The 45,467-nt window shown below is 70.7% G+C and carries 36 protein-coding genes and 4 pseudogenes; 18 read left to right on the top strand and 22 right to left on the bottom strand.

Going from position 1 to position 45,467, the window contains the following annotated elements; translation table 11 throughout:
• Nucleotides 1-403: 403 nt before the first annotated feature.
• Both STSP_RS01350 and STSP_RS01355 read right to left on the bottom strand, forming a co-directional pair.
• Nucleotides 404-1,375 carry a succinylglutamate desuccinylase/aspartoacylase family protein gene (locus STSP_RS01350; protein ID WP_067270871.1) on the bottom strand — a complete coding sequence of 324 codons (972 nt, stop codon included), beginning with the start codon at nt 1,373-1,375 and terminating at the stop codon, nt 404-406.
• A 212-nt stretch (nt 1,376-1,587) separates the two neighbouring features.
• The gene (locus tag STSP_RS01355; RefSeq protein ID WP_067270874.1) at nt 1,588-4,614 is read right to left on the bottom strand and encodes an aminotransferase class III-fold pyridoxal phosphate-dependent enzyme; all 3,027 of its coding nucleotides are present in this window, start codon (nt 4,612-4,614) and stop codon (nt 1,588-1,590) included.
• Nucleotides 4,615-5,257: 643 nt separating this feature from the next.
• On the opposite strand from STSP_RS01355, the gene STSP_RS01360 reads away from it, so the two are divergent.
• From STSP_RS01360 to STSP_RS01370, 3 genes and pseudogenes are all read left to right on the top strand, one after another.
• Entirely contained in the window at nt 5,258-6,475 is a 1,218-nt protein-coding gene (locus STSP_RS01360) for a PucR family transcriptional regulator (RefSeq protein WP_067270876.1), read from the top strand.
• Nucleotides 6,476-6,981: 506 nt separating this feature from the next.
• The gene (locus tag STSP_RS01365; RefSeq protein WP_067270878.1) at nt 6,982-7,665 is read left to right on the top strand and encodes a haloacid dehalogenase type II; all 684 of its coding nucleotides are present in this window, start codon (nt 6,982-6,984) and stop codon (nt 7,663-7,665) included.
• Between the two features lie 140 nt (nt 7,666-7,805).
• Nucleotides 7,806-8,528 (top strand): annotated as a pseudogene (locus STSP_RS01370) (NAD(P)/FAD-dependent oxidoreductase).
• A 35-nt stretch (nt 8,529-8,563) separates the two neighbouring features.
• Here the strand turns inward: STSP_RS01370 and STSP_RS36480 are convergent.
• Nucleotides 8,564-8,794: pseudogene (locus tag STSP_RS36480) on the bottom strand (hypothetical protein); the annotation flags it as partial.
• An 886-nt stretch (nt 8,795-9,680) separates the two neighbouring features.
• On the opposite strand from STSP_RS36480, the pseudogene STSP_RS40685 reads away from it, so the two are divergent.
• The 9 genes and pseudogenes from STSP_RS40685 to STSP_RS01410 all read left to right on the top strand — a co-directional run.
• A pseudogene (locus STSP_RS40685) lies at nt 9,681-9,848 on the top strand (glycoside hydrolase family 43 protein); the annotation flags it as partial.
• 137 nt (nt 9,849-9,985) lie between these two features.
• Entirely contained in the window at nt 9,986-10,219 is a 234-nt protein-coding gene (locus tag STSP_RS40690) for a beta-xylosidase family glycoside hydrolase (RefSeq protein WP_269801018.1), read from the top strand.
• Between the two features lie 126 nt (nt 10,220-10,345).
• Nucleotides 10,346-12,100 (top strand): cellulase family glycosylhydrolase, encoded by a 1,755-nt coding sequence (locus STSP_RS01385; protein ID WP_067270885.1) that lies wholly within the window; start codon nt 10,346-10,348, stop codon nt 12,098-12,100.
• A 46-nt stretch (nt 12,101-12,146) separates the two neighbouring features.
• Nucleotides 12,147-12,302: pseudogene (locus STSP_RS41085) on the top strand (hypothetical protein); the annotation flags it as partial.
• Nucleotides 12,303-12,374: 72 nt separating this feature from the next.
• On the top strand, nt 12,375-14,354 hold the full coding sequence (locus tag STSP_RS01390) for a glycoside hydrolase family 31 protein (protein WP_067270887.1): 1,980 nt from the start codon (nt 12,375-12,377) through the stop codon (nt 14,352-14,354).
• 111 nt (nt 14,355-14,465) lie between these two features.
• Entirely contained in the window at nt 14,466-15,227 is a 762-nt protein-coding gene (locus STSP_RS01395) for an alpha/beta hydrolase (protein ID WP_198547237.1), read from the top strand.
• A 1-nt stretch (nt 15,228) separates the two neighbouring features.
• Complete coding sequence (locus STSP_RS01400; RefSeq protein ID WP_067270889.1) at nt 15,229-15,447, top strand: hypothetical protein; 219 nt, start codon at nt 15,229-15,231, stop codon at nt 15,445-15,447.
• Nucleotides 15,444-15,818, top strand: coding sequence for a PIN domain-containing protein (locus STSP_RS01405; RefSeq protein ID WP_067270892.1), 375 nt, complete (start codon nt 15,444-15,446; stop codon nt 15,816-15,818). The genes STSP_RS01400 and STSP_RS01405 overlap by 4 nt, the downstream gene beginning before the upstream one ends.
• Nucleotides 15,819-15,865: 47 nt before the next feature.
• Nucleotides 15,866-16,054: a hypothetical protein gene (locus tag STSP_RS01410; RefSeq protein ID WP_232789481.1), complete on the top strand. Its 189-nt coding sequence runs from the start codon at nt 15,866-15,868 to the stop codon at nt 16,052-16,054.
• Between the two features lie 140 nt (nt 16,055-16,194).
• Here STSP_RS01410 and STSP_RS01415 read toward each other — a convergent pair whose 3' ends face one another.
• From STSP_RS01415 to STSP_RS01425, 3 genes are all read right to left on the bottom strand, one after another.
• Nucleotides 16,195-16,695 carry a hypothetical protein gene (locus STSP_RS01415; protein ID WP_067270896.1) on the bottom strand — a complete coding sequence of 167 codons (501 nt, stop codon included), beginning with the start codon at nt 16,693-16,695 and terminating at the stop codon, nt 16,195-16,197.
• A 483-nt stretch (nt 16,696-17,178) separates the two neighbouring features.
• Nucleotides 17,179-18,357: an acyl-CoA dehydrogenase family protein gene (locus STSP_RS01420; protein ID WP_067270898.1), complete on the bottom strand. Its 1,179-nt coding sequence runs from the start codon at nt 18,355-18,357 to the stop codon at nt 17,179-17,181.
• Nucleotides 18,358-18,467: 110 nt separating this feature from the next.
• Entirely contained in the window at nt 18,468-18,878 is a 411-nt protein-coding gene (locus STSP_RS01425; RefSeq protein ID WP_067270936.1) for a four-helix bundle copper-binding protein, read from the bottom strand.
• Nucleotides 18,879-19,545: 667 nt separating this feature from the next.
• Between STSP_RS01425 and STSP_RS01430 the strand changes: the two genes are divergently transcribed.
• Nucleotides 19,546-20,232 carry a dienelactone hydrolase family protein gene (locus STSP_RS01430; protein WP_067270901.1) on the top strand — a complete coding sequence of 229 codons (687 nt, stop codon included), beginning with the start codon at nt 19,546-19,548 and terminating at the stop codon, nt 20,230-20,232.
• Nucleotides 20,233-20,282: 50 nt separating this feature from the next.
• Complete coding sequence (locus STSP_RS01435) at nt 20,283-20,924, top strand: phosphoribosyltransferase (protein ID WP_067270938.1); 642 nt, start codon at nt 20,283-20,285, stop codon at nt 20,922-20,924.
• 67 nt (nt 20,925-20,991) lie between these two features.
• Here STSP_RS01435 and STSP_RS01440 read toward each other — a convergent pair whose 3' ends face one another.
• The 9 genes from STSP_RS01440 to STSP_RS01480 form a co-directional block, all read right to left on the bottom strand.
• Nucleotides 20,992-21,441 (bottom strand): YbhB/YbcL family Raf kinase inhibitor-like protein, encoded by a 450-nt coding sequence (locus tag STSP_RS01440; protein WP_067270903.1) that lies wholly within the window; start codon nt 21,439-21,441, stop codon nt 20,992-20,994.
• A gap of 58 nt (nt 21,442-21,499) precedes the next feature.
• Nucleotides 21,500-21,883, bottom strand: coding sequence for a DUF6479 family protein (locus STSP_RS01445; RefSeq protein WP_332835344.1), 384 nt, complete (start codon nt 21,881-21,883; stop codon nt 21,500-21,502).
• Nucleotides 21,884-22,015: 132 nt separating this feature from the next.
• A complete protein-coding gene (gene nrfD, locus STSP_RS01450; protein WP_232789482.1) occupies nt 22,016-23,050 on the bottom strand; it encodes an NrfD/PsrC family molybdoenzyme membrane anchor subunit in 1,035 nt (344 codons plus the stop codon).
• Entirely contained in the window at nt 23,047-23,952 is a 906-nt protein-coding gene (locus STSP_RS01455; protein WP_067270905.1) for a 4Fe-4S dicluster domain-containing protein, read from the bottom strand. The genes nrfD and STSP_RS01455 overlap by 4 nt, the downstream gene beginning before the upstream one ends.
• Nucleotides 23,949-27,221 carry a formate dehydrogenase gene (gene fdh, locus STSP_RS01460; protein ID WP_067270907.1) on the bottom strand — a complete coding sequence of 1,091 codons (3,273 nt, stop codon included), beginning with the start codon at nt 27,219-27,221 and terminating at the stop codon, nt 23,949-23,951. The genes STSP_RS01455 and fdh overlap by 4 nt, the downstream gene beginning before the upstream one ends.
• A 256-nt stretch (nt 27,222-27,477) precedes the next feature.
• A complete protein-coding gene (locus STSP_RS01465; protein ID WP_067270946.1) occupies nt 27,478-27,849 on the bottom strand; it encodes a DUF6479 family protein in 372 nt (123 codons plus the stop codon).
• Between the two features lie 362 nt (nt 27,850-28,211).
• The gene (locus STSP_RS01470; RefSeq protein WP_067270909.1) at nt 28,212-28,994 is read right to left on the bottom strand and encodes a cupin domain-containing protein; all 783 of its coding nucleotides are present in this window, start codon (nt 28,992-28,994) and stop codon (nt 28,212-28,214) included.
• Nucleotides 28,988-29,923, bottom strand: a complete 936-nt coding sequence (locus tag STSP_RS01475) for a DUF6807 domain-containing protein (protein WP_067270910.1) — start codon at nt 29,921-29,923, stop codon at nt 28,988-28,990. Before STSP_RS01475 ends, STSP_RS01470 begins: the two co-directional genes overlap by 7 nt.
• Nucleotides 29,920-31,029 (bottom strand): Gfo/Idh/MocA family protein, encoded by a 1,110-nt coding sequence (locus tag STSP_RS01480; protein WP_067270913.1) that lies wholly within the window; start codon nt 31,027-31,029, stop codon nt 29,920-29,922. The genes STSP_RS01475 and STSP_RS01480 overlap by 4 nt, the downstream gene beginning before the upstream one ends.
• 269 nt (nt 31,030-31,298) lie before the next feature.
• Between STSP_RS01480 and STSP_RS01485 the strand changes: the two genes are divergently transcribed.
• The gene (locus tag STSP_RS01485) at nt 31,299-32,645 is read left to right on the top strand and encodes an amidase (protein WP_067270915.1); all 1,347 of its coding nucleotides are present in this window, start codon (nt 31,299-31,301) and stop codon (nt 32,643-32,645) included.
• 36 nt (nt 32,646-32,681) lie between these two features.
• Here STSP_RS01485 and STSP_RS01490 read toward each other — a convergent pair whose 3' ends face one another.
• Entirely contained in the window at nt 32,682-33,206 is a 525-nt protein-coding gene (locus tag STSP_RS01490; protein ID WP_078066798.1) for a GNAT family N-acetyltransferase, read from the bottom strand.
• A gap of 107 nt (nt 33,207-33,313) precedes the next feature.
• Nucleotides 33,314-33,487 (bottom strand): hypothetical protein, encoded by a 174-nt coding sequence (locus STSP_RS38100; protein ID WP_107441161.1) that lies wholly within the window; start codon nt 33,485-33,487, stop codon nt 33,314-33,316.
• A 610-nt stretch (nt 33,488-34,097) separates the two neighbouring features.
• On the opposite strand from STSP_RS38100, the gene STSP_RS01495 reads away from it, so the two are divergent.
• A complete protein-coding gene (locus STSP_RS01495; RefSeq protein ID WP_067270950.1) occupies nt 34,098-34,694 on the top strand; it encodes an HD domain-containing protein in 597 nt (198 codons plus the stop codon).
• A gap of 169 nt (nt 34,695-34,863) precedes the next feature.
• Here the strand turns inward: STSP_RS01495 and STSP_RS01500 are convergent, their stop codons facing one another.
• The 4 genes from STSP_RS01500 to glgA all read right to left on the bottom strand — a co-directional run bounded on the left by STSP_RS01500 (nt 34,864) and on the right by glgA (nt 40,421).
• Nucleotides 34,864-36,333: an SDR family NAD(P)-dependent oxidoreductase gene (locus STSP_RS01500; protein WP_067270917.1), complete on the bottom strand. Its 1,470-nt coding sequence runs from the start codon at nt 36,331-36,333 to the stop codon at nt 34,864-34,866.
• 84 nt (nt 36,334-36,417) lie between these two features.
• Entirely contained in the window at nt 36,418-37,800 is a 1,383-nt protein-coding gene (locus STSP_RS01505) for a wax ester/triacylglycerol synthase family O-acyltransferase (protein WP_067270919.1), read from the bottom strand.
• A 214-nt stretch (nt 37,801-38,014) separates the two neighbouring features.
• Complete coding sequence (gene glgC, locus STSP_RS01510; RefSeq protein WP_067270922.1) at nt 38,015-39,232, bottom strand: glucose-1-phosphate adenylyltransferase; 1,218 nt, start codon at nt 39,230-39,232, stop codon at nt 38,015-38,017.
• A 34-nt stretch (nt 39,233-39,266) separates the two neighbouring features.
• Nucleotides 39,267-40,421, bottom strand: a complete 1,155-nt coding sequence (glgA, locus tag STSP_RS01515; protein WP_067270924.1) for a glycogen synthase — start codon at nt 40,419-40,421, stop codon at nt 39,267-39,269.
• 400 nt (nt 40,422-40,821) lie between these two features.
• Between glgA and STSP_RS01520 the strand changes: the two genes are divergently transcribed.
• Nucleotides 40,822-41,964, top strand: coding sequence for a DMT family transporter (locus tag STSP_RS01520; RefSeq protein ID WP_232789483.1), 1,143 nt, complete (start codon nt 40,822-40,824; stop codon nt 41,962-41,964).
• Here STSP_RS01520 and STSP_RS01525 read toward each other — a convergent pair.
• Nucleotides 41,954-42,979, bottom strand: a complete 1,026-nt coding sequence (locus STSP_RS01525) for a M23 family metallopeptidase (protein ID WP_067270929.1) — start codon at nt 42,977-42,979, stop codon at nt 41,954-41,956. The two genes, STSP_RS01520 and STSP_RS01525, sit on opposite strands and share 11 nt — an antisense overlap.
• A 332-nt stretch (nt 42,980-43,311) precedes the next feature.
• Here STSP_RS01525 and gndA point away from each other — a divergent pair, with 332 nt between their 5' ends.
• Nucleotides 43,312-44,751 (top strand): NADP-dependent phosphogluconate dehydrogenase, encoded by a 1,440-nt coding sequence (gndA, locus tag STSP_RS01530; RefSeq protein WP_067270932.1) that lies wholly within the window; start codon nt 43,312-43,314, stop codon nt 44,749-44,751.
• The last annotated feature ends 716 nt before the right edge of the window (nt 44,752-45,467 follow it).

Raw genomic sequence — 45,467 nt, forward strand, 5'->3', positions numbered from 1 at the left:
TATGCCCTGGTTCTGCTCGGCCACGCCCACCCGTCCTCTTGATGATTCGCTGACGCCTTTTTAACGCACGGGTCGCGCTCGCGTTCCAACGGGGGTGAGGACCATTGCCGGGATCCGCAGGCCGAGCGAGGGCCTGCGGCACAACGACGAAGTGTGACCGGGCTCGCTAGTTGGCACCAGGCCACGTTCACGACCTGCACTGATACCAAGTAGCTTCGGCAGCCGGAGCCGCAGAGTCAGCGAAATAGTTGGCGCTGGGTACAGCGCAGGTCATGAGGCGTGCGTCGCCATAGCGGGGCCAGAAACCGGAACTCGTGCTTCCAGACAATTCTCCTGGAAGGAGTGAAATGGGGCCATCTCGGCGGGGTAGGGGGATGGGGTCAGTGGGCGGGCGTGCGGCCCGTCAGTGGTGCGGGGCGGCGATGGCGGCGAGATGCGTGCCGGGGCGGACGGAGAGTCCGTTCATGCCGTAGATGATCTTTCCGGTGGCGATGGCGGTGATCTTGTGCTCGGTGCCGTCGACCGGGTCGATGATGCGGCCGATGGTCTGTCCCTCGGTGACCTCGTCGCCGGTGACCGCGTCCGGGTACCAGAGGCCTGCGACGGGAGACTCGACGTCGCCCGTCCAGATCCAGTCGCGTGGCTGCACGGTCGGCTGCTTGATGTGCTCCGACGCCTCGATGGCACCGAGGTGGTGCAGGATCCGGTAGAGGGCGTCGAGCAGCCTGTGTACGGTGGCGGCGGCGCGGTCGCCGAGTTGGCCGGTCTCCACGAGGATCGCGGGGATGCCCTGCCGGTTCGCCGCGGCGTGGCTGTTCCCGCCGTCGGCGCTGGTGCCAAGGATGACCAGCTCGTATCCGATCGCGTGGGCCATCGCCTTGTTCTTCGCGTCCAGCTCGCCGTCGCCGGTCAGGCGGTAGCCGACGAAGTCGAGCAGGTGCTGGTCGATGCCGCCGCTGTGCAGGTCCACGTAGGCGTCGGCGCCGTCGATCAGGTGCTCGAAGAGCCAGGCCGCCATGCGGTCGGTGGGGCCGCCGTCCTTGTCGCCGGGGAAGACGCGGTTGATGTTGACGCCGTCCAGCGGGGAGATGTTGAGCCTGCCGCCGTAGACGGCCGGGGGGTTGGCCACGGGGCAGATCACCAGCTGGCCGGCGATCTCGTCCGGTTCCAGCAGCCCGGCCAGGCGGGTGGTGGCGTCGACGGGGATGAACTCGCCGCCGTGGACGCCACCGGTGATCACGACCCTCGGGCCGGGACGGGAGCCGTTGACGAGGATCAGGGGGACGTCCACCGTCGTGGTGCCCAGGTCGGCGGGCAGGGTCCCGCGGGTCTTCTGGCCGGGCTCGGCCCTCAGCGCGCCGATGGTCAGGGTCATGCGTTTTCTCTTTCTGACTCAGGCCGTGGAACGGCCGTTTGTGGTGATGAAGTCGATCGACTGGGAGGCGCGGCGCTCCGGGGCGAGGTCCGCGGCGATGCCGCCCATGGCGGGCGAGACCTTGAAGTCCTGGCCGGAGAAGCCGGCCCGCGGGGCACTTCTCGCTTTCGCGGGCCACTCTCGTTCCTTGCCTCAGTAGACGGTTACCCGTCTCAGGACTGAACGGCCGAGCGCAGCTCGGGCAGGGACAGGACCTCGTCCAGCACGTCGACGTAGAGATCCACGTGCTCGCGGCGGAAGGTCATGGGCGGTTTGATCTTCAGTACGTTGTCGTGCACGCCATTGGGGAAGACGATGACGCCTCGCTCCTTCATGAGTTCGGTGACCATGAAGGCCTGCTCAGTGGCCGGCATTTTGGTGGTGCGGTTACGGACCAGTTCGACGCCGAGGTAGAGCCCTTCCGCCCGCACGTCACCGATGAGCGGTTGGCGCTGCTGGAGCTCGCGCAGCGACTGGGCGAAGTACCCGCCCACGCTCACAGCGTTCTCCCTCAGCTCATCCTGCTCGACGATGTCGAGCACGGCCTCGCCGATCGCGCAGGAGACCGGGTTGCCGCCGAAGGTGTTGAAGTACTTCATGCCCGTGTCGAACGCGTCGGCGATCTCCCGAGTCGTGACCACCGCCGCGAGGGGATGCCCGTTCCCGAGCGGCTTGCCCATCGTGACGATGTCCGGGACCACCTTCTGGAGCTCGAACCCCCACCAGGGCCCGAGTCGTCCGACGCCGACCTGGACCTCGTCGGAGATGCACAGGGCGCCCGCCCGCCTGGCAGCGGTGAACACGCCGTCGAGGTAGCCGTCGGGGAACACGATGTTTCCACCCGATCCCATCAGGGACTCGGCGATGAAGGCGGCCGGGGGTCGGCCGTCGGCCGTGATCCGCTCGATGACAGCCGCGGCGTCGCGCGCGTACTTGACTCCGGCGTCCGTGTCGTCGTACCCGTAGGTGCTGCGGTAGCGGTCCGGGATGACGACCTCGTGGGTGGTCGCGGGTGCACCGGCGCCGCCGGGGCCCTTGTAACGGTTCGGGCTGATCCCGGTCACCACGCCGGTGTTTCCGTGGTACGCGCCGTCGATGTTGACTATGTGCTGACGACCTGTCACCTGCCGGGCGATCCGCAGCGCCAGGTCGTTTGCCTCGCTGCCCGTGCACACGAGGAAGACGACCTCGAGCGGGTCGGGCAGCGTTGCTACCAGCTTCTGCACGTAACTGGCGATCTGCGGGTAGACGAAACGGCTGTTGGTGTTGAGCTTGCGCATCTGTCGGGTGGCGGCGGCCGTCACCCGTGGCTCGGCATGGCCGACGTGGGTGACGTTGTTCAGCGAGTCCAGATAGGCCAGGCCGTCCTCGTCGTGGAACCACACGTCCCGCCCGCGCACAAGGTTCATCGGGGTGCGGTAGTAGTTGCGCTGGGAGCGAGCGATGTGGCGACGGCGCACTGAGACGACGTCGTCAATGGTGGGGGCCGGGGTGGAGCACTCGGTGAACCCGAGGAGCCGGGCGGGGTCGGGTGACAGGTGGCTCCACACCTGCCGTGCGGAGGGCGGCACGACACGAGGGGGCGGCCACGTGGCCATCCGCGCGGTGCGGTGGACCTGCACCTGGACGCAGGATCCGAGCGGGTCCGTCTCCTCGCTCGCGCCGGCGCGTCCCAACGGCGCCCCGGCCGGGACGGTCGCCGCAACGGGCGGCGTGTCGTCGAGTCCCCACCAGCACGTCCAGAACTCCAGCCCCTCGACCGCATGTCGCAGCACCAACGGCATCCCGGAGCCACCGCGGGCCTCGACGACGCCGGACAGCGGGCTGGCAACCTCCTCGGCGTCTGCCACGATCAGCGAGCCGCCGACCTGAACCGTCGCGGGCTCGTCGGCTCCCGGGCGGCGCCGGCCCCCCAGGAGCAGCGATGCGCTGAGGTGGGGCACGTAGCCCCGCCGCCGTCGTCCGTCGAGGACGTCGTCGATGCTCGCGCGCACCGCCCTCGCGTCGTGCCAGTCGACTTCGTCGTAGAGATCACTTGCCGGTCGCAGGTCGAGCAGTTGCGGGGCCGGTGCGTACGAGGCACCGTCTCGGGCCGCCTCTGCCAGGACCTCTTCCAAATTCCGCTGCTCCCGCGTCGGGGGGAGCCCACACGCGACCCGGAACGTCGCCTCGGCGACGTCGGGGCAGACCTCGGCCACCTGCGCGATCGCGGGCCAGGTGTGTTGCATGCGGGTCCGCCCGTACGGCGTGTCGCTCTCGGAGACCCGGCGCGTCCACGTCACGGCGTTCATGCACAGCCGGGCGGCCGCCAACGGATAGACAGCCGCCAGTTCCTCAGCCGTGAGGGGGAGCACCGAGTGGAAGCCGGCCACGACTTCGGCCGCCGCAGCGAGCGGGTCGGCCTTGCGGACCATGGCGTAGCCCGCCGCGATCGCCACCTCCGCCGCGCGCACGCTGTAGAGCGAGTCGCCCAGGTCGACGATGCCCGAGATCCGCAGCACCCCGTCCTCGTCAGCGTCGGCGAGGACGTTGGCGTCATTGAGATCCTGGTGTACGACGCTCCGCGGCAGTCGGTCCCAGGCCGGCAGGAGATCGTCGTACCAGCCCATGATCGTGCGCACCGCCTCTCGCCGGTCCGCGTCCTGTACAGCGTGCAGCGACGCCTCGACGATCTCAGCGGCCCGGCGCATGTCCCAGTCGTGCGGTTCCAAGCCCACCGGTGGCTCCACGCTGGAGAGTCCGAGGCTCAGCCGCCCAGCGGCTTCTCCCAGCTGGCGCAGAAGCGCTGCGGGGTGGTCGTCGAGATCCGCCAGGACCCGGCCCTCGATCCAGCTCATCACGCGAACCACGTGCGTTCGGCCCTCGTGGACGACGGCGGCAAGGAACTTCCCCTCGCGTGTCGGGACCAGCCGTGGCACCGGAAGGTCGGGAACGGTGGAGGCCAGATGCTGGAGGAGCGAGTTCTGCCAGAGAACGTCGGCCGAGTCCGGCTCCGCGCGGGTGACCCGTACGAAGTAGCGCATGCCGTCGTTGCCGGTGATCCGGACGTTCTGGTCGACCTCCCCTCCCAGTGGGTGCTGAACATATCCCTCGAGTCCGAAGGACTGCCGCAGCACGTGATCGAGGAGCGAGCCCGGCAGTTGGCCGGTGTGACCGGGGATGGTCGTTCCGTCCTGGCCGGTGGTGGTCGCTGAGGTCATCGGTGCGTTCTCTCTCTCGTCGTCAAGTCGCTCATCACTCACCGTGGGCCTGCGCCACGACGCTCAGGTCGTGGCCAGTCCCCCGCCGCCACCCGTGTCGGACCTTTGCCCGACGCTGACAGCCAGCTCCCGGACGGTCCGATCGATTGCGGTTCCCGGGGGCGGCGGGCAGAGCTGCCGCGGCTGTGTCTCGATCCCTTCACGGGCTGCGCAGACCTCGACCAAGTGGGACCCGGGCATCATGGTCCTCGACCCTCGCCTTGAGCTCGGCGTAGTCTCTGGGGGAGTCCTGGGTGATCTCGATACCGCTCTGCCTGGCGAACCGCTGACACTGACCCGAGGAACGCGGCGCCCTCAGCAGCGCCTACTCAAGGTGACGGACTGGGGATCAGGTGCCTACCGGAAGTGCCATAGCTGCTCCAAGTGCGGGGTCATGTCACGAGCCCACTCCAGCTCGAGGTGATGCCTCAGTGAAACACCGCGGAGAATCCGGCAACAAGGGACGCGAGGCCGCGACATCGACCCCGTATTTTGTGCCTATGCACAATTTCTGTCAGGGAGCGCCACCGGCATGCCAGCGGCATTACCCGGAGACGGCCCTGGATCCGTCCGGTGACGGCTGTCGTCGGGAGAGGCGGTCCTCATGAGCGGCCCGGGACGCCGTCAGGGCGGGGCCCGCCACGACGCCGTGCAGGCGATCGCGCGCCGGCTCCTCGAGGAACGACTCGACGAACTGACCTCTCGTGCTCTCGAACGACTGGAAGCCGAGGAGCCCGCCTACGCGTCGGCGGACTGGGACCCGGTCCAGAAACGGGAGGGGATGCGACGAACCCTCGAACTCGCCCTGACCCGGCTGGCCGGCGGTCCCGTGCCCCGGACGGTCTCGCGCGCCACCGAGGACGTGGGACGCGAGCGAGCGGAGCAGGCGTTTCCCCTGACCGCTCTGATGCACTCCTTCCAACTGGACCTCAGGACCCTGTGGGAGGCCGTGCTCGCAGAGGGGCGAGCACGGGGCATCAGCGCCGATCCCGACTTCCTCGACGGATTGATCCGCGTCTGGGAGGCGACGGACGCCAACAGCGTCGAGGTCGTCGACGCCTACCGCCGTACCGAGCGCGACCTGGCGAGCCACCGTACGGAGGTGCGCAACCGCGCCTTCACCCGCCTGGTCCTGGAAGGGGAGCAGGATCCCTCCATCGTCGCCGAGGCCTCCACGTTGCTGGGCTTCTCCGAGAACGTCGCCCTGACCGTGGTCGTGGTCGAATCCGTTCCTACCGGGGACCCGGCTGTGTCCCAGGTCGACGACGCGCTGCGTCGGGGCGGCCTGGTACATCACTTCGGATGGATGGGCGACGAGCTCCTCGGCATCATCGGTCACGGACGGCGCAATGAAGAGGCCGTGCTTGCCATGCTCCGGCCGTTCGCCCCGTGGCGCTGCGGCGTCGCGGAAGTCCCCGGCCTGGCGCTGACGGCGCGGGGCATCCGGTTCGCACGTGCCGCGATCCGCAGCTCCGCCCAGCCCGGAGTGCGGCACGTGGAGGGCCACTGGATCGGGGCGATCATGTCGGCGCAGGAGGAGCTCACCGGTGCGATGGCCACCGGCGTGCTGCGCCCACTGCTCGAGCTGCGCGACCGCGACAGCATCGTCGAGACCCTGCGCTGGTACCTCGACCTGGGCTCGGTCGCCGAGGTGGCCGCACGCACCTACCGTCACCGGAACACGGTGGGCAATCGCCTGCAGGCTGCGGAAGAGGCGACCGGGCTGAAGCTGTCCCGACCGAACGACGCCGCCCGGCTGGTCCTCGCCCTAGCTTGGCTGGAGACGGACGCGGGCGCCCGCTTCCGGGCGACGATGTCCTGATCCACCGATCGCTGGACGGGGCGAGGCAACCGGCCGGGGCCGCGACCCAGAGAGCCGGCGCCAAAGTACGGCGGTCAGAGGCCACATGCCCTTCATGAGGACGGCAGCCTTGGCGGCCGACAGCCCGGTCACGCCGCGGGGCAGCAGCGCCAAGCGGCCGCAGTTCGCGCCGGAGCCACTCGCGGTGCTTCTCAGAAATTGTGCACAGGCACAAAATACGCGGTCGATCTCGCGGCCTCACGTCCCTTGTTGCCGAATTCTCCACAGTGCTTCACTGACGCATCACCTCGAGCCGGAGAGAGGCTCATCGCATCGGCGCAGTAACGATGCTGCCGCCGACTACCTGATCAGCATTCGTCGTCCCCGGCCCTGCCCGGGGGCTCGTCCTCCAGCGGCGGCCCCTCGGGCACCCCTCAGCCCCCATCCCCCTAAACAGGTCGCTGCCCCAACGCCTCGGCGGCCTCCTGAACCCGGTGTCCCATATACCCGGAAAGAGGTTGAACACCATGCGTCAGATCGTCACCTTCGATGCCTACGGCACCCTGGTCGACTTCCAGCTCGGCCCCACCACCCTGAAGGTCCTGGCCGACCGGCTGGACCTGGACCGTCTGAACGTCGACGAGTTCCTCGACGACTTCCGCATCATGCGGTTCCACGCCGTCCTGGAGGCATACCGCCCCTTCCGCGAGCTGCTGCCCGCCAGCCTGGAGATAGCGATGCGTCTGCACGGCCTGGAGTACCGGCAGTCCGACGGCGAGGCCCTGGTCGCGGCCGTGCCCACCTTCGGCCCCCACCCCGAGGTCCCGGCCGCCCTGCAGGCACTGAAGTCCCGGTACGAGATCGCCATCATCTCCAACACGGACGACGACCTCATCGCCCAGAACCTGGCCAACATGGGCGTCGAGTTCGACCATGTCATCACCGCCCAGCAGGCCAAGGCGTACAAGCCGTCCCGGCAGGCCTTCGAGTACGCCTTCCAGACCATGGACATCGACCCCGCCCAGGTCATCCACGTCGCCCAGGGCTGGGAGTACGACCTCATCCCCACCCGCGACCTCGGCCTCGCTCGCCGCGTGTGGATCAACCGCTACGGCCACAACGGCTCCATGGGCGCTCGCGGCAGCGCCGACTACCAGCCCTTCGACGAGCTGCCCGACCTGTCCGGCCTGCCGGCCCTGCTCGGCTGCTGAAGCCGGGACCCGGACAACACACCCCTGGACTACCAGGAGGACCCGAGGGCGTACGTCATGAAGTAGATCCCCTACTGGCTCGACACAGCCCTGCCTTCCCCGACCGGACCGGCAAGCCCCTGCCCGATCAGGCGGACTTGGTGGTCATCGGCGGCAGCCTCACCGGCCTGTCCACCGCCCATCACGCGGCACGCAAGGGCGCCCACGTCGTCCTCGTGGAGAAGGACAAGGTCGGCTCCGGCGCCTCCGGGCGCAACGGCAGCATGTGCACCCAGGGCATCACCATCAGCCCCGCCGAGGCGCGCAAGCGCTACGGGCAGCCGCGGGCCCGGGAACTGTACGACGCCTTCCGCGAGGCGGTGGACCTGGTGGAGGAGCTGACGGTCAAGGAGCAGATCGACTGCGACTTCCACCGCGTAGGGCGTCTGGGCGTCGCGTTCAAGCCGCAGCACTTCGAGAGCATGCGAGCCAAGCAGCGCGACCTGGCCGACAACTTCGGTCACGACACCACGCTGCTGAGCAAGAGCGATCTACGTGCCGAGCTGGGCTCCGACTAGTACCACGGAGCCCAGCTCGACCCGCTCAGCGCGCACCTTCACGTCGGCAAATACGTCCATGGCCTGGCCGAGGCCGCCGAACGCGCCGGGGCTCAGATCCACGAACGCAACGCCGCGACCGCGCTGCACCGCCTCCCCGAGGGCGGTTTCCTCGTCGAGACCCTGCACGGCACCATCCGTGCCAAGCAGGTCATGGCGGCGACGGACGCCTACACCGACAAGTCGCTGCCCTGGTTCCGCAAGCGGCTGATCAACGTCGGCAGCTTCGTCATCGTCACCGAGCCACTGGGCAGGGACGGCCGTTGACCAGGTTGTACGCGGCCGTCGCACCGGTCGCCGCGCGCCTCGCCGAGCCAGGACACGCCGTGCAGCGCCTCCGTCACGGTGCGCAACGAGGCGATGCCGAGGCGCTCGACGGGCGGTGCGTACTGGTGCAGCAGCGCGATCCGCTCGTCGAGCGTGAGCCTCCCGAGCAGGTCGTCGACGCGCTTGTCGATCGGCAGCACCGGGTCGCGGAACGGAAGCCGGGCGCCGGCAGGGACGAAGAACCCACGTGGAAAACCTCCAAGCAGGCTGATTTGATGCGTTGAAGCGCTTCGACACTCCCACCGCAGCCACAGGCTGTCAACGACAGAATCCAAAGAAAATTGCCCAACCCTGCCATCTTGCCTCGCAAGAGACATGTCATTAACGTTCGCCGCCGGGTGAAGCGCTTCGACACTCCGAAGGGGAAGGGCCGCCGCGATGAGTAACGAGGTGAACCGCAGAAGCTTCGTCGGCAAAGCCGCCGCCGTGGCGGGGTGCTGCCGCCATGGCCCTCTTGCCTTCCGCCTGCGGAGGTGGCGGCCGGCAGCAGACCGGCACGAACACGAAGTCGGGCCTGAAGGCGGCGCTGCCCGCCTACATGCCCAGCAAGTCCCTCAACCCGACGTCCCCTCGGTACCGCACCACTGTCTCCGGCGTCCCGGCCAAGGGCGGCGAGTACACCGCGGTCACCCCGCAGTGGAGCACCGTGCCTCCGCCGGGGAGCTCCTTCTTGGAAGTTCGAGAGCAGCAAGCTCCTCCACATGTACGAGATGCCGCAGTTCCGTGCAGAAGCACTTCCGCGCCGGTGTGCTCACGTGCGCGATCAAGGGGTGAACCGGTCGCCCACCTGCTCCCCCGCCTTGACCGGGAGCGGCTCCCCCCGCCCATCCCCGCTGCTGGAGCGGAGCCGCTCCCTCACCACCGTCAGGAATGACACGGAGGCCACCATGGTGACCCTCGCCGACGTGGCCAGACACGCGGGTGTCTCGTCCAGTACTGCCGCCCGGCGGCTGCGCGGTGCTCCGCACGGCCTGACTTCCCCGCCCGAGTTGCCCGCGCCCGCCTGGCCGCTCGTCCCCGGCCCCGCCGAGGCCCGCCGAGGCCCGCCGGAACGACTTCGACCGCAGCGAGTTGCGGCCGCAGTGGATCTCCGTGCGCGACCGTCCGGAGGAGCGCTGCACCACCAAGGAGAGGGCCGGATGGCTGACGCTCCGCGCCCGCGGCGCCTCGCTGGACAAGCCGGACGTCGTGTTCGTCGGCCGCCTCCAGCAGCGCCTGACATGCCCGGTGCGCACGTGCATCGATCCGGCGCAGGGGCGCGGCAGCCTCGCCGTCCGGCTGGATGAGGAACACCACTCCGAGATCGAGGCGTCCGACGGGAAGGTGCAGGCGCTGTGCCGTGTCGGACCCGCTGCGCACCGTCGTGGGGCCCCGGTCCGTGCCCTCCTGGCCCCTTGGTGCTCGGCGTCCGGATCTCCAGCACCCCACCGCGGGATGCCCGCACCGGACCCGACACCGTCGCACTCGGCGTCGAGGAGCCGGACGGCACATTCACCGTGCTCGGCACGCTCGACGGCCGCTGTCTCTCGACGGAGGTGGCCGGCGGATTCACCGGACGGGTCATCGGCCTGTACCCCTCGGCCGGCACGGTCCACTTCGACTGGTGCGACTACGAGCCGCTCGGCCTCTGAACCAGCGCCGCGAGTCGAGGCACCACGTCGCCTTCCGAAAGACGAGCGGCCCTCCCCCCTTGACCGCCTGCCGCTCCATCCCCTCGCGGGCGGAACCCCCGCTCGGCCAACAGAGAAAGGTCAGAGATGAAGAGAACGCACCACCCCACCGGCCACCGCAGAAGCGGCCCCGACCGGGTGCTCGGCCTGCTGCTGGCGCTGGTCGCCGCGATCGGGCTGACCAGCACCACCGCGTTCGCCGTACCGTCCCACAGGGACGCGTCCGCGGCGATGAAGAACATCGAGCTCAGTCCGATGAGCACGGTGGCCGCGATGCAGCCCAGCTGGAACCTGGGCAACACCCTGGACGCCATCCCCGACGAGACGTCCTGGGGCAACCCACCGGTCACCAAGGCCCTGCTCGACACCATCAAGTCCCAGGGCTTCCGCAGCGTCCGCATCCCCGTCACCTGGAGCGGCCACCAGTCCTCCACCGCCCCCTACACGATCGACGAGACGTGGATGAACCGCGTCAAGCAGGTGGTCGACTGGGCGCTGGCCGACGGTCTCTACGTCGTGATCAACGTGCATCACGACTCATGGCAGTGGATCGCCGACATGCCCACCGACCACGACAACGTCCTGGCCCGCTTCAAGGCCACCTGGACCCAGATCGCCGCCACATTCAAGGACTACCCGGGGAGCCTCCTCTTCGAGAGCAACAACGAGCCGCAGTTCAACAACACCACCGACGCCCAGGGCATCCAGTACAACGACGAACTGAACACCGCGTTCCACACCGTGGTGCGCCAGTCCGGCGGCAACAACGCGACCCGTCTGCTCGTCCTGCCCAGCCTGCACACCAATTCCGGCCAGGTCTTCCTGGACGCCCTGGTGAGCGAGATGAAGTCGCTGAACGACCCCAACCTCGTGGCCACCGTGCACTACTACAGCTGGTACCCGTTCAGCGTGAACATCGCCGGCGGCACCCAATTCGACGCCACCGCGCAGAAGGACCTGACCGACAACTTCGCCCGGATCCGCGACACCCTCGTGTCCAAGGGAATCCCCGTCTACGTGGGCGAGTACGGCCTGTTGAAGTACCCCGACTACTTCCAACCCGCGCCGCGTGTCGAACGTGGCGAGGCACTGAAGTACTTCGAGATGTTCGGCTACGAGGCCCGCATCTCAGGGGTGACCACGGCCCTGTGGGACGCGTACAACTTCCTGAACCGCTCCACGCTGCAGTGGCGTGAGCCCGAGCTGATCAACCAGATCAAGTCGAGCTGGACCACCCGCTCGGGGACGGCCTCCTCGGACCGTGTCTTCCTGGCGAAGTCGAGTGCGATCACCGCCAGGACACTCACCCTGAACCCGAACGGCACCACCTTCCAGGGCCTTTGGCAGGGCAGCACAAAGCTCGTCCAGGGCCGGGACTACACCGTCTCCGGCAACGAGCTCACGCTCACAGCCACCGCGCTGACCCGGCTCGCCGGCGACCGCGCCTACGGGATCAACGCGACGATCGAGGCCCGCTTCTCCCGGGGCCTGCCCTGGAAGATCTTCGTGACCACGTATGACAGGCCGGTGCTCTCCAACGCGACCGGCGACACCAGCGGTCTCACCATCCCCACCCAGTACCGCGGTGACCAGCTGGCCACCATGGAGGCCAGGTACGCCGACGGCAGCAACGCCGGCCCGGTCAACTGGACTCCCTACCAGGAGTTCAACGAGGCCTTCTCTCCCGACTACCCGGGCAACGGTCTTGTCCTCACCTCCAAGTTCGTCGACTCACTGCGAGACAACACCCAGGCGACGCTCGTCTTCCACTTCTGGAGCGGAGCCACCGTGACCTACAACGTGACGAAGAACGGAGGCTCTGTGACGGGAACCGTCGCCTGACCGTTCTCGGCCCCGGGTACCAGGAGTTCACTTCACGTTCACGCCGGACTACCCGAACGGCGCGATCCGGCTGACCTCCGACTACCTGAAGACCCTCACCGACGGCTCCACCGTCACCCTGAAGTTCGACTTCTGGAGCGGGGCCTCCGTCACCTACCACGTGACCAGGTCCGGCGACACGGTCACCGGCACCGTCTCCTGACCACCGATTGACCGACCCCGGCCCCGTGTGCCCCACACGGGGCCGGGCGTCAGAAGAACAAGAGGAATCGCCTTGCCTTACAGCATCAGCGCGGATGGCCTGGAACGTCACACCGCCGAAGAGATCCTCCGTGTCGAGCCCTGGGGGCCGCACGCAGTCCGGGTCCGGGCCTCGTCCGGGACAGTCGCCCCTTCCGCTCCCGGCGCGCTGGAGATCCCCTCGCCCTCCCCCCGCGTCGACGTGTCCGTCGCGGAAGACGGCTCTGCCCGCTTGGTCAACGGCCGCCTCGCTGTCGAGGCCCTGCCGGACGGACGGCTGAGGTTCCTGCACGCCGCCTCGGGCCGTGAACTCCTCGCCGACAAGTCCCCGTACCCCCATCATCCCGGCCCCCGCGTCCATGCGGCCGGCGGCCGGACGGAACAGCACTTCGAGGCCTACGCCGGCGAGCGGCTGCACGGCCTCGGGCAGCATCTGCACGGACTCCTGGACCAGAAAGGCTGTGTGATCGACCTCGTCCAGGGCAACACGGTGGCCGCCATCCCCTTCTTGCACTCCTCGCGCGGCTACGGACTGCTGTGGAACAACCCCGCCACCGGCCGTGCCGAACTGGGCACCGACACCACCCGGTGGGTCGCCGACGCCGGCGGGCGGGTCGACTACTGGATCACCGCCGGCGACACTCCGGCCCAGATCCTGGACGCCTACACCCTGGCCACCGGACGTCCGCCGCTCCTGCCCGAGTGGGCGTCCGGTTTCTGGCAGTCCAAACTGCGCTACCGTACCCAGGACGAACTCCTGGCTGTGGCACGGCAGTACAAGGAACGCGGACTGCCGCTGTCCGTCATCGTCTGCGACTTCTTCCACTGGCCCGCGATGGGCGACTGGCGTTTCGAAGCAAGCGAATGGCCCGATCCCGCCGCGATGGTGGCAGAGCTCTCCGGCCTCGGGGTGAAGCTCGCGGTCTCGGTATGGCCCACCGTCGAGCCCGGCAGTGACACCTTCGACGAGCTGCGCTCGGCCGGATGCCTCGTACGGGACGGCGACGGCGGCCTGCTCACCTGCCACTGGCCCTCCCGTAGCGCCGAGGAGCCGATGCGCCGGATGGCGTACTACGACGCGACCAACTCCCACGCGCGCGCCGCGCTGTGGCGACGGCTGAGCGACAACTACCTTTCAGCGGGCGTGGCCTGCTTCTGGCTGGACGCCTGCGAACCCGACCTGCCCCGGGATGTCGCCGACCGTGCCGTCTACGCCGCCGGTCCGGCCGCCGAGGCCGCGAACCTCTACCCGCTCCTGCACACCCGAACCGTCGCCGACGGCCTGCGCGCGGCCGGCGAGGACCGGCCGTTGTCCCTGGTCCGCTCCGCATGGGCGGGCAGCCAGAAGTACGGCGCCGCACTGTGGTCCGGCGACATCCCCACCACCTTCGACTCCCTCGCGCGGCAGATCAGAGCCGGACTGAACGTCGCGATGAGCGGCGTCCCCTGGTGGAACACCGACATCGGCGGCTTCTTCGGCGGCGACCCCGACGACCCCGCCTACCGCGAGCTGCTGATCCGCTGGTTCCAGTACGGCACCTTCAGCCCCGTCATGCGGCTGCACGGGGACCGCGTGCCCCACCACCCGGCCTTCTCCACCGACATGACCGGCGGGCCGAACGAGGTCTGGTCCTACGGGGAGCAGGCGTACGGCATCCTCCGGGACCACCTGCTGCTGCGCGAACGCCTGCGCCCGTACCTGGACCTGCTGTCCCAGGACGCGCACCGCACCGGCGCACCGCCGATGCGCCCGCTGTTCTTCGACTTCCCCGAGGACGAACGCGCCTGGGACGTGGACGACCAGTTCCTGCTCGGCCCCGACGTGCTGGTGGCACCGGTGTACGAGCCGGGCGCGCGCACCCGCCGGGTCTACCTGCCCTCCGGCGCCCGCTGGTACGACCCGGCCACCGGACACGTGCTGGAGGGTGGAACGGCACCCGACGCCGACGCCCCACTGGAGCGCATACCCGTCTTCGTACGCGAAGGAGCCGCCGTCGCACACGCGTTGCGCTGACGTGTGCAGGTGCCGGGGCGCGCCTCCGTGCGGCCCGCACCTCCTTCAGGACCGCGGCGGTCCGACGGAAGAAACCCCGAAGAAGACCCCTTCTCACAGATGGAGCAACAGATGGCAGACTTGCGGATCACGAACAGTGGCGCGGCAGCGCTGACGTTCCACCCACTGATGGCGGAGGCGCCGCGCCCGGCTGCGGGCGCGCCCGCGGTGATCGTCATGCCGGGCGGCGGCTACACCTTCCTTGCCCCGCACGAGGGGAAGCCCGTCGCACAGTGGCTGAACCAGCTCGGATTCGCCGCCTGGGTGCTGGAGTACCCGGTAGGGCCACAGGACTTTCACCCCGCGCCGCTGGACTCGGCTCGGGCGGCGATGCGTGAGGCGCGCTCGCAGGCGCCGGGGCTGGGGGTCGACCCGTCGCGCATCGGGGTCCTCGGCTTCTCCGCGGGCGGCCACCTCGCCGCCCACCTCGCCGCCGGCCCGGACACGGCCGACGACGAGCGGCCCGCGTTCGCGGTGCTCTGCTACCCGGCGACGTCATGGCACAACTTCGGCCCCGCCGCAGTCGGCGAACCGGACAGCGACCCGCTCCTCGGCCCCGGCTCGACCCCGGAACAGCGCCGCGCGGTCTCCATCGAGCTGATCGCCGTCCCGCAGACCCCCCCGACCTTCATCTGGCACTGCGCGGACGACGACACCGTCGGGGTCGACCACGCCCTGTCCCTGACCCGGCGCCTGGCCTCCCTGCGGGTCCCGGTCGAACTGCACGTATTCCCCACCGGCGGACACGGCGTGGGACTGGCCCAGGACATGACGCCCGCCGGCACGTGGACCTCCCTGTGCGCGCAGTGGCTCTGCAGGACGACCAGCCACTAGTGTGCGCGACCGGCTGCGCATCCTCGCGGAGGAGCGCGGCACCACCATCACGGAGCTGCTGGAAGACCTCGCTACTCGGGAGCTGACGGCTGCCGAGCGGGAGCAGCGGGCTTTTGAGGCTGCCCGTGAGCTCGGCATCGAGTACACCGAGCAGGTCCAGCAGGCCGGCCAGGACGCCTGGGCGACGATCCGCGCCCATCAGGGCGGCGCCGCCGCATGAACCTGACGGCCGTCCTGGACCACACCGCTCTGGCCGCCCTGTTCCGTGCGGATCCCTTCTACACCGGCCTCTACGTCGAGGCCTCGCGTGGCACTGGCCGAGTCATCATCCCGTCGCTGTCCATGCTGGCCGCCGAACGGCAGCTCGCCGGTGCCGGCAAGCACGCGGCGTCCCTGCGGTTCGCGGAGAACATGACGTTCACCGCGGCACACGCGGTGGATGCGATGGACTGGCGAAACGTCGACTGGCCGGTGGCGCACGCGGCAGCGATCGCCTGGCAGGCGGTGAAGGCGGGGGAACCACTCACTGTCCTGTCGCTGGAACCCGAGCTGTACGCGGGCACCGGCATCACTCCACTGAACCCGACCTGACCTTCGGCCCGGCGGGTCTGCGGCGCCAGCCGCAGACGGTGTTCAGCATGGTGGGTATGGAAAACGCGACGGCGACGCACGACGAGCGGCTGCGGGACCTGGAGGCGGATATTGACGCCCTCGCCGATGCCGTCGGCACGCCGGGGGAACGGCCGATCACCCAGCGTCTGGACACGATCGAACGAGTTCTGTTCGCTCTTGCCCGTACGCAGGGCGTCGACCCGGACGCCATCTGAGCTTTGCCCGCCTGCATGGCTGCGACCCGCGAACACACCAGGTGTTCGCGGGCCGCAGCCCTATGCGCGCTGGTCAGACGATCGCCGGACGCGTGTCACGGCAGAGGTCTTGAGTGTGGGGTGCCTGCTGCTCTACTGGTTCATGGATGGTCGAGGCCCAGGTGGTTGCGGCGGGCGGTGGCCAGGGCGCGCCACCGCTGACGGGTGGTTGGTTCGCCGTCGAGCCAGCGGGCGCCGGACACGTGTGACAGGGGCAGGTCGGCCATGTAGTGGGCGATGTCAACGTAGTAGGCGTAGTCGCCGTTCTGGGTCTGTTCCCGCAGCCGGGAAAGGGTGGCGGCAAGAGCGTCGTGGTCGTCGAGTACGGCCCGGTGGAACGCTGCGGCGAGTTCGAGGGTGGGGATCACGGAGGTGAGGCCGGCGATGTCGAGTTCGGCGCGCAGGTTGTGAATGCGGTCGTCGAGCGCGGGATTTCCTGCGTCACGGATCAGGGTGGCGATGGCCGCGTTGACGGTGGTGGCACTCAGGTCGAGGTTGGCAAGGAGCTGGTGGGCCAGATCGATTTCGTCGTCGGCCTGGCGGGGGTCGTAGAAGGCGACGGCGAGGGCGCGCAGGGCTTGGTTGTGTGCGGCTTCAACCACTGGTCCCGCCTCTTCGAAGAGCTCCCTGGCCTCGTGTTTATGCGCGCCACAGCAGATCCCCGCATCGCCTCGATCATCGTCTGGAGCGACGTCACACGGGCCGAAGCCCCACAGTGCCCCATCGTCGCCGAGGAGCGTGGAAGAGGAGGAGACGCACGACTGCTCACCTCCCGCACCAGTGCACTCCACGAAGCCGACGTCGGCCGAAGCGAGCGATTCCGCCCACGCCGACGCCTCGGCCTCTACGGGACACAACTCGCAACAGCCTGCGACCAGAATCGGCCCCTCCACGTCTCCGTACGCGCGGTCGTCGAGGAGGAAACCCGCACTCGCCGCGCGGCCAGAGTTCAGCGTCCCTGAGGAAATAGCAGGTCAGTGGGGCCCGAGGATGACAAGCTGAGTCCATCACCTGCCAGGACGCGTACTCTGACCGGTGCCAACTATCCCGCTTTTATGCCAACTAAAAATCCTCGTCACACGAAGTCAACGGCGTACGCGCGGCATCCCCAGGCCGATCCAGGAGATGATTTCGCGCTGGATCTCGTTGTTGCCGCCGCCGAAGGTGAAGATCACGGCGGATCGGTAGCCGCGCTCCAGTTCGCCGTGGAGGACGGCGCCCGCGGATCCCTCTTTCAGGGCTCCGGCCGCCCCCACGACCTCCATCAGCCATGCGTACGCGTCGCGGCGCGCCTCGGAGCCGTAGACCTTGACGGCGGAGGCGTCCTGGGGTGTCAGCCTGCTCTCCTGGACAGCGTTCACCATCTGCCAGTTCATGAGCTTCATCGCGTCCAACTTGGTGTGGGTCTGGGCGAGGCGGTGGCGCACCCAGCCGAGGTCGATGACGCGGCGGCCGTCGGCGAGCTTGGTGTCCATGGCCCAGCGCTGTACGTCGTGCAGGGCGCGGATCGCCATGGTGCCGTGTGCGGCGAGGGTGACGCGCTCGTGGTTGAGCTGGTTGGTGATGAGCCGCCAGCCCTTGTTCTCGTCACCGACGCGGCGGGAGATGGGGACGCGGATGTTCTCGTAGTAGCTGGCCGTGGTGTCGTGCGAGGCGAGGGTGTTGATGACGGTGCACGAGTAGCCGGGGTCGGACGTCGGCACCAGCAGCATGGTGATGCCCTTGTGCGGTGGCGCGTCGGGGTCGGTACGCACGGCCAGCCAGACCCAGTCGGCGGTGTCGCCGTTGGTGGTCCAGATCTTCTGGCCGTTCACGACGTATTCGTCGCCCTCGCGGACGGCCCGGGTCTTCAGCGCTGCGAGATCGGTCCCGGCTTCGGGTTCGCTGTAGCCGATCGCGAAGTCGATCTCGCCGGAGAGGATCTTCGGCAGGAAGTAGGCCTTCTGCTCATCGGTGCCGAACTGCATGATCGTCGGCCCGACCGTGTTGAGGGCCATCAAGGGCAGGGGTACGCCCGCCTGGGCGGCCTCGTCGAAGAAGATGAACTGCTCCATGGGCGTGAGGCCGCGGCCGCCGTACTCCTTCGGCCAGCCCACGCCGAGCCAGCCGTCCGCGCCGAGGCGGCGGATCGTCTGCCGGTAGAACCGCTTCTGGGCCGCCGGTTCGGCGTACCGGGCATGGGCCGTGTCGGGGACAAGACCGGTGAAGTACGCACGCAGTTCGACGCGCAACCGCTGCTGCTCAGGCGTGTATTCAAGGTGCACGGCGCCTCCTGGTCTCCCTGGCTCGTTGACCCGGACCTGACGGCGCACACAGTAGAACTCGTTTCAGAAATAGGGAATGGTCGCGTGCGCGGGAGTCAGCCGAGCGTGGATCAGCCGAGCGTGGAAAGGAAGTCCGCGCAGGTGCGCGCACAGCGGCGACATGCCTCGGCGCAGGTCTCCGCCCCCGGGTGGCGGTCGAGCAGCTGCGCGCAGTCCAGCGTGACCGACATGCACCTTTCGAGCTGGAAGCGCAGCTCGCACTCGTCCTGGCTCACGTCCTCGGAGAGCGTCCGGCAAACCTCGTCGCACACCGTCGCGCACGACATGGCCCTGCGGCGCAGCTCCTCCGCGCCCGGGTCGTCGACGGCATCAGGCTCGGCGCCGGTGTCCGGGCCCGCGCTCGTCAGGCTCGCCTGCAGCGCGCACAAGCGGGCGCATTCGGTGCAGGCCTGCGCGCAGGCGAAGCGATCCTCCAGAAATCGGACGAGGTCCTGCCGGCTGACGGCCTCCTGCCGGCTCACTGCCTCCGGTCGGCTGAGCGCCTTCTGCCGGCCCGGCCTCGCCCCGGCGGCCGGCCTTGTCCCTGCGGCGGCCTGGTCGCGGCCCGCACAGGCACCCGCGGCGGCCTGATCCTGGCCCGCGCCCGCCGCGGCCTGATCGCCGCCCGCACGCGCCGCGGCCTCGTCCCGGCCCACACCCGCCGCGGCGTCACCCGTGCCCGCACCCGCGGCTGCCCGACCTCGGCCCGGGCTCCCCCCGGACTCGTCATGCCGGAGTCCTGCCCGATCCCTCCGAGCAGCAGACCGAGCAGCAGCCGACCTAGCAGCAGCCTCAACGTGGCCGACGGCGGTCGAATCCTGCCCGACCGCATCCGCTTCCGGCCGCCCGGCGATCTCGGCCCGCCGGGCCGGAGTCTCATCGTCCCCAGCGATCTCGGCCCGCCGGGCCGAAGTCTCGTCGTCCCCGGCGGTGACCCCGCTCCCCTGATCCGTCGCCCGGTCCGCCGCTGTGTACGACACAGCGCCCCTCCTTCCACAGACATCCGCAGACGCTTCGCGGGCCTGCGACGGTGCGGGCCCGCGGTTCCTGGCGGGTAGCCGTGCGCCGCGCGGCCAAACCCGCATAGCCGCCGCACTCGGGGTACTCGATGCATGCCCGGTATCGGACCCGAGAGGACCGGGAGGTCTCATGCTGTCCACACCCGTGGCTGTGACGAGCGGCGAGGTGTCTCTCGCGGGAGACCTGACCGTGCCGGACGACGCCACCGGCGTCGTGCTCTTCGCCCATGGCAGCGGCAGCTCCCGCCACAGCCCGCGCAACCAGGCCGTCGCCGCCACGCTCCGCGAGGCCGGCCTCGGCACGCTGCTGTTCGACCTGCTGACGCCAGACGAGGAGGCCGAGGACGCGATCACCGGCGTCCACCGGTTCGACATCGCCCTGCTCGGCCGGCGGCTGACCGGCGCGGTGGACTGGCTGGCGGCCCGGTCGAGTGATCTGCCGCTGGGCCTGTTCGGCGCGAGCACGGGCGCAGCCGCCGCGCTGGTCACCGCCGCTGAACGGCCCGAGTTCGTCCGTGCCGTGGTCTCGCGGGGCGGCCGTCCCGACCTCGCCGGAGACCAGGCGCTGCAACAGGTTCAGGCGCCTGTCCTGCTGCTCGTGGGCGGCCGCGACGAGGTCGTACTCCAGCTGAATCGTGAAGCACAGGCCAAGCTGCGCGCCCCCAGCCGGCTGCAGGTGATCGAGGGAGCGACCCATCTCTTCGAGGAGCCCGGAACGCTGGACCAGGTCGCCGTCGCCGCCGCGGACTGGTTCGGCGCCATGGGACGGCCACCGGAGGCGGACCCGGGCCACGACGGGGGACGCGCACAGCAGTAGCCCCCGACGGGGGACGCGCTCAGGAGTAGCACTCGGAAGGAGTGGAGTCCATGCAATTCCGTGACCGGAGGGAGGCCGGCCAGATACTGGCCGAACGGCTCCGGGTACTGCAGGAGAAGGGTGCTCTGCCGGAGCCGGTCGTTCTGGCCCTGCCACGCGGCGGCGTCATCGTGGCCGAGGAGGTCGCGCGGGCGCTCCAGGCCCCGCTCGACGTGCTCGTCGCCCGCAAGATCGGGGCACCCTTCCAGCCGGAGCTGGGGGTGGGCGCCATCGCCGGCGACGATGCGCCGCTCTTCGACAAGCGGACGCTGGACCAGCTCGGCCTGACCGAGGTGGAGCTGGCCCCCGTGGTCGCACGCGAGCGCGAGGAACTGCGCCGGCGTGAGGGGCTGTACCGCCAGGGCAGGCCTGCCCTCGAATTGGAAGGCCACACGGCCGTCGTCGTCGACGACGGGGTCGCCACCGGCGTCACGGCCCGGGCCGCGCTGCGTTCGCTGCACCAACGGCACCCCGAGCGCATCGCTCTGGCGGTCCCGGTGTGTTCACCGGAGGCGTTCGGCCTCCTGCGCCACGAGGCCGACGACGTCGTGTGCCTGGACCGGCCCAGCCCCTTCACGGCGGTCGGGCTCTGGTACGAGGACTTCGAGCAGGTGACGGACGACGACGTGCTGGCGGTGCTGCAGCGGCAGTGACCAAGGATGAGCCGGCAGCCGCCGCGAGATCACCCGTGATCCCGCGGCGGTACACGCAGTCGGGTTGTCAGCGCTGATAGAGCCCGACCAGCGTGCCGCTGGCCAGTTGCTGACGGTCGAGCACGCCATGGATGTCGTCGGCGGTCGCGTCGTCGGGGAGCGACACCGGCGCCGGGAGGGCGTACAGCCGGAAGAAGTAGCGGTGCGCCTTGTCTCCCCTCGGCGGGTTCGGGCCGCCCCAGCCCAAGCCTCCGTAGCCGTTGCGATGAGCGTGGCCGGGCTTCGTCTCGCCGGTGTCGAGACCGTCGATGCGGGGATCAATCCCGGTCACCAGCCAGTGGACGAAGGTCCCCGACGGCGCGTCGGGATCTTCGCAGAGCACGGCCAGCTCCGCCGCGTCGTCCGGCACTCCGGACCAGGTCAGAGGCGGCGAGACGTCGTCGCCCTCTTTCGCGTACCGCCGCGGGATCACCGCGTGATCCGAGAACGCGGCGCTCTTGAGTTCGATACCAGCCATGCGCCCGGAGTACCCCGGCAGGCGCCACGCATGCAGCTGGCGGCACGCATGCAGCCGCTCATCCCGTGCGGCCGATGCCGCCGCTGCCGAACCCGCCGCTGGAGCCGATGCTCCAGCGTCTGCGGTACTGGGCCGTGCTGCGCCTGTTGGGCGTGCGGCCGAGTTCGTACGGCATGAGGCGTCCGCGGTCGGTGGGTACCTCGTCCGGCTCGCGTACCTCCCAGAGGTCCAGCGGGCCTTCGTCTTCGGCGGTCACGCGTGGGCCCTCGGACCGAGAGGCCCGGGCTGCCCCGGGTGTACGTCGCCGGTTTCTGAGGCTCATCCGTACCACCCAGACCAGGGCCGCGGCAGCGAACAGCCCGGTCACCAGGGGGGCGACCCGGACGGACGTCGGCGTACGCAGGGGCATGTTGTCCACGTTTGTTAGCTTCATGCCCACCATGTACCCGGCACCTCGGTCACCACTCAGGTAACGTCCCGCATCCTCGCCGGTACGAGGTGTGGCCGCGGGCGCGGCAATCCGCGCGGGCCGAGGCCCCGCGGTCAGCCCCCGCCTGGGCCGAAGGCCACGCGGTCAGTCCCCGCCTGCCTCGGCCTCCTGCCTCGCGGCCTTGGCCTCCCTCTGCGGGACGACCGTGTACGCAGGGTCCTCGGCCGAGGCGATCCCCGCGGCGAACACGCCGAAGCGCACGGCCGCGGAGCCGGTCAGCAGGGCGATCCCGCCGACGGCGGCAGCGGCGCGGCTGCGGCCGCCGCGCAGCGCAGCGAGCGCGGCCCCCGAGGCGCTCAGCAGCTCGGCGCTCTTCAGGAGGGCACCGGCCCGCCCTGTCCGGTAAGTCTCGGCGATCATGCCGAGGCGCCGTTCGGCGGCCCTCCTGATCGCGCTCTCGGCGGCGGCCGCCAGGACGCCGGCGCAGCGGGCCGGGGCGTTCTCCCGGGTGGGGCCTGCCACGAGGGCCATCCCGGCCGCGGCGGCGGTCGCGGATGCGCCGAACAGGTAGGGCAGTTCGCGGTGCGCGCCGTGCCAGGCGGGTACCGCCGTGTCCGCCGCCAGCACCCCCGTGTACGTGGCGACGCCCGGCCCCAGGAGCGCCGCCGCGCCGGTCGCCGCCGCTCCGGCGCGGGGCAGCCTCCCGGTCACTGCACTCGCGGCGGCCGCTCCGGCGGCGGGCCCGTAGGCGGCGAGCAGCCACGAGCCGACGCTCATGGGCGAGGTCGGTTTGAACACGCGCAGCATGTTCACGAACCGCTCGGGCTTGCCCAGGTCGTGCACGAGGGCGGTGGCCGAGAGCGAGACGGCCGCGAGGGAGGAGATCTTCATGGCGGTCGCGGTGGTCGTACGGCCCGTGAGGTGCGCCCCGGCGGCCAGCACGGATCCGGCTCCCGCGAGCCCGCCCAGGAAGAAGTACCCGGCGATGTCGCGGGGCGACCAGGCGGGGGCCTTGATGACGGGCCTGCCGTAGTACGAGCGGAACTCGGCCCGGGGCACCATGAGTTCCTCGCCCCGTCGGCGCCTCCCGCCCTTGGTTCCCTGCAGGGCCTCCGGGGCGGCCTCGCGCCCGGGCCGCTCCCCGCGAACCCCGTCCCTGGTGACGTCGGAACCGCTCACCGCCTCGCCCTCCTCCCCGCCAGTGCGGGCAGCGCGAACGACGCGAGGAAGCCGCCCGCGAGGGACAGCGCGGCCGCGCCCGCGTGCTTCCACATGGCCGGAAGGTCGCGCGTGGTGACCACCGGGTCGGGTGGCAGCCCGTACACCTCCGGCTCGTCGAGCAGCAGGAAGAACGCACCGTCGCCGCCGACCCCGTCGTCCGGGTCATGGCCGTAGAGCCGGGCGTCCGCTACACCCGCCTTGTGCAGTTCGTCGACGCGGAGCGCGGCTCGCTCGCGCAGCTCGTCCAGGGGCCCGAACTGGATGGAGTCGGTCGGGCACGCCTTGGCGCAGGCGGGTTCCAGGCCGGTGCCGAGACGGTCGTAGCACATGGTGCACTTGAAGGCGCGGCCGTCGTCCTGCCGCTGCTCGATCACGCCGTAGGGGCAGGCGGGTACGCAGTAGCCGCAGCCGTTGCAGATGTCCTCCTGGACGACGACCGTGCCGAACTCGGTGCGGAACAGCGAGCCGGTCGGGCAGACGTCCAGGCAGGCGGCGTGGGTGCAGTGCTTGCAGACGTCCGAGGACATCAGCCAGCGAACCTCGCCGTCCCCGTCACCTGAGGGCTCGGCAGCAGCGGGTTCCCCTGCGACGAGCGGCAGTTGGGTGCGCCCCTCGGGGGCCGGAACCCGAGCCGGCACCTTCTGCTCGATGAACGCGACATGCCGCCAGGTCGACGCCCCGAGTCCCCCTGTGTTGTCGTACGACATACCGGTGAGGGAGAGGCCGTCCTCCGGGATGGCGTTCCACTCCTTGCACGCCACCTCGCAGGCCTTGCAGCCGATGCAGACCGAGGTGTCGGTGAAGAACCCCACCCGCTCTGGGGCTTCGGACGCGGTAGGCGCTTCGGGCGCTTCGGTCATGTCCGGGCCTCCGTTCCGGTGGTGTCGGTGATGCCGGCCCGCCGCCGGTACTCGGCGACCAGCAGCGGCAGGTCGGGCCCGCGCGGGCGGCGGCCGGCCCGGATGTCCGCGGTCAGCGCCTTGTCCTCCTGGATGTGGGCGTTGGGGTCGAGGGCGATGGCGACGAGTTCGTTGGCGGCGTCGCCCGGGACGGTGCCGTTGGGACCCCAGTGGAAGGGCAGGCCGATCTGGTGCACCGTGCGCCCGTGCACGGTCAGCGGCCTGATCCGCTCGGTCACCAGCACCCGGGCCTCGACGGCCCCCCGGGCGCTCACGATGGTCGCCCAGCCGCCGTTCTCCAGCCCGCGCTCGGCCGCGAGCGCCGGGGAGACCTCGCAGAAGAACTCCGGTTGCAGCTCGGCGAGATGGGGTGTCCAGCGGCTCATTCCGCCCGCGGTGAAGTGCTCGGTCAGCCGGTGCGTGGTGACGACGTACGGATAGACGTCGGCGCCCGGTTCGTCGCCGCTGGGGTGGTACCGGTTGCCCTCGCGCCTCAGCAACTCCCGTACCGGCGACCGAGGAGTCTCGGGATACAGGGCGTTGCCGAACGGCGAGTCCTGCGGTTCGTAGTGCGTGGGCAGGGGTCCGTCCTCCAGGCCTGCGGGGGCGTAGAGCCAGCCCTTGCCGTCGGCCTGCATGATGAACGGGTCGTCGCCGCGCAGCGCGTCGGGCCCGGTGGCGTCGTCGGGAGGTACGTAGCCCGGCGGGCGGTCGGGCAGGAAGTCGGGGTTGTCGTGCCCGGTCCACTTCCCGGCGGCCTCGTCCCACCAGACGTAGGCCTTGCGTTCGCTCCAGGGCCTGCCGTCGGGGGCGGCGGAGGCCCGGTTGTAGAGGATGCGGCGGTTGGCGGGCCAGGCCCAGGCCCATTCGGCGGCGACCCAGTCCTGCTCCGTGTGCGGCTTGCGGCGGGCGGCCTGGTTGACGCCGTCGGCGAAGATCCCGCAGTAGATCCAGCAGCCGCAGTTCGTGGATCCGTCGTCCTTGAGTTCGGTGTAGGAGCTGAGGGGTGCGCCGTCCGGGCCGTGGCCGTTGATCTCGCCGAGCACGGCGGCCGCCACCGGCTCCCGCAGCACGCCGTCCACCGGGTAGTCCCAGGTCAGGTCCTTGATCGGCTGATCCATCGGGTCGGTGGAGCCGGCCAGCCGCTCCTTGATGCGGCGCCCGAGGTGGTACATGAACCACAGATCGCTGCGCGCGTCGCCCTCGGGCTCCACGGCCGCCTCGTGCCACTGCACCCACCTGTTGGTGTTGGTGAAGGACCCGGACTTCTCGGTGTGCGCGGCGGCCGGGAAGAAGAACACCTCCGTGCCGATGTCCTCGGTGCGTAGCTCGCCCGTCTCGATCTCGGGGCCGTCCTTCCACCAGGTCGCGGACTCGATGAGCGAGAAGTCCCGCACGACGAGCCAGTCGAGGTGGGACATGGCGAGCCGCTGCAGCCGGGTGTTGGCGGAGCCGACGGCCGGGTTCTCACCCATCAGGAAGTAGCCCTTGCAGACGCCGTCGAGCATGGTGGCGACCGTCTCGTACGTACTGTGCGAGCCGGTGAGCCGCGGCAGATGGTCGAAGCAGAAGTCGTTCTCGGGCGTGGCCGCGTCGCCGTAGTACGCCTTGAGGAGGCTTACGAAGTAGGCGCGCATGTTGCCCCAGAAGCCCTTGTCCGTGCGGGAGGCCCGGATGAAGGAGTCGAGGTCCTCATGCGCGTGGGCGTGCGGCATGGGCAGATAGCCGGGCAGCAGGTTGAACAGCGTCGGGATGTCGCTGGAGCCCTGGATGGAGGCGTGGCCGCGCAGCGCCTGGATGCCGCCGCCGGGGCGGCCGATGTTGCCGAGCAGCAGCTGCAGGATGCTCGCGGCCCGGATGTACTGTGCGCCGGTGGTGTGCTGGGTCCAGCCGACCGCGTAGGCGAAGGAACTGGTCCGGTCGGGGCCGGAGTTGGCGGTGAGCTCGTCGCAGACCCGCAGGAACGTTGCGCGGGGGACGCCGCAGATCTTCTCGACCATCTCGGGCGTGTAGCGGGCGTAGTGGCGCTTGAGGATCTGGTACACGCAGCGGGGGTGCTGGAGCGTCTCGTCGCGCTCGGGGCGTGCCGCGGCCCGGGGGCCTCCGGAGCCGTGGGTCTCGGCGCCGCCGGCCGCGTGGACCCGGTCGTGGCTGTCGCCGGCGGGCTGATGCCACTCGTACTGCTCGTCGACCGCGCCGATCGGCTGCTGCACCTCGGTGTTCTCGTACTGCCAGCTGCGCGGGTCGTAGTGGTGGCGGTCCGGATCCAGGCCGGAGAAGACGCCGTCGAGGTCCTCCGTGTCGCGGAAGTCTTCGCTGACGAGCGTGGCGGCGTTGGTGTACGCGAGGACGTACTCGCGGAAGTCCTTCTCCTCGGTCAGCACGTGGTTGATGATCCCGCCGAGAAAGGCGATGTCGGTGCCCGCCCGGATCGGCACGTACAGGTCGGCGAGCGCGCTGGTGCGGGTGAAGCGCGGGTCGACGTGGATGATGCGGGCGCCGCGCGCCTTGGCCTCCATGACCCACTGGAAGCCGACCGGGTGGGCCTCGGCGTAGTTGGAGCCCTGGATGACGATGCAGTCGGAGTGCTGCTGGTCCTGCATGAACGTGGTGGCGCCGCCGCGGCCGAACGAGGCGCCGAGTCCGGCGACCGTGGAGCTGTGGCAGACCCGCGCCTGGTTCTCCACCTGGACCACGCCGAGTCCGGTCAGCAGCTTCTTGATCAGGTAGTTCTCCTCGTTGTCGAGGGTGGCCCCGCCGAGGCTGGCGATGCCGAGGGTGCGAGCGGTGCGCAGGCCGTCGTGCTCCCACTCCCAGGTGCGGCGGCGCGTTTCGACGACCCGGTCGGCGACCATGTCCATGGCCGTCTCCAGGTCGAGGGGCTCCCAGTCGGTGCCGTAGGGGCGGCGGTAGAGCACCTGGTGGCGGCGCGACGGACCGGTGGTGAGCTGGAGGCTGGCCGAGCCCTTCGGGCAGAGCCGCCCGCGGCTGACGGGCGAGTCGGGGTCGCCCTCGATCTGTACGACCTTGTCGCCCTTGACGTACACCTGCTGCCCGCAGCCGACCGCGCAGTACGGGCAGACACTCTTGGCGACCCGGTCGGCCGTGGCGGTGCGCGGGCGCAAGGTCTGGGTGCGGTGGGAGGTGACGGAGCTGCCGCGGCCCGAGGGATCGGTTCCGGTGAGCTGCCGCAGGACGGGCCATGAGCGAATCGGTCCGGGTATGGCCATGGCGTCCTCCCAGGTGGCTGCTGGCCCCGTCGCTCCAGGGGGTCACGGTCGGTGGCCCCTCAACCCGGGACCGTGTCCCCTGGCGGTCCCGTTTCAAACGACCACGGCTACAACCATGGTTTTGCCCCGTTTTGATGCTATATCCATGGATTTCCAGTACGCAGCTTGGGCGCCTGGCGCGAGCTGTGGCGGGTCGGCGCGCTGGCCGCGGCCGAGCGCACCGTCGCCCAGCTCGACGCACGACAAGTGGCCGTCCTCATGGCTTGCTGCCGTGGCCGCCGCTTCCGAAACCCCCACTGGAACCGCCGCTCCAGCGCCTGCGCCGCTGATCCCCGCCCCGTTTGCCGCCGACGTTGCCGAAGCCGGGCGACTCATGGGGCGTGAGCCGCGTGTCTCCCCTGGGCACCTCATCCGGCTCCCGGCTCTCGGAAGCCTCGCGAACGGGCCCCGACGCAGGAGGTCGCGGCTGCTCCTCGGGGCGCGGCGGGGCGGACTCCCGGTTCCGCACCCTGATGCCGAGCCAGACGGCGGCGATGAGTACGGCGACGATGACCACGCCCACCAGGAACGGGGCGATGCCGCTCAGCACGGGGTTCGTGGCCGCGATGGCCGTGTCATGTGCTGTCATGCGGCCCCGGGTACCCCGCGCGACGACGGACTCACTTCCGTCTCGCCGCGAGGCCGGGAGGCCGCGATCCACTGTCTGGGTCCGGCCCGGCGACACCTTCCAGTACGTCATCACGGTGCACGGACACCGGCTCCAGCACCCAGACCCTGCTGGCCGGGGCGGGCGCGGTGGGGATGACGGCCCTGGGAGCCGGGCTCAAGGTGATGGGACGCAGGAGCCGGAACGGGCCGCGCGGTTCGGGGCGGCCCGGCACGTACTGCCGGCTGTGACGCGGGCCGGCGGCCCTGGGCGCAGCCCTTCGCCGACGGGCCTTGGGCGCAGCCCCTTCGTACCGCGCACCGCGCCCGGGGCCGCTCCGCCGACTACTCGCCGCGGTACGGCAGCGTCGTGCCCGGCAGCTCGTATTCGTCGCGGCGGCCGCACATGCCGTAGCCGCCGTGCCGGGTCGGCCCGGCGTCGTACGCGTCCGCGTCGGTGAGGTAGGCCGGATCGCCGGATTCGAGAGCGTCGAGCTGCGCGCCGGTGCGCTCGGCCGCGGCAAGTGCACCGGCCCGCCACAGCTCGCGCCAGGCGGGCACCTTGGCGCGTACGAGCCGGGCCGCGGCCCGCTGGAACTCCAGGTACGGGCCGTTGTCGCCCTTCTCGAGGGCCTCGCGCAGAACGAGGTAGCCCTCGATGGCCAGGTCCCGGCGGCGCCGGGCCGCCTGCTCCGCCTCGGGGCCGGTCTTTGCGGGCAGCGCCGCGGCGGCCGCGTACCGCTCGGGGTCGGCGAGCACCTCGGGCGGGAACGTGAAGACGGCGTCACCGGCCTCCGGCAGGCCGCTGTTCTGCATCAGCACGGTGATCCGCAGTCTGCCGCCCTGCACCATGCGGTGCACGGTGCCCGGTGTGAACCACGCGACGGAGCCGGGCTCCAGCGGTGTCTCCCGGTACCCGGCCGGGCTGAGGGTCTGGACCGCTCCCCGGCCGCCCGTGACGACGTACGCCTCGGTGCACACGAGGTGCAGATGCGGGCTTCCGCCGCACACGCCGTCCGCGGCCTCCCAGTCGTAGGCGCTCAGGTGCGACAGGCCCACGGCTCCCGGCAGAGGGCGCGGCAGAGCCGGGCTCAGCGGCGTGGGGTTCACCGGGCCGGAGTTCACCATGGCAGGGCCTCCAGATAGGCGGCGACCCGGTCGCGGTCCCATGCGCCGTCCGCGACGACCACCCGGTAGCGGTAGGTGAAGGACTCGCCGGGCGGAAGCGCGAACTCCTCGAAGAACGCCCAGGAGAACGCGACGGTCGGGATCGGTTCCGAGCGTACGAACCAGTGTGACGCGTGGATCGCGGTGGACTCGAGGTTCTCCGGCGCATGGGCGAAGACCAGCGTCGAGTGGGCGTCGACGTCGTCGCGTTCGGCGGTGAAGGCGAGCCAGGGGCCCTGGGTGCCCATCAGCTTGCCCGCGTCCGCGCCCTCCGCGCGGTCGGGTCCTTCGGGGCCGAAGACGGCGCCACCGGTGAAGTCGCGGGGGCCGCGCCACTGCAGCCCGGTGTAGCCGGCCATCTCGCGGCCCGCGGTCGTCGGGGAGCCGAAGTGCAGCGGTTCTTCACGGATGTTGGTGAGCTTGATCGTCCAGTCCAGGGCCCAGGCGCCCGCCTCCTGGTCGACCGAGTGGACGGTGATGCCGCGCTGCTCACGGGCCCACTCCTGACCGCCGTTCGCGACCCAGGTGAGGTCCTCGGCGAGGGTGAAGCGGTCGTCCTCCAGCGCGAGGACGGGGAACCCGTCGTGGCGCATCGAGCCGACCCGCTCGGGCAGCTCCTGGTAGCCCTCGCCGTGGATGTAGCTGTTGCCGCCCCAGAAGTTCTGCCCCGACAGATGGCTGGCGGTCATCTGCAGGCCCTTGTGCCAGCGGTGGTCGTTGGGCCGGTAGCCAGTGACCTGGTGTCCGGCGAGGGTGCGCAGCGGGTGGATGTACGGCTTGCGGGACTCGAAGGCGACCGGGTCGGGCCGGTACACGTACCGCAGCAGTTCGACGCCGCCGGCCTCGACCGAGAGGTGCTCGCCCTGGGTGTGGATCAGCTTGATGGTCATCGCGCGGGGCTCCAGTCGGGGTGGTTTCCGTGCATGGCCGTGTAGTAGGGGTCGCCTTCGACGATCTCGCCCGCGTGCACCGGCGCCCCCGTGAAGGCGGCCTTGTAGAGGGCTGCTGCGAATTCCATGGTGCTGCGTGCGTCGGTTCCGCTGCCCGGGGGCCGTACGCCCGCTTCGTAGGCGTCGAGGAGGGCGCCGAGCTGTGCGGCGTGCGAGCTCGGTACGTCGGCCGCGGGCGTGCGCCAGGATGCGGTGCGCTGGGCGGGGATGTGCGGGGCGGCGGTGTACACCCAGTCGTCGTTGCTGTGGCCGTACAGGTGGGTGAGCTCGACCGTCGCGTTGGCGCAGTCGATGCGGATGCGGCTCACCTCGTGCGGGGACACGACGCTGTTGACCACAGTGGCGAGGGCGCCGTTCGCGAAGCGCACCAGCGCCGTCGAGACGTCCTCGCTCTCGGTGTCGTGGACCAGCCGGGACGCCATGGCCCGCACCTCGGTCCACTCGCCGAGCAGGTGCAGCAGGAGGTCGTACTGGTGGATGCCGTGGCCCATGGTCGGGCCGCCGCCCTCGGTGGCCCAGCGGCCGCGCCATGGCACCGCGTAGTACTCGCTGTCGCGGTGCCAGGTGGTCTGGCAGTGGGCGACCAGCGGGGCGCCGAGCTCGCCGCTCGTGATCAGTTCGCGGGCGTGCACGGCGCCGGAGCCGTAGCGGTGCTGGAAGACCGCCGAAGCGTATGCCCCGGAGGCCTGCTCGGCCGCGGCGATGTCGTCGTACTCGGCGAGGGAGAGGCACAGCGGCTTCTCGCACAGCACCCAGGCGCCCGACTTCAGCGCAGCCACCGTCTGGTCGCGGTGCAGGGACGGCGGAGTGCCGATCAGGACGAGGTCGGGGCGCTCGGCGTCGAGCATGCCGCCGAGATCCGTGTAGCCGGCGACGTGACCACCCGCGAGCCCGCGGAACGCTTCGAGCCGGTCCGGGTCGATCTCGACGGCGGCGACCAGCTCGGTCCGGTCGGCGTGGGCCCGCAGCGCTGTCAGATGACTGCCGCTGACGATGCCTCCGGTACCGACGACGGCGACACGGAGGCGACGGGGCTGGGCGGACATGGAGGGGGCTCCTCGAACGGCTAGATCGAATTATGAAAGCGCTTGCTGCAGAGGACCTTAGGTAGTGGGTGATCGTTCACACAAGCCCCCGGACACAGTCTCGCGCGCTCGATGCGTGACCGGACGGTGACATCTGACACATCCAGTACGGGCCCTTACGGACCGGCTTCTCCGGCCCGTACAGCTCTCGACGCGGCACCCGCGGCCACGGCACAGTGATCTCCGCACCCGTCAGGGGCACTCCAGGTGCCCACAGCCGAGGAGCCGCCGTGACCACCTGGGTCGGCCGTACCGCCGCCGAGATCGCCGCTGCCGTGCGCGAGGGGCGGGTCACACCACGCGACGTGGTCGCGGAACACTGCGCGAGGATCGAGCAGCTCGACGGGCGGATCGGCGCGTTCCGCCACGTGCGCGCCACGGAGGTCCTCGCGGAGGCCGACGAGGTGGGGGCGCGCCCCGATCTGGCGGAACTCCCCCTCGCGGGTGTGCCCGTGGCCGTCAAGGACAACCTCGCGGTACGCGGCGAGGCCACCCGCAACGGCTCCGCCGCCACCGACAAGACGCCTGCGGCGAGCGACCATCCCACCGTGGCCCGGCTCCGCGCTGCCGGAGCCGTGGTGGTGGGGCTGACCAACGTGCCGGAGCTGTGCGTCTTCGGCACCACCGAAGGGGTGCACGGCACGGCCCGCAACCCGTGGGACCCCACGCGCACGGCGGGCGGGTCGTCGGGCGGCTCCGCGGCCGCCGTCGCCGCGGGCATGGTGCCCATCGCCCTCGGCAACGACGGGATGGGTTCGCTGCGCATTCCGGCCGCCAACTGCGGGCTCATCGGGCTGAAGCCGGGCCCCAGGACCGTCCCGGCGGGTATCGGCAACGGCGACTGGTTCGGGATGTCCGAGAACGGCCCGTTGGCGACCACGGTGGAGGACGCACGGCTGCTGCTCTCCGTACTCGCGGACGCCGCTCCGGCACCCGGACCCGGGCCGTCGTCCCCGCGCAAGATCGCCGTGTCCGTGCGCAGTCCGCTGCTCGGTGTGCTCGTCACGCGTCCGTACGCGGCCGCCGCACGCGAGGCGGCCGACGTGCTGTCGGACGCGGGCCACGAGATCCGCCGCGCCGACCCGCCCTACCCGTGGTGGCTGGCCACGACGTCGCTCGCACACTGGACCGCGGGTACCGCCGTGGATGCCCAGGGCCTCGACCCGCGGAGGCTGACCCGGCGGACGCGCGTCCATGCGGCGGTCGGACGCCGTTTGCTCGGCGCGGTGCGGCGGGGCGATCGCCGGGAGCAGCTGCGCCGGCTCATGGAGCCGTTCTTCGAGGAGCACGATGTGCTGCTCACCCCCGCGCTGGCGCGGCGCGGCCCGGCGGCCGCGCCCTGGCACGAGCGCGGCTGGCTGCGGAACGTGCTGGCCAACACCCGGTACTCGCCGCTGACTCCGCCGTGGAACCTGACCGGCTGGCCCGCGATGTCGGTCCCCTTCGGGACCCTTCCCTCAGGCGCGCCCTGCGCCGTCCAGCTGGTGGGTCCGCCCGGATGCGAGCAGGGGCTGCTGGATCTGGCCGGGCAGCTGGAGGAGCTTCGCCCGTGGGTGCGCACGGCGCCCTCGCCGTGATCTCTGCGGGCCGTACGCATACGCTCCGTACCGGCCTCAGAGCGCGCGGTACATGATGTGCAGGCCCACCAGCCCGTGCCGTGGGTGCTCGTACGCGTCCGGGACGGTGCCCAGGATGGTGAAGCCGAGCGAGGTCCACAGCCGGACCGCCGGGTTGGTCTCCACCACGGCGTTGAAGACCATGCCGGTGTAGCCGTCGGCCTTCGCCTGCTCGAGGACGTGCTCGGCGAGCCGGCGTCCGATGCCGCGGCCCGCATGGTCGGGGTCGACCATGAAGCCGGCGTTGGCGATACGGGCGGCCGGGCCGCCTGCGCCGTAGTTGGGTCCGACAGACGCGGAGGCGACGATAACGCCGTCGTCGTCCTCCACGACGTGGACGCGTTTGCCCGCGCCCATCCACAGGGCGCGGGCCTTCTCCTCGGGGGTGTCGGGGTCCCAGGAGTAGGTCTCCCGGGCAGCGACGGTCTTCCGCCAGAACGGCCAGATCTGGGACCAGTCGGCGTCCTCGCCGTTCCTTTCACCCTCGCCGTGCTTACCGGTTCCCGCGTCTCTGATCAGCATGGACACGAGTCTTGCATGGTCGCGTCCATGCTGGTCAACGGGTTTCCGGAGCGGCTGTGGGCGGCTCCGGCAGGGAATGCGGAGCGACCGGTGAGTGGGGGTGACGCTCAGTCGACGCTGGGCAGGATATGCGGCTCCGCAAGGTCGTCTTCGTAGCCCGCAAGCCGGATGGGGGCCGACCGGGCCCACACGTCGAGGCTGCCGAGTTCTTCGGGTCGGCGGCCCGCGCGCTCCGTGCGTTCCTTGGGGCGCTTGTCGCTCTTCGCCTTCTCTGGTGTCACCGCGCACTCCTTCTGTGTCGGGTAACCCCGGACGTACCGCCATGGCCCGCCGCTGCCGGGCGCCGGCGCCGCCCGATGGGCTGCAATTTCTGGGCAGTTCGGTCGCGGTGGCGCCGGTTCTGGTGGGAATGGGCCGTGGTGGCCGGCTTGTCCCGGGACGGACCATGGGTGTTGGTGGAACCCACTGGAAGGTCCGTCTCCCCCAGGGTAACCATATGAGCGGGTGCCCGCTCGATGGGGCTGAAAACTGGCACGACCGTGTCTGGTTTGCCGTGATTTCACTCAGCCATGGTCTGATTCTCACCCAACTCCGCCCGATCCGCTTGCTATCGCCAAGCCGGGGAGCGATCGCAGGATCGCGCGAGCCGCATGCGCGCGCAGATGCGCGCACAGGGAGCAAAGGCGCACGCGACGCAGGTCCGCAGGCATGCACATGCAGAGCCGCAGGCATGCACATGCAGAGCCGCAGGCATGCGCATGCAGATAGCGAAGGCGCACCGTTAAGGCGCCGTTGGCTGCCTCGACAGACGGCCGTGCTGTGCTGACCGTACCGGCAGTCCGGAACCCGTGGGAGGAGTCGCGCATGGAGCGGATGAAGAGCACGGAGGACATCGAACTGCGCAGCGTCGAGGAGCTGATGGACGTCCTGTACGCCTGCCGTGGCGCATGGGACACCCCGGACCGCACCGGCGATCCGGTCGATCTCCACGACCATGCGCTGCAGACCGCCGCGCTGCTGCGCCGCTCCCACCCCAGCGACAAGGAACTCCAGGTGGCAGGCCTGGTGCACGACATCGGGTACCTGCTGCGCCCAGGCGACGAGGCCGCACACGCGGATCACGCGGCGTTCGCGGTACGGCCGCTGCTCGGTGACCGCGTGGCCCGCCTCGTCCGTCTCCATGTGCCGGCCAAGCGCTATCTGGCGGCGACGGACCCGTGGCACGGACTGTCGCCGCAGAGCGCCCTCACGCTGGAGCTGCAGGGCGGCGCGATGACGCCTGCCGAGGCGAGGGCCTTCGAGTGCGACCCGATGGCCGAGGACGCGGTGACCTTGCGGCAGGCGGACGACTCCGCGAAGGTCGCCGGGCTCGACGCGGGGGTCATGGAGGACTGGCGACCGGTGCTGGAACTGGTGGCGGCGGCCCAGCGCTTCCGGCCCGGAGGAGCGGGCCTCCCGGCCAACTCCGCGGCTCTTCCCCGAGGCTGACGGTCACTCACATTTCCTGACCGGCCGCCGCTGCTCTGGGCGCCTCCTCAGACGTGGTCACCCGGGAGTGGCACGGGGTGCCCTGCGTCGCAGGGGTGCCGCTGTGCCCACCCGTGCCGCCCCTAGCGGCACGACTGCCCACAGCGGTGGCGTGCAGCTCCCGGCGTCGTCACCACTTTCCGGGCGCGTAGTCCTTCAGGAAGACGCCGTACAGGTCCTCGCCCGCCTCGCCGCGCACGATCGGGTCGTACACGCGCGCCGCACCGTCGATCAGATCGAGCGGGGCGTGGAAGCCGGCCTCGGCGAGGCGGACCTTGTCGGGGTGCGGGCGCTCGTCGGTGATCCAGCCGGTGTCGACCGCGGTCATCAGGATGCGGTCCGTGTCGAACATCTCCTTGGCGCTGGTGCGCGTCAGCATGTTCAGGGCGGCCTTGGCCATGTTCGTGTGCGGGTGGCCGGCGCCCTTGTAGCCGCGGCCGAAGACGCCTTCCATGGCGGAGACGTTCACGACGTACGCGCGGCCGCCGTGGGTGCGGGCCGCCGCCGCCATCGCCGGACGCAGCCGGCTGATCAGGATGAAGGGGGCCGTGGAGTTGCAGAGCTGGACCTCGAGCAGCTCGACGGGGGTGACCTCTTCGACGGTCTGGACCCAGCTGTTGGTGTCGTGCAGGTCGGGCACCAGGCCACCAGCGTCGATCGCCGTACCGGCCGCGATGCGCTCCAGGGACGCGGAGCCGGAGACGAGCGCGAGCTCGGTGACGTCCTGCGCCGTGAGCGCCCCTCCCCCCGCCACCGGGAGCTCGGCGACGGCGCCGGATCCGAACGTGCCGATCACCTCGGCAGAGGGCAGCTCACCCGCCGGCAGCGGCGCCGCCTCGGCGGCCACGAGTTCGCTGTAGGCCTGCGGAGAGCGGCGTACGGTCTGCGCGGCGTTGTTGATCAGGATGTCGAGCGGGCCTGCGGCGGCGACCGAGTCGGCCAGCGCGAGGACCTGGGCCGGGTCGCGCAGGTCGATTCCGACGATCTTCAGCCGGTGGATCCACTCGTCGCTGTCCGGCATCGCCTTGAAGCGGCGGATCGCGTCGTTCGGGAAGCGCGTGGTGATCGTGGTGTGCGCGCCGTCGCGCAGCAGCCGCAGAGCGATGTACATGCCGATCTTGGCGCGGCCGCCGGTGAGCAGTGCCCGCTTGCCGGTGAGGTCGGTGCGGGCGTCGCGGCGGGCCCGGTTCTCGGCGGCGCACGTCTGGCAGAGCTGGTGGTAGAAGACGTCGACCTCGACGTATCGCTGCTTGCAGACGTAGCAGGACCGCGGGCGCTGGAGTATGCCCGCGATCTCGCCCTTCGCGCTGGACGAGGGCAGGATGCCCTGCGTCTCGTCGTCGATCCGCTCGGCCGAGCCGGTCGCCGTGGCTTCCGTCACGGCCTTGTCGTGCGCGGTCTTGGCGGCCCGCCGCTCCTGGCGGCGCCGCTGCTTCACGGTGCGGTAGATGCCGGAGGTGGCACGCCGCACCGCGATCGCGTCAGGGTGGTCGACATCCAGCTTGTCGAGCTCCTCGAGCACCGCGAGGCAGACAGCGAGACGTTCGGGGTCGATGCCCGGACCGTACTCCTGGTCCTGGCTGTCCTGTGTCACCGTCATCGCTGTCTGTCCTCGTATTGCTCGCGCACCCTGACGTTCCAAGAGCCGAACTTTACGTAGGCACGCGTGTTCCCACCAAACCGCTCACTCCACGGCGACCCTCCTCCGCGCCTCGGCCTCGGCGAGCCCGGCCAGCTCCGCCAGCTCGTCCCGCAGGGCCTGGGCGAGCCGGTCCAGGTCGGGCACGGCGTCCGCGTCGGCCACCAGGCCGTAGTGCACCTGGCTGCGGTACGTCGACACGGCGACCGCGAGGGACTGGCCCCGGGCCAGCGGCGCGAGCGGATAGACCTCGGCGAGCGGGCAGCCGCCGAGCTTCAGGCCGAGGCTGGGCAGCGGCACGCTGGTGACCAGGATGTCGAACCACAACCGGGCCGCCTGTCCGACGACGGGCCCGCCCAGCTTGTGGCCGAGCGCCGGCACATGGTCGGCGAGCAGCGCCACGGCGCCCGCGCCCCGGTTCGGTCCTGCGTCCTTGTTGCGGTCCATGGCGGTACGCACGGTCCGCAGCCGCGCGAGCGGATCCGGATCGGCGACAGGGAGCCGTATCAGGTACCCGGAGAGCCGGTTGCCCTGCGGGTGCGCGGTGCGCGGCCTGCGCCGGGAGACGGGGATGAGCGCGCGGGGTTCGACGCCCTCGCTGCCGTCGCCGCGCTGGTCCAGCCAGCGGCGCAGCGCCCCTGCGACGACGGCGATCAGCACGTCGTTGACGGTGCCGCCGGCCGCCTTGCGTACGCGGTGGACGTCGTCGATGTCGAGGGCGACCCCGGCGGTCCGCCGGGTGCCGGTGGCCCGCGAGGTGAGCGCCGGAGAGGAACGTACGTCCCAGGTCGCGCGTGCCACGGAGGCGCCGATGTCGAGCGCCTGTGTGACATCGGCGACAGCCTCCCTCAGCAGCCCTGGCAGTCTGCGCGGAGCCAGGTCGCCGAGGGTGAGCGGCCGCACGCCCGGCAAGGGCAGCCGGAGACCGCGCGGGGGCTCCTCCGCCGGACGGGGGCGGGCGGGGGGCAGATCGACGGGGTCCATCACGGCCGCCGCGAGCGTCAGGGCGCGCAGTCCGTCGGCGAGCGCGTGGTGGAACTTGAACAGCACGGCGAAGGACGTGCCGTCGGCGGCGGGCAGGACGTGCGCCTCCCACGGCGGCCGGCACCGGTCCAATGGCCGCTCCATGAGGGCACCCGCGGCCGCGTGGAAGTCCCGGACCGGTCCGGTGAGCCGGACGTGGTCGACCGGGTCGAAGCCGCGGTCGGGGACGCGGGCCGCCCCGCCGACCGGCAGCAGGACGTCGCGGATTCTCATCCGCAGGCCGGGGACGGCGGCGGCACGGGTGGCCAGGAGTTCGGCCGCGTGCTGGGCGGCGGAGGGCGAGTCCGCAGTGAACACGCCGAGCGCACCGAGGTGCATCGGGTGTTCGGCGGACTCGATGTTCCAGAACGCCAGGTCGAGTGGTGCCAGCAGGTCAGGAGTCAACGGCTTGCCTCGCGTGGACGACGGTGAGCCTGCAGTCAATCGGCGGCAAGCGATTACGGTCAAGTACGATCAGGCTACGCTCAGTTAAAAGCAGATTAATACCCGCCCCCGCGGGAGCGGTGTGACACGTGGGACCCATGACATGCATATCGGCCGCGAACCGCGGGTTCTCCACGGTTCGCGGCCGACCGGCGTACGAAGTCCCGCTCCCGGGTTACAGCACCTGCTGTCCCTTGCCGAGGGCGATGACGCCTCCCTTGGAGACGGTGTACAGCTCCTGGTCCCGCTGAGCGTTGACCCCGATGGCCGCGCCCGCGGGAACGTCGACGTTCTTGTCGAGCACGGCGCCGCGCACGACCGCACCGCGCCCCACGTGGACGTTGTCGTGCAGCACCGAGCCCTGGACGACGGCGCCCTCCTCCACGACCACGCCCGGCGAGAGCACGGACCGGGTGACCTGGCCGCGGATGATGCAGCCGGGGCTGACGATCGACTCGCTCGCGATGCCGCCCGCGACGAACTTGGCGGGCGCCAGCTGACCCGAGTGCGTGTAGATGGGCCACTGCCGGTTGTCGAGGTTGAACACTGGCTGGTCCGCGATCAGGTCCATGTGGGCTTCGTAGTACGCGTCGAGGGTCCCCACGTCGCGCCAGTAGCCGTGGTCGCGCGGGGTCTCGCCCGGCACGTGGTTGCCGTCGAAGTCGTAGACGTGGGCGACACCCTGCTCCGTGAGCATCGGCAGGATGGAGCCGCCCATGTCGTGCACCGATTCCTCGATCTCCGCGTCCTGCTGGAGTGCGTCGATGAGGGTCTTCGTGGTGAAGATGTAGTTGCCCATCGAGGCGAAGACCTTGTCCGGGGCGTCCGGCAGACCGGGCGGGTCGGCGGGCTTCTCCAGGAAGTTGCCCACGCGGATGCCGTCGGGGGCCGGCTGGATGACGCCGAAGGCCGAGGCCTCGGCGCGCGGCACCCGGATGCCGGCGACGGTGACTCCGGCACCGCTCTCGATGTGCTGGCTGAGCATCTGCCGCGGGTCCATGCGGTACACGTGGTCGGCGCCGAACACCACGATGTAGTCCGGCTGCTCGTCGTACACGAGGTTCAGGGACTGCAGGATGGCGTCCGCGCTGCCCAGGTACCAGCGGGGGCCGAGCCGCTGCTGGGCGGGGACCGGCGTGACGTAGTTGCCCAGCAGGCTCGACATCCGCCAGGTCGTGGTGATGTGCCGGTCCAGCGAGTGCGACTTGTACTGCGTCAGGACGCAGATGCGCATCATGCCGCCGTTGACCAGGTTGGAGAGCACGAAGTCGACGAGCCTGTACGTGCCGCCGAACGTGACCGCCGGCTTGGCCCGGTCGGCGGTCAGCGGCATAAGCCGTTTGCCCTCGCCACCTGCCAGGACGATTCCCAGCACATTGGGTCCACCGCGCATCGCGCCCCCTCTGCCGCCCACGCCGTCGCCGGCGTCATACCGTTTTCTCGTACACCTCGACCGTGCGCCGGGCCACCGTGTCCCAGCCGAACTCGCGCACGGCCCGCTCTCGTCCGGCCTCGCCCATGCGTGCCGCTTCCCCGGCATCCGCGACGAGCCGGTTCAGGGCCTCCGCGAGACCCTCTTCAAAACGTTCCTGCTCGGTCGCCGCGTAGGGCACGAGAAGACCGCTCGTGCCATCCGCGACGACCTCCGGTATGCCGCCGACCGCCGACGCCACGACGGCCGTGCCGCACGCCATCGCCTCCAGGTTCACGATGCCCAGCGGCTCGTACACCGACGGGCAGACGAACGCCCGCGCATGCGTGAGGAGTTGGACGACCTCGCCGCGCGGCAGCATCTCGGGGATCCAGAACACCCCGTCCCGCAGCGGCCTCAGCTCGTCCACCAGGGCGCGGAACTCCTGGCCGATCGCCGGGGTGTCGGGGGCGCCCGCGCACAGGACGAGCTGTGCGGCGGGGTCCAGCCGGCGCGCGGCGCGCAGCAGGTGGGGCACGCCCTTCTGGCGCGTGATGCGGCCGACGAAGAGGACGTACGGCCGGTCGGGGTCGATGCCGATGCGCTCCAGGACGTCCGTGCCGTGGTCGGGCTGGTACATCTCGGAGTCGATGCCGTTGTGGACAACGTGCACCTTCGCCGGGTCCAGGGCCGGGTAGCAGGTGAGGATGTCCTCGCGCATCGCGCCGGAGACGGCGATGACGGCGTCCGCGGCCTCGATCGCGGTGCGCTCGGCCCAGCCGGACAGGGCGTATCCGCCGCCGAGCTGCTCGGCCTTCCAGGGACGCAGGGGCTCCAGCGAGTGCGAGGTCACCACGTGCGGGACGCCGTACAGCAGCTTGGCGAGATGGCCGGCCAGGTTGGCGTACCAGGTGTGGGAGTGGACGATGTCGCGGCCCTCGAGCGCGGCCGCCATCGACAGGTCCACGGAGAAGGTGCGCAGGGCGTCGTTCGCCGTGTCCAGGACGGGCCACGGGCGGTGGCGGTGGACGCCGTCGGTGGCGCCCTCGCCCCAGCAGTGCACCTGCAGGTCGGTGAGCGCCCTCAGCTCGCGGGCGAGGAACTCGACATGGACCCCCGCGCCGCCGTAGACGTCCGGCGGGTACTCCCGGGTGATCAGCCCCACTTTCACGCAGAACCCCCAGTTCCCTCAGCCGGCTCCTCCTTCATGGTCACCCACTTGGGGCTGTTGCGGAAGAGCGCAACGGAGCCTGTTCGCCGCGAGGGCCGCCCGCGGAGGCGTCCGGGGTGCGGCGGGTGCGGGCGACGGCACGAGGCAGCTGTGTCGAGGCCCGGGCGGAGGGGGTGGTGAGGCACGACAGCAGTAGAGCAAGCGGCAGCAGGCACGTCGCCTGTCACGAGCGGGCCCGCCGTCGGTGTCACCCACCCAGGGGAGGACCCGGGGCCCGTCGTACTCCATCGGCAGTACGACGTGATGCATGCCCAGGGACGACGACGTTAACGATCTCGGACGGCATCGTGGAAGGCATGACAGACGACCGTGCGCCGGAGCCCGTGACGAGGAGCGCCCCATGAGTGCCCTCGCGCTGTCCGTGCTGCTCTCCCTGGTCTCCGCCGTCGCCTATGCAGGCGGAGCGATCGTGCAGGAGCGGGTCGCGGCGGGTACGCCGGACCAGCCGTACGCGCCGATGCGCAGTCCGGGCTGGTGGGCGGCGGTCGCTCTCAGCGGCATCGGCGGCCTGCTGCACGTGGTCGCGCTCGCGTACGGCCCGTTGAGTCTCGTACAACCGCTGGGTGCGCTGACGATCGTCTTCGCGCTGCCCATGGCGGCCCTGTTCGTGCGCCGTCGCGCCGGGGCCACCGCGTGGCGCGGCGCCCTCATGGCGACCGTCGGCCTCGCGGGTCTGCTGTCGCTGACCGGTTCGGCCGGGTCGCACTCGCTGGACGGTTCGCAGCGGCTCTCCGTGGGGCTGGCCACCGCGGGCGGGATCGTCGCGCTGATGGCCGCGGCACGCGCGGCGCACCGGCACCCCGCGGTGCGCAGTGCGCTGCTCGCGGGAGCGGCGGGTGTCGCGTTCGGCGTCTCCTCGGTGTTCACCAAGACGGTCGCGGTGGACTGGACGGCCGCCTCGCCGATCGCGGACCTGCCGAGCCTGCTGGTGATAGGCGCGCTGGCGACGGCGGGGATGCTGCTGTCGCAGGCCTCCTACCGCGGTGCGGGGCTGGCCGCGCCACTGGCAACGCTCACCGTCGTCAACCCGGTCGTAGCGGCCGCGATCGGCATCACGATGTTCGGGGAGTCCTTCCGCTACGGCACGACGGGCACGGTGATCGCGCTCGCGTGCGGCGTCGTGGCGGCGGGCGGGCTGATCCTGCTCACGACGGAGCGGATCAGCAGCGACGCCGAGGGCCGGCGCGGCGCGAGGGCGCCGGTGGCGGCCGGAGGGCCGGTGGTCTCCGCTGAGCTGGTGACCTCGGCCCGGCCAGTGGTGTCCGCCGAGCCGGTGGTCCCCGCCGAGCCCGTGGTCCGCTCCAGGCCGGCGGTCTCGGCCGGGCCCCTGGGTGAGCCGCTGCCTGCGGTTCCGGTGCTTCCGGGACTTCCGGTGGTGCCGGGACCTCCGGTGGTGCCGGGACCTCCGGTGGTGCCGGTCGTGCCCGCCGCGCCGGTCACCGTCCCTTCCGCGGCGGCGATGCAGATGTCGCTCAGATCGTGACCCCGCCGGCCCGCAGATAGGCGAGCGGGTCGATGTCGGAGCCGAAACCGGGCCCGGTCCGCACCTCGAAGTGCAGATGCGGGCCCGTGCTGTTGCCCGTGGAACCGGAGCGCGCTATGCGCTGGCCGCTCACCACGTTCTGCCCCGCCTTCACGGTGAGCGCCGATAGATGCGCGTACTGGCTGTACTTGCCGTCCGCGTGCCGGATCACCACCTGGTAGCCGTAGGCGCCGCCCCAGCCCGCGGACACGACACGCCCGGCAGCGACGGCCTTGACGGAGGTGCCGGTGGGCACGGGGAAGTCGACCCCCGTGTGGTAACCCTTCGACCACGAGCCGCCGGCGGCGCGGTACGGGGTGCTGGGCGAGGCGGCGACGGGTGCGGCGAGCCGGCGCGTCTCGTGCTTTGTGCCTGTCCCGGCCCTCGTGTCGCTGCCATTCGCCGCCTGCGAGGGCGCCTCGGACGTCGCCTCGGACGTACGGTCGTCTGAACGCCCGTCGGAGTCCTTGCTCTTGTCCTGCTTGCTCGAAACGTGCGCGTCGTCCGTGCCCGGTGTGGCCGAAACCCGTAGGGAGAGCCGCTGTCCGGGGATGATCAGGTTCGGGTCGGATCCGACCGTCCTACGGTTGACCGCGTACAGCCGCTGCCAGCCGCCCCGCACCTGCCGCGCCTCGGCGATCCCGGAGAGGGTGTCGCCGCGGACGACGGTGTACATCTCGGCCGTCCCGGCGCCCGACTGCGGTGTGGTCTCCGGTCTGACGTCCTTGACGTCGCGTTTCCTGTTGCCCTGCGGACTGCTCGCCGTACCGGTGCCGGAGGTGTCGCCCCCACGGTCCCCGCAGTCGTTGCCCGACTCGCAGGCCGCGGCCTTGTTCCAGGTCTCCACGTCGGCGGCATGCGCCGTGCCGGTGCCGATCAACGGTATGGCCATTCCGGCGCCACCGGCGGTGACGGTGAGCGATGCGCGGTTGATCCGGTTCGGCTGGTGACGGCGATGGCGACCGCGTACGGCCATGGGAAGCCCCCCTTGCTTCTCACTTGCGACGTACGAGGGCCGTCCCTGCACCCCCGCGGCATCAGGCGCCGCAAAAGTAGACGCCGGGAACACGCCGTGACAAGACAGCAATCGGCCGCTCAAATCCCTTCCGCGCACACCGAATTGCCCGGAAGGCCCGCCTGCACTGAACGGCCCGGCAACGCCCGACGTATGTCCCCTCGGCGCGCCGAAGGAAATTCACTGCGTGCGGTTTCCGCGCGGGGCGGCACAGTGTCGCCCCGGACAGAGCACGCCGCGGAGCCATACTGGCCGTCACGACCGGCATTCCCGATTCCAGGAGCTACAGGCACATGAGCACTTCAGCCCAGATCGGCGTCACGGGGCTCGCGGTCATGGGGCGCAATCTCGCCCGTAATTTCGCGCGGAACGGCTACACCGTCGCCGTGCACAACCGCACCGTTTCCAGGACACAGGCCCTCATGAACGAGTTCGGGGACGAGGGGGATTTCATCGCCGCCGAATCGGCCAAGGAATTCGTCGCCGCGCTGGAGCGCCCGCGCCGCCTGGTGATCATGGTCAAGGCGGGCGGGCCGACCGACGCGGTGATCCATGAGTTCTCCCCGCTCCTGGAATCCGGCGACATGATCATCGACGGCGGCAATGCGCACTTCGAGGACACCAGGCGCCGCGAGAAGGAACTGCGCGACCGCGGCATCCACTTCGTCGGCACCGGCATCTCCGGCGGCGAGGAGGGAGCGCTGCACGGGCCGAGCATCATGCCGGGCGGCTCGCCGGAGTCATACGCCTCGCTCGGTCCGATGCTGGAGAAGATCTCCGCGAAGGCCCCGGACGGCGCCCCCTGTGTGACCCACGTCGGCCCGGACGGCGCGGGGCACTTCGTGAAGATGGTGCACAACGGCATCGAGTACGCGGACATGCAGCTGATCGCGGAGGCGTACCAGCTGCTGCGGGACGTCGCGGGCTACTCCCCCGCGCAGATCGCCGACATCTTCCGCACCTGGAACCAGGGGCGGCTCGACTCGTATCTGATCGAGATCACGGCGGAGGTCCTGTCGCACAAGGACGTCATGACGGACCAGCCGTTCGTGGACGTGGTGCAGGACCAGGCCGAGCAGAAGGGCACCGGCCGCTGGACCGTGCAGATCGCGCTCGACCTGGGTGTGCCGGTGTCCGGCATCGCGGAGGCCGTGTTCGCGCGGTCGCTCTCCGGGCACACGGACCTCCGCAGAGCGGCACGCGGACTCGCGGGCCCCAAGCCGCAGCCGCTGGACAGGACCGAGGCGGGCCGGTTCGCCGACCAGGTCGAACAGGCGCTGTACGCGTCGAAGATCGTGTCGTACACGCAGGGCTTCCACGAGATCGCGGCGGGCAGCCAGGAGTACGGCTGGGACATCGACCTCGGCGCGATCGCCTCGATCTGGCGCGGCGGATGCATCATCCGCGCGGCGTTCCTGGACCGCATCCGGACCGCGTACGGCGCCCGTCCGGACCTGCCGAGCCTCCTCGCCGACCATGGCTTCGCGCGCGAGATCGGCTCGGCGCAGGACGACTGGCGCGCGGTGCTGGTCGCGGCGACACAGCAGGGCGTGCCGACGCCCGGCTTCTCGGCGGCGCTCGCGTACTACGACGCCCTGCGCGCCGAACGCCTGCCGGCCGCGCTCACGCAGGGCCAGCGGGACTTCTTCGGCGCGCACACCTATCGGCGTACCGACCGTGAGGGTTCGTTCCACACGCGGTGGGGCGGAGACAGGTCCGAGATCCCGGCGTAGGACTCACCCGGGCCAGGAGACAGGCCCGGGCTCCGGGTCCGGCACCGGGTCGGGACCCGGCGGTTTGGGGATCGGCGACGGGGGTGGCTGCGGCACGGGGTTGGGTTGAGGACCTGGGCCTGGCCCTGGGCCTGGGCCGGGTCCTGGACCGGGTCCTGGGCCGGGTCCTGGACTCGGACCTGGGGCAGGCCCTGGACCCGGTCCGGGCCCGGGCGCCGGGTCCGGGCCCGGGTGGGGCTCAGGACTCGGCGCCGGGTCCGGGTCGGGGACGGGGCCCGGCGGCGGATCGGGTTGCCCGGGGCCTGGTGTCGGACCAGGCCGGACCGGGTCGGGGAACGGATGGGTCATGGCGCGCCTCCAGCGTCGACACGTCGACTTTCTGGACTTGTCCCCCGCGTACCCTGCGGTTTGCCGCCCACTCACTCCGTCGATGGACAGGGCTGGGCCCTCCGGGGGCTGCCAGCGCTTGGCCCACCGGGGGGTGCGTGAGGCCGTACGCAAGGGCACCCGCCGTCGTGGGTTGTGCCCACCCTCCCCCAGCTACCGCTGGGAGGTGCCCCCAGCCCTGCGGAACGACTGCCCACAACGGTCAGCGGCGCCTGCCCACAAGCGGCCAGGCAGCGCGAAGGCCCCTCGCTTCTGCGAGGGGCCTTGCTTGTCTGTGCGCCGCCAGGGACTCGAACCCCGGACCCGCTGATTAAGAGTCAGCTGCTCTA

The organism is Streptomyces jeddahensis (genome assembly GCF_001642995.1).
GTDB lineage: Bacteria > Actinomycetota > Actinomycetes > Streptomycetales > Streptomycetaceae > Streptomyces > Streptomyces jeddahensis.

Coding starts and splice junctions, on each gene's coding strand:
- STSP_RS01350 (WP_067270871.1), bottom strand. CDS start 1,375: ATGACCCTGACCATCGGCGCGCTGAGGGCCGAGCCCGGCCAGAAGACC.
- STSP_RS01355 (WP_067270874.1), bottom strand. CDS start 4,614: ATGACCTCAGCGACCACCACCGGCCAGGACGGAACGACCATCCCCGGT.
- STSP_RS01360 (WP_067270876.1), top strand. CDS start 5,258: ATGAGCGGCCCGGGACGCCGTCAGGGCGGGGCCCGCCACGACGCCGTG.
- STSP_RS01365 (WP_067270878.1), top strand. CDS start 6,982: ATGCGTCAGATCGTCACCTTCGATGCCTACGGCACCCTGGTCGACTTC.
- STSP_RS01385 (WP_067270885.1), top strand. CDS start 10,346: ATGAAGAGAACGCACCACCCCACCGGCCACCGCAGAAGCGGCCCCGAC.
- STSP_RS01395 (WP_198547237.1), top strand. CDS start 14,466: ATGGCAGACTTGCGGATCACGAACAGTGGCGCGGCAGCGCTGACGTTC.
- STSP_RS01405 (WP_067270892.1), top strand. CDS start 15,444: ATGAACCTGACGGCCGTCCTGGACCACACCGCTCTGGCCGCCCTGTTC.
- STSP_RS01410 (WP_232789481.1), top strand. CDS start 15,866: ATGGTGGGTATGGAAAACGCGACGGCGACGCACGACGAGCGGCTGCGG.
- STSP_RS01430 (WP_067270901.1), top strand. CDS start 19,546: ATGCTGTCCACACCCGTGGCTGTGACGAGCGGCGAGGTGTCTCTCGCG.
- STSP_RS01435 (WP_067270938.1), top strand. CDS start 20,283: ATGCAATTCCGTGACCGGAGGGAGGCCGGCCAGATACTGGCCGAACGG.
- STSP_RS01440 (WP_067270903.1), bottom strand. CDS start 21,441: ATGGCTGGTATCGAACTCAAGAGCGCCGCGTTCTCGGATCACGCGGTG.
- STSP_RS01445 (WP_332835344.1), bottom strand. CDS start 21,883: ATGGTGGGCATGAAGCTAACAAACGTGGACAACATGCCCCTGCGTACG.
- STSP_RS01455 (WP_067270905.1), bottom strand. CDS start 23,952: ATGACCGAAGCGCCCGAAGCGCCTACCGCGTCCGAAGCCCCAGAGCGG.
- fdh (WP_067270907.1), bottom strand. CDS start 27,221: ATGGCCATACCCGGACCGATTCGCTCATGGCCCGTCCTGCGGCAGCTC.
- STSP_RS01465 (WP_067270946.1), bottom strand. CDS start 27,849: ATGACAGCACATGACACGGCCATCGCGGCCACGAACCCCGTGCTGAGC.
- STSP_RS01470 (WP_067270909.1), bottom strand. CDS start 28,994: ATGGTGAACTCCGGCCCGGTGAACCCCACGCCGCTGAGCCCGGCTCTG.
- STSP_RS01475 (WP_067270910.1), bottom strand. CDS start 29,923: ATGACCATCAAGCTGATCCACACCCAGGGCGAGCACCTCTCGGTCGAG.
- STSP_RS01480 (WP_067270913.1), bottom strand. CDS start 31,029: ATGTCCGCCCAGCCCCGTCGCCTCCGTGTCGCCGTCGTCGGTACCGGA.
- STSP_RS01490 (WP_078066798.1), bottom strand. CDS start 33,206: ATGCTGATCAGAGACGCGGGAACCGGTAAGCACGGCGAGGGTGAAAGG.
- STSP_RS01500 (WP_067270917.1), bottom strand. CDS start 36,333: ATGACGGTGACACAGGACAGCCAGGACCAGGAGTACGGTCCGGGCATC.
- glgC (WP_067270922.1), bottom strand. CDS start 39,232: ATGCGCGGTGGACCCAATGTGCTGGGAATCGTCCTGGCAGGTGGCGAG.
- STSP_RS01520 (WP_232789483.1), top strand. CDS start 40,822: ATGAGTGCCCTCGCGCTGTCCGTGCTGCTCTCCCTGGTCTCCGCCGTC.
- STSP_RS01525 (WP_067270929.1), bottom strand. CDS start 42,979: ATGGCCGTACGCGGTCGCCATCGCCGTCACCAGCCGAACCGGATCAAC.
- gndA (WP_067270932.1), top strand. CDS start 43,312: ATGAGCACTTCAGCCCAGATCGGCGTCACGGGGCTCGCGGTCATGGGG.